Annotated in this window: 43 protein-coding genes (2 of these 43 only partly in view); 15 read left to right on the top strand and 28 right to left on the bottom strand. The window is 72.8% G+C overall.

Going from position 1 to position 57,671, the window contains the following annotated elements:
- Positions 1-395, top strand: partial view of a Cof-type HAD-IIB family hydrolase gene (locus tag ACFQLX_RS07530; protein ID WP_386413270.1) — the final stretch only. The gene continues 460 nt to the left of window position 1, outside the view; only the last 395 of its 855 coding nucleotides appear in the window; its start codon lies beyond the left edge, outside the window; its stop codon occupies positions 393-395.
- Here the strand turns inward: ACFQLX_RS07530 and ACFQLX_RS07535 are convergent.
- The 5 genes from ACFQLX_RS07535 to hisC all read right to left on the bottom strand — a co-directional run bounded on the left by ACFQLX_RS07535 (position 378) and on the right by hisC (position 9,732).
- The gene (locus ACFQLX_RS07535; RefSeq protein WP_386413336.1) at positions 378-1,964 is read right to left on the bottom strand and encodes a sensor histidine kinase; all 1,587 of its coding nucleotides are present in this window, start codon (positions 1,962-1,964) and stop codon (positions 378-380) included. The genes ACFQLX_RS07530 and ACFQLX_RS07535 overlap by 18 nt on opposite strands.
- A 126-nt stretch (positions 1,965-2,090) precedes the next feature.
- Complete coding sequence (cydC, locus tag ACFQLX_RS07540) at positions 2,091-5,747, bottom strand: thiol reductant ABC exporter subunit CydC (protein ID WP_386413271.1); 3,657 nt, start codon at positions 5,745-5,747, stop codon at positions 2,091-2,093.
- Between the two features lie 19 nt (positions 5,748-5,766).
- Positions 5,767-6,774 carry a cytochrome d ubiquinol oxidase subunit II gene (gene cydB, locus ACFQLX_RS07545; protein ID WP_386413272.1) on the bottom strand — a complete coding sequence of 336 codons (1,008 nt, stop codon included), beginning with the start codon at positions 6,772-6,774 and terminating at the stop codon, positions 5,767-5,769.
- A gap of 16 nt (positions 6,775-6,790) precedes the next feature.
- Positions 6,791-8,365 carry a cytochrome ubiquinol oxidase subunit I gene (locus tag ACFQLX_RS07550; protein WP_386413273.1) on the bottom strand — a complete coding sequence of 525 codons (1,575 nt, stop codon included), beginning with the start codon at positions 8,363-8,365 and terminating at the stop codon, positions 6,791-6,793.
- A gap of 287 nt (positions 8,366-8,652) precedes the next feature.
- On the bottom strand, positions 8,653-9,732 hold the full coding sequence (gene hisC / locus ACFQLX_RS07555; protein WP_386413337.1) for a histidinol-phosphate transaminase: 1,080 nt from the start codon (positions 9,730-9,732) through the stop codon (positions 8,653-8,655).
- A 505-nt stretch (positions 9,733-10,237) separates the two neighbouring features.
- Between hisC and ACFQLX_RS07560 the strand changes: the two genes are divergently transcribed.
- The 4 genes from ACFQLX_RS07560 to ACFQLX_RS07575 all read left to right on the top strand — a co-directional run bounded on the left by ACFQLX_RS07560 (position 10,238) and on the right by ACFQLX_RS07575 (position 14,187).
- A complete protein-coding gene (locus tag ACFQLX_RS07560; RefSeq protein ID WP_386413275.1) occupies positions 10,238-11,335 on the top strand; it encodes a LacI family DNA-binding transcriptional regulator in 1,098 nt (365 codons plus the stop codon).
- 266 nt (positions 11,336-11,601) lie between these two features.
- A complete protein-coding gene (locus ACFQLX_RS07565) occupies positions 11,602-12,633 on the top strand; it encodes a metallophosphoesterase (protein ID WP_386413276.1) in 1,032 nt (343 codons plus the stop codon).
- Positions 12,634-12,865: 232 nt separating this feature from the next.
- The gene (locus ACFQLX_RS07570; protein WP_386413278.1) at positions 12,866-13,726 is read left to right on the top strand and encodes an MFS transporter; all 861 of its coding nucleotides are present in this window, start codon (positions 12,866-12,868) and stop codon (positions 13,724-13,726) included.
- A 56-nt stretch (positions 13,727-13,782) separates the two neighbouring features.
- A complete protein-coding gene (locus ACFQLX_RS07575; protein ID WP_386413279.1) occupies positions 13,783-14,187 on the top strand; it encodes a thiol-disulfide oxidoreductase DCC family protein in 405 nt (134 codons plus the stop codon).
- Between the two features lie 423 nt (positions 14,188-14,610).
- Here ACFQLX_RS07575 and thiC read toward each other — a convergent pair whose 3' ends face one another.
- Entirely contained in the window at positions 14,611-16,416 is a 1,806-nt protein-coding gene (gene thiC, locus ACFQLX_RS07580; RefSeq protein WP_386413280.1) for a phosphomethylpyrimidine synthase ThiC, read from the bottom strand.
- A 204-nt stretch (positions 16,417-16,620) separates the two neighbouring features.
- Positions 16,621-17,517 (bottom strand): L,D-transpeptidase, encoded by an 897-nt coding sequence (locus ACFQLX_RS07585; RefSeq protein ID WP_386413281.1) that lies wholly within the window; start codon positions 17,515-17,517, stop codon positions 16,621-16,623.
- A 176-nt stretch (positions 17,518-17,693) separates the two neighbouring features.
- Here ACFQLX_RS07585 and metG point away from each other — a divergent pair, with 176 nt between their 5' ends.
- On the top strand, positions 17,694-19,313 hold the full coding sequence (metG, locus tag ACFQLX_RS07590) for a methionine--tRNA ligase (RefSeq protein WP_386413282.1): 1,620 nt from the start codon (positions 17,694-17,696) through the stop codon (positions 19,311-19,313).
- A 101-nt stretch (positions 19,314-19,414) separates the two neighbouring features.
- On the opposite strand, the gene ACFQLX_RS07595 is transcribed toward metG, so the two are convergent.
- Both ACFQLX_RS07595 and aspS read right to left on the bottom strand, forming a co-directional pair.
- A complete protein-coding gene (locus ACFQLX_RS07595) occupies positions 19,415-20,359 on the bottom strand; it encodes an alpha/beta hydrolase (RefSeq protein ID WP_386413283.1) in 945 nt (314 codons plus the stop codon).
- Between the two features lie 150 nt (positions 20,360-20,509).
- On the bottom strand, positions 20,510-22,273 hold the full coding sequence (gene aspS, locus ACFQLX_RS07600) for an aspartate--tRNA ligase (protein ID WP_386413284.1): 1,764 nt from the start codon (positions 22,271-22,273) through the stop codon (positions 20,510-20,512).
- A 199-nt stretch (positions 22,274-22,472) separates the two neighbouring features.
- Here aspS and ACFQLX_RS07605 point away from each other — a divergent pair, with 199 nt between their 5' ends.
- From ACFQLX_RS07605 to ACFQLX_RS07615, 3 genes are all read left to right on the top strand, one after another.
- Positions 22,473-24,608: an ATP-binding SpoIIE family protein phosphatase gene (locus ACFQLX_RS07605; RefSeq protein ID WP_386413286.1), complete on the top strand. Its 2,136-nt coding sequence runs from the start codon at positions 22,473-22,475 to the stop codon at positions 24,606-24,608.
- Between the two features lie 129 nt (positions 24,609-24,737).
- On the top strand, positions 24,738-26,225 hold the full coding sequence (locus ACFQLX_RS07610; RefSeq protein ID WP_386413287.1) for an FG-GAP and VCBS repeat-containing protein: 1,488 nt from the start codon (positions 24,738-24,740) through the stop codon (positions 26,223-26,225).
- Positions 26,226-26,362: 137 nt separating this feature from the next.
- Positions 26,363-27,832, top strand: coding sequence for an FG-GAP and VCBS repeat-containing protein (locus tag ACFQLX_RS07615; protein WP_386413288.1), 1,470 nt, complete (start codon positions 26,363-26,365; stop codon positions 27,830-27,832).
- 78 nt (positions 27,833-27,910) lie between these two features.
- On the opposite strand, the gene ACFQLX_RS07620 is transcribed toward ACFQLX_RS07615, so the two are convergent.
- The gene (locus ACFQLX_RS07620; RefSeq protein WP_386413289.1) at positions 27,911-28,894 is read right to left on the bottom strand and encodes a pirin family protein; all 984 of its coding nucleotides are present in this window, start codon (positions 28,892-28,894) and stop codon (positions 27,911-27,913) included.
- A 148-nt stretch (positions 28,895-29,042) separates the two neighbouring features.
- Between ACFQLX_RS07620 and ACFQLX_RS07625 the strand changes: the two genes are divergently transcribed.
- Positions 29,043-30,869 carry an NHL domain-containing thioredoxin family protein gene (locus ACFQLX_RS07625; protein WP_386413290.1) on the top strand — a complete coding sequence of 609 codons (1,827 nt, stop codon included), beginning with the start codon at positions 29,043-29,045 and terminating at the stop codon, positions 30,867-30,869.
- A 49-nt stretch (positions 30,870-30,918) separates the two neighbouring features.
- Here the strand turns inward: ACFQLX_RS07625 and ACFQLX_RS07630 are convergent, their stop codons facing one another.
- Together ACFQLX_RS07630 and ACFQLX_RS07635 are read right to left on the bottom strand one after the other, a co-directional pair.
- On the bottom strand, positions 30,919-32,229 hold the full coding sequence (locus ACFQLX_RS07630) for a M18 family aminopeptidase (RefSeq protein WP_386413291.1): 1,311 nt from the start codon (positions 32,227-32,229) through the stop codon (positions 30,919-30,921).
- A gap of 179 nt (positions 32,230-32,408) precedes the next feature.
- Positions 32,409-34,235: an acyl-CoA dehydrogenase gene (locus ACFQLX_RS07635; RefSeq protein WP_386413292.1), complete on the bottom strand. Its 1,827-nt coding sequence runs from the start codon at positions 34,233-34,235 to the stop codon at positions 32,409-32,411.
- A gap of 226 nt (positions 34,236-34,461) precedes the next feature.
- On the opposite strand from ACFQLX_RS07635, the gene ACFQLX_RS07640 reads away from it, so the two are divergent.
- A complete protein-coding gene (locus tag ACFQLX_RS07640; protein WP_386413293.1) occupies positions 34,462-34,992 on the top strand; it encodes an SseB family protein in 531 nt (176 codons plus the stop codon).
- Between the two features lie 124 nt (positions 34,993-35,116).
- Positions 35,117-36,337: a cellulase family glycosylhydrolase gene (locus tag ACFQLX_RS07645; RefSeq protein ID WP_386413295.1), complete on the top strand. Its 1,221-nt coding sequence runs from the start codon at positions 35,117-35,119 to the stop codon at positions 36,335-36,337.
- 30 nt (positions 36,338-36,367) lie between these two features.
- Here the strand turns inward: ACFQLX_RS07645 and ACFQLX_RS07650 are convergent, their stop codons facing one another.
- The 9 genes from ACFQLX_RS07650 to ACFQLX_RS07690 form a co-directional block, all read right to left on the bottom strand.
- Positions 36,368-38,749, bottom strand: coding sequence for a glycosyltransferase (locus ACFQLX_RS07650; RefSeq protein WP_386413296.1), 2,382 nt, complete (start codon positions 38,747-38,749; stop codon positions 36,368-36,370).
- Positions 38,746-40,266, bottom strand: coding sequence for a lipopolysaccharide biosynthesis protein (locus tag ACFQLX_RS07655; protein WP_386413298.1), 1,521 nt, complete (start codon positions 40,264-40,266; stop codon positions 38,746-38,748). Before ACFQLX_RS07655 ends, ACFQLX_RS07650 begins: the two co-directional genes overlap by 4 nt.
- Positions 40,259-41,422: a glycosyltransferase family 4 protein gene (locus ACFQLX_RS07660; RefSeq protein WP_386413299.1), complete on the bottom strand. Its 1,164-nt coding sequence runs from the start codon at positions 41,420-41,422 to the stop codon at positions 40,259-40,261. The genes ACFQLX_RS07655 and ACFQLX_RS07660 overlap by 8 nt, the downstream gene beginning before the upstream one ends.
- Positions 41,419-43,713: a DUF2206 domain-containing protein gene (locus ACFQLX_RS07665; protein ID WP_386413300.1), complete on the bottom strand. Its 2,295-nt coding sequence runs from the start codon at positions 43,711-43,713 to the stop codon at positions 41,419-41,421. Before ACFQLX_RS07665 ends, ACFQLX_RS07660 begins: the two co-directional genes overlap by 4 nt.
- Positions 43,710-44,804 carry a glycosyltransferase family 4 protein gene (locus tag ACFQLX_RS07670; RefSeq protein ID WP_386413301.1) on the bottom strand — a complete coding sequence of 365 codons (1,095 nt, stop codon included), beginning with the start codon at positions 44,802-44,804 and terminating at the stop codon, positions 43,710-43,712. The genes ACFQLX_RS07665 and ACFQLX_RS07670 overlap by 4 nt, the downstream gene beginning before the upstream one ends.
- Entirely contained in the window at positions 44,804-45,313 is a 510-nt protein-coding gene (locus ACFQLX_RS07675) for a hypothetical protein (RefSeq protein WP_386413303.1), read from the bottom strand. Before ACFQLX_RS07675 ends, ACFQLX_RS07670 begins: the two co-directional genes overlap by 1 nt.
- Entirely contained in the window at positions 45,310-46,149 is an 840-nt protein-coding gene (locus ACFQLX_RS07680; protein WP_386413304.1) for a glycosyltransferase family 2 protein, read from the bottom strand. Before ACFQLX_RS07680 ends, ACFQLX_RS07675 begins: the two co-directional genes overlap by 4 nt.
- Before the next feature lie 317 nt (positions 46,150-46,466).
- Positions 46,467-47,591 carry a LamG domain-containing protein gene (locus ACFQLX_RS07685; protein WP_386413306.1) on the bottom strand — a complete coding sequence of 375 codons (1,125 nt, stop codon included), beginning with the start codon at positions 47,589-47,591 and terminating at the stop codon, positions 46,467-46,469.
- An 83-nt stretch (positions 47,592-47,674) separates the two neighbouring features.
- On the bottom strand, positions 47,675-48,475 hold the full coding sequence (locus ACFQLX_RS07690; protein WP_386413307.1) for a carbon-nitrogen family hydrolase: 801 nt from the start codon (positions 48,473-48,475) through the stop codon (positions 47,675-47,677).
- A 150-nt stretch (positions 48,476-48,625) separates the two neighbouring features.
- Here ACFQLX_RS07690 and ACFQLX_RS07695 point away from each other — a divergent pair, with 150 nt between their 5' ends.
- Positions 48,626-49,450, top strand: a complete 825-nt coding sequence (locus ACFQLX_RS07695) for a maleylpyruvate isomerase family mycothiol-dependent enzyme (protein WP_386413308.1) — start codon at positions 48,626-48,628, stop codon at positions 49,448-49,450.
- A gap of 111 nt (positions 49,451-49,561) precedes the next feature.
- Positions 49,562-50,704: a rod shape-determining protein gene (locus ACFQLX_RS07700; protein WP_386413338.1), complete on the top strand. Its 1,143-nt coding sequence runs from the start codon at positions 49,562-49,564 to the stop codon at positions 50,702-50,704.
- Between the two features lie 66 nt (positions 50,705-50,770).
- Here the strand turns inward: ACFQLX_RS07700 and ACFQLX_RS07705 are convergent, their stop codons facing one another.
- From ACFQLX_RS07705 to pdhA, 6 genes are all read right to left on the bottom strand, one after another.
- Positions 50,771-51,751, bottom strand: a complete 981-nt coding sequence (locus tag ACFQLX_RS07705; protein WP_386413309.1) for a hypothetical protein — start codon at positions 51,749-51,751, stop codon at positions 50,771-50,773.
- A gap of 163 nt (positions 51,752-51,914) precedes the next feature.
- Positions 51,915-52,358 carry a hypothetical protein gene (locus ACFQLX_RS07710; RefSeq protein ID WP_386413310.1) on the bottom strand — a complete coding sequence of 148 codons (444 nt, stop codon included), beginning with the start codon at positions 52,356-52,358 and terminating at the stop codon, positions 51,915-51,917.
- 124 nt (positions 52,359-52,482) lie between these two features.
- A complete protein-coding gene (locus tag ACFQLX_RS07715) occupies positions 52,483-52,743 on the bottom strand; it encodes a helix-turn-helix domain-containing protein (RefSeq protein WP_386413311.1) in 261 nt (86 codons plus the stop codon).
- 165 nt (positions 52,744-52,908) lie between these two features.
- Entirely contained in the window at positions 52,909-54,324 is a 1,416-nt protein-coding gene (locus ACFQLX_RS07720) for a dihydrolipoamide acetyltransferase family protein (protein WP_386413312.1), read from the bottom strand.
- A gap of 18 nt (positions 54,325-54,342) precedes the next feature.
- The gene (locus ACFQLX_RS07725) at positions 54,343-55,323 is read right to left on the bottom strand and encodes an alpha-ketoacid dehydrogenase subunit beta (RefSeq protein ID WP_386413313.1); all 981 of its coding nucleotides are present in this window, start codon (positions 55,321-55,323) and stop codon (positions 54,343-54,345) included.
- 2 nt (positions 55,324-55,325) lie between these two features.
- The gene (gene pdhA / locus ACFQLX_RS07730; RefSeq protein ID WP_386413314.1) at positions 55,326-56,507 is read right to left on the bottom strand and encodes a pyruvate dehydrogenase (acetyl-transferring) E1 component subunit alpha; all 1,182 of its coding nucleotides are present in this window, start codon (positions 56,505-56,507) and stop codon (positions 55,326-55,328) included.
- 398 nt (positions 56,508-56,905) lie between these two features.
- Between pdhA and ACFQLX_RS07735 the strand changes: the two genes are divergently transcribed.
- Positions 56,906-57,577 carry a response regulator gene (locus tag ACFQLX_RS07735; protein ID WP_386413339.1) on the top strand — a complete coding sequence of 224 codons (672 nt, stop codon included), beginning with the start codon at positions 56,906-56,908 and terminating at the stop codon, positions 57,575-57,577.
- 54 nt (positions 57,578-57,631) lie between these two features.
- Here ACFQLX_RS07735 and ACFQLX_RS07740 read toward each other — a convergent pair whose 3' ends face one another.
- Positions 57,632-57,671 carry the 3' end of a protein kinase domain-containing protein gene (locus ACFQLX_RS07740; RefSeq protein WP_386413315.1) on the bottom strand. It continues 1,562 nt past the right edge of the window, so only the last 40 of its 1,602 coding nucleotides appear in the window; the start codon falls outside the window, past its right edge — the gene reads right to left on this strand; the stop codon is at positions 57,632-57,634.

Consider the following 57,671-nt stretch of genomic DNA (forward strand, 5'->3'; position numbering starts at 1 on the left):
CCGAGTCGGGCCACGCGGACGAGCCGGTGCTCAAACTCCTCGCCCACCACACCGAGTTGGACCCCGACGAGTTCCTGTCCCTGGCCCGGACCGCGGGCGGCCACCGCGCGGACTTCACCCGCTCCTCGCCCTCCGCCCTGCTGGAGGTCTCCGCCCGCGGCGTCAGCAAGGCCAGCACCCTGGCCCGCTGGTGCGCGGCACGCGGGATCGAGGCCGCCGACGTAGTGGCCTTCGGCGACATGCCCAACGACATCGAGATGCTGAGCTGGGCGGGCACCTCCTACGCGATGGCCAACGCCCACCCCGAGGTGCTGGCCGCCACCACGCACCGCACCGCCTCCAACGCGCAGGACGGCGTGGCGATGGTCATCGAGCAGCTACTGCACGCCCTCTGACCCGCCGGGCTCCGGCATCGTGGGGACCTGCCACACCACCGCCGTCCCGGCCCCCTCCTCCCCCAGCCCGCCCTCCGTCCACGCCGCACCCCCCAGCACCTGCGCCCGCGCCTCGATGTTGCGCAGCCCCGAGGCGCGCCGCAGGGACTCCTCGGGCAGCCCCACCCCGTCGTCGGCCACCGTCAGGCGCACCGCCGGCATGCCGTCCTCCAGTGCCGCCGTCGCGTCGATGACCACCCCGATCTGCGTGGCCTCGGCGTGGCGCTGGGCGTTGGACAGGGCCTCGCGCAGCGCCGCCAGCAGGTGCTTGGTGGTCTCGGCGTCGACCGCCGCGTCCACGGCCCCGACGAAGCTCACCGAGGGCTCGAAGCCCAGGGTGGCCGCCGCGGTGGCCACCTCCCGCAGGACGAGCCCGCGCAGGCCCGTGGGAGCGTCGGGCGGCTGGTGCTGCAGGGAGTAGATCGAGGTGCGGATCTCCTGGATGGTCAGGTCCAGCTCCTTGACGGCCGTGTCGATCCGCCTGCCCAGCTCCTCGTCGGCCACCGTGTTGCGCGCGCCCTGGAGCATCATCCCGGTGGCGAAGAGCCGCTGGATCACCAGGTCGTGCAGGTCGCGGGCGATGCGGTCGCGGTCCTCGTACACAGCCAGCCGCTCGCGGTCGTGCTGCGCCTCGGAGAGCACCAGCGCCAGAGCGGCCTGGCGGGCGAACTGCGCCGCCAGGGTCTTCTCCGACTCGGTGTACGCCGGGTCGCCGGGGTTGCGCGGGATGGCGAGGCTGCCCAGGACGCGGCTGCCGCTGCGCAGGGGCAGCAGCATGCTGGGGCCGTAGGCGGAGGCCAGTTTGGTGACGATGCGCGGGTCGGAGGCGGAGTCCTCGACGAACACCGCCTCGCCGGCCTGGAGCTTGGCCACGGCCGGGCTGTACCAGGGCATGACGGTGCCGACGACCGTCTCGGCGTCCCCGTCCGCCCCGCCCGCCGCGGCCACGATCTTCAGCCCCTCCCCGTCCGGCGCGGGCAGCAGGACGACCGCGGCCGCCGCGTTGGCGAGGGTGCGGGCCTGCTCGGCGACCACCCCGAGCGCGTCGCCGACGTCGGTCATGGACAGCAGCGCGGTGGTGACGGCGTTGGAGCCGTCGATCCAGTCGGCGCGGCGGCGGCTCTCCTCGTACAGCCGGGCGTTGCCGATCGCGATGCCGGCCTCGGTGGCGATGACGCGCACGAGCTGCACGTCGTGGTCGGTGAAGGGGCCGCCGCCGAGTTTCTGGGCGAGGACGAGGTCGCCGAAGTTCTCGTCCTCGACCACGACCGGCACGGTGAGGGTGGCGTCCTCGCCGTCGGGGATCTCGTCGATCAGCTCGCGGTCGACCTCGTCGACGCCGTAGGAGGCGAAGTCGGCGAGGTCGCCGCTGGCGGGGTCGATGACGACGATGGAGGCGTAGCGGGCGCCGGCCAGCTCGGCGGCGGTCTGGGCGATGGAGTTCAGGGTGCTGTGCAGGTCCAGGCCGGTGCCGATGGAGCGCATGGCCTGCAGCAGCTGCGAGACGCGCTCGGCGAACTCGCTGGACATGCCCTGCAGCCCCCGGGTCGCTCCGGCGGCCGCGTCGGCGGGGTTGTCGGCGTTCAGGGCCGGGGCGGGGGCTTTCACGTCCCCACCGTAAAATGGGATATCCCGCCGCAAAAGTCGGATTCGCCCCTACAGGGCAGGCTGCAGCGCCCGCTCCCGCTCCAGCCCGCTGCGGAACGGCCCGTCCTGCGCGGCGAGTTGCTCGTACGAGCCGCGCTGGACGACCCGGCCGGCCGCCAGCACCACGATCTCGTCCACCTGCTCCAGTCCGGTCAGCCGGTGGGTGATCAGCACCGTCGTACGGCCCCGGGTGACCGCCAGCAGGTCGGCGGTGAGGGCGTCGGCGGTCGGCAGGTCGAGGTGCTCGGCCGGCTCGTCCAGGACCAGCACCCCGAAGTCCGCCAGCAGGGCCCGCGCCAGGGCCAGCCGCTGGCGCTGGCCGCCGCTGAGCGTTGCGGCGCCCTCGCCGACCCGGGTGTCCAGGCCCTCGGGGAGGGTGGCGGCCCAGGAGGCGAGGCGGGCCTCGGCCAGGACCCGCCACAGCTCCGCGTCGGGGGCGTCAGGGCGGGCCAGGCGCAGGTTCTCGCGCAGGGTGCTGTCGAAGAGGTGGGCGTCCTGGGCGCAGAGTCCGACGAGGCGGCGCACGGCGTCGGCGTCGTAGGGGGCGAGGCTGTACTGCTCGGGGCGCTCGGCGTCGAGGAAGCGCAGCAGGACGTTGGCGAGGGTGGTCTTCCCCGAGCCGCTGGGCCCCACCACGGCCACCCGGCGCCCGCGCTCCAGGGTCAGGTCGAGGTCGTGCAGCACCGGATGCCGGGCGCCCGGATAGCGCGCGCCCAGCCCGCGCAGGACGAGCGGGAACGGATCGGCGGGCGGCTGCCCGGCGCCCTGCGCGGCGGGGGTGGGCGCCTGGACGATCTCCGCGATCCGGGCCGCCGAGCGCCGCGCCCGCGCCCGGTGGGCGAGCGCCTGCGGCATCCCCGCGACGCCCTCGAAGGCGGCCATCGGCAGCAGTGCGAGGGTCGCCAGCCAGACCCCGTCGAGGCGTCCCGCGTGGACGGCGGCGATACCGGCGGCGGTCGTCGCCACCACGGTGAGCCCGCAGGCCAGTGAGCCCAGCGCGCCGCCCGCGCCCAGTCCGGCGGCGCTGCGGGCGGCGGCGGCGCGCAGCTCGCCGTCGGTGGCGCGCAGCGCGGCGATACGGCGGGGGAGCGCGCCGGCGACGGTCAACTCGGCGTTCCCGGCGAGGAGGTCGACGGTCTGCGTCCCCAGCCGGCCGCGCAGCGGCGCGAGGCGGGTGTCGGCGCGGTGGGCGACGGCGGTGGAGAGCGCGGGGGCGAGGAGTCCGGCGGTGAGCAGTCCGGCGGCCAGGGCGGCGCCGGCGAGGGGGTCGAGGGCGGCGGTGAAGGCGACGGCGATCGCGCAGACGGCGAGGGCCTGGCCGGCGGGCAGCAGCCAGCGCAGGTAGCGGTCCTGCTGGGCGTCCACGTCGGCGACCAGCCGGGTGAGCAGGTCGCCCCGGTGGGTGCGGCCCAGGCCGGCGGGGGCGATGCACTCCAACTGGCGGTACACGTCGGCCCGTAGCCCTGCCAGGAGGCGCAGGACGGCGTCGTGGGAGACGAGGCGCTCGACGTAGCGCAGGGCGGCGCGGCTGATGCCGAAGGTGCGGGTGGCGGTGACGGCGACCATCAGGTAGAGCACGGGCGGCTGCTCGGAGGCGCGCGAGATGAGCCAGCCGGAGGTGCCCATCAGGCCGACGGCGCTGAGCAGCGCGAGGGTGCCCAGGGCGGCGGCGAGGGCGAGGCGGGCGCGGATGCGGGCGGGAGTGGCGCGGGGGGTCTCGTACGGGGCGTCGGGGGCGTCGGCGGCGTCGTTGGTCGGGGGCGCGGTCTCGGACTCGCCTGCCTGGGCGGGGACTTCGGGGGCGTGGGCCTGCGGGGCGGGGGGCTGCTCCTCGGGGACGGCGGCGGCCGTCTCGGGGCCGCACCACACCACCCGGTCGGCGAGGGCGAGCAGCGCGGGGCGGTGGGCGACGAGCAGCACGGTACGGCCGACCGCGAGGCGGCGCATCGCCTCGATGACGGAGGCTTCGGTGTCGCCGTCCAGGGAGGCGGTGGGCTCGTCGAGCAGCAGGACGGGGCGGTCGGCGAGGAACGCCCGGGCCAGCGCGACGCGTTGGTGCTGCCCGGCGGAGAGTCCGGCGCCGTCCTCGCCGAGCGGGCGGTCCGGGTCGAGGTCTTCGGCGCCGGCGTCGCACAGCGCTTGGCGTACGGCGGCGGGGTCGGCGTCGGGGGCGGCGAGGCGGACGTTGTCGGCGACGGTGCCGGCGTACAGGTGGGGGCGTTGCGGCACCCAGGCCACGTCGCGGTGCCAGGCGGTGAAGTCGTCGGCGGCGAGGCGGAGTTCGCCTGCGGCGGGCTCGGTGAAGCCCAGGACGGTGGCCAAGACGGTCGACTTCCCGCCGCCGGAGGGGCCGGCGAGGGCGACGGTCTCGCCGGCGGCGACGGTGAGGGAGGGCAGGATCACGGCATCCCGGCCGGGGTAGCGCACTTCGACTCCGTCGAGCTGGATCACTGCGGCAGCGTCGGTGCCTCCGGCAGCGTCGGCGCCTGCGGCGCGCTTCACCCTCCGGGTGAAGTCCTCAAACGCCGGACGGGCTGGGGTTGGACCTCCGGTCGGAGGAAAGCCATCCCCTGGAAGATCCTGCCCCGGAAGGGATGCCGTGACGCCGCCTGCCACGGAGGGCTCACCCTCCACTCCAGCCCGTCCGGCGTTTGAGGACTTCGCGCGAAGCGCGAAACGCGCCGCAGGCGCCGGCGCGACCGGAGACGCCTCCGCCTCCGGCAGCAGCGCGAACACCCTCGACGCCGCCGCCACCCCCTCCGCCGCCGCGTGGTAGTGCACCCCCACCTGCCGCAGCGGCAGATACGCCTCCGGCGCCAGGATGAGGACCACCAGGCCCGTGTAGAGGTCCAACTCCCCGTGTACCAGCCGCAGTCCGATGCCCACGGCGACCAGCGCCACCGACAGCGTCGCCAGCAGCTCCAGCGCGAAGGACGACAGGAACGCCACCCGCAGGGTCCGCAGCGTCACCCGCCGGTACTCCCCCGTGATCTCGCGGATCCGCTCGCCCTGCGCCTTCGCCCGGCCGAAGACCTTCAGCGTCGGCAGCCCGGCGACCACGTCGAGGAAGTGCCCCGACAGCCGCGTCAGCAGCGCGAACTGCCGCCCGGTCGCGGCCTCGGTAGCCCAGCCGATGAGCACCATGAACAGCGGGATCAGCGGCAGCGTCACCGCGATGACCAGCGCCGACACCCAGTCGTCGGTGACGACGCGGCCCAGCACCGCGAGCGGCACCACCACCGCGAGCCCCAACTGCGGCAGATAGCGCGCGAAGTAGTCGTCGAGCGCGTCCATGCCGCGCGTCACCAGCGTCGCCAGTTCGCCCGTACGCTGCCCGGCCAGCCAGCCGGGTCCCAGCGCGGCCGTCCGCGCCACGACCCGCATCCGCAGCTCGGACTTCACCGCCGCCGAGCAGCGGTGCGCGGCCAGCTCGGTGAGCCACGACACCCCCGCCCGGCCGACGGCGGTCAGCGCCAACAATCCCAGCTCGGGCCCCAGTTCGGCGAGCGCGGCGCCGTCCTGGAAGGCGCCCGTCACGAGCGTGGCGATGAGGACGGCCTGCGCGATGACGAGCACCGCGCCCACCAGTCCCAGCGCCACGGAGGCGAGGAGGAAGACGCGGGTGGCCCGCGCGTACCGCAGCAGCCGGGGGTCGACAGCTCTCATCTCAACTCACTTCACGTCGTTACGGGTTCGTGCTCACCGCGAGGTGCCGGGTGCCGATGCGCCGGCGGAACACCCAGTAGGTCCAGCCCTGGTAGAGCACGACCAGCGGGGTGGCCAGCAGCGCGCACCAGGTCATGATCCTCAGGCTGTACGGGGCGGCGGAGGCGTTGGCCACCGTCAGGCTCCACCGCTCGCCCAGCGAGGAGGGCATGACGTCGGGGAAGAGCGCCAGGAACAGCGTCGCCACCAGCGCCGCCACCCCCGCCCCGGAGAAGGCGAAGGCCCACCCCTCGCGCCCCGCCCGGTTGGCGGCCAGCGCCGCGAGCAGCGCCACGACGGTGGCGGCCAGCGCGGCCAGTGACCAGCGTCCGCCGGTGAGCGCCTGCGTCCAGCCGAGGAAGCCGCCGGTCAGCAGCAGCGCCGCCGCCCCCAGGTAGCGGGCCTGCGCGGCGGCGCGCTCGCGGATCGGGCCGAGGGTCTTCAGCGCCACGTACAGGGCGCCGTGGAAGGTGAAGAGCACCAACGTGACCGCGCCGCCGAGCAGCGCGTACGGACCGAGCAGATCGGCCGGGGTGCCGACGTACTCCATGCCCCGCCCTATCGGCACCCCGCGCACCAGGTTGGCGAAGGCGGCGCCCCAGGCGAAGGCCGGGATCAGCGAGGCGATGAGGATCGCGCGCTCCCAGCGGGTCTGCCAGCGCTCGTCGGAGCGCTTGTGCCGGTACTCGAAGGCGACGCCGCGCACGATCAGGCAGAGCACGACGACCAGCATCGGCAGGTAGAAGCCGGACAGCAGGGTGGCGTACCAGTCGGGGAAGGCGGCGAAGGTCGCGCCGACGGCGCTGAGCAGCCAGACCTCGTTGCCGTCCCAGACGGGGCCGATGGTGTTGATCAGGACGCGCCGCTCGGCGCGGTCGCGGGCGAGGGTGCCGGTGAGGACGCCGACGCCGAAGTCGAAGCCCTCCAGGAAGAAGTAGCCGGTCCACAGGACGGCGATGACGACGAACCACAGCTCGTTGAGTTCCATGTCCGCTCCCCTGTCCTCAGTACGAGAAGGCCATCGGCCGGTCGCTGTCGGCATCCCCGCCGATGCGCTCGGGCGGGTTGAGGTCCGCCTCGGTGAGCGCCGGCGGTCCCGCCTTCGCGTACTTCAGCATCAGTCTGACCTCGATCACGGCGAGCAGGGCGTAGAGCAGGGTGAAGGCAGTCATCGAGACGACGACCTCGGTCTGCGAGACGCCGGGGGAGACGGCCGAGGAGGTCGGCAGCACCCCGTAGACGGCCCAGGGCTGGCGGCCGGTCTCGGTGAAGATCCAGCCCCAGGAGTTGGCGAGGAGCGGGAAGAGCATCGTCAGCAGCGCCGACCGCCAGTACCAGCGCGCCACTACGGGCCTCAGCTCGCGGTCCCTCGTCAGCGCCAGGCGCGGCACCTCGTCCTCGCCGGTGCGCAGCCGTCCGCTCAACCACAGCCTGCGCCGTGTCAGCCACAGGCCCAGCAGGCCCAGCCCCAGCGAGGTCATGCCGAAGCCGATCATCCAGCGGAAACTCCAGTACGCGACCGGGACGTTGGGCCGCCAGTCGGATATCGCGAACTCCTCGCCGTAGCGGCGCTCCAGCTGCTCCGCGGTGTCGTTGACGCCGGGGACGGCCTCGGAGAAGTTGTCGTGCGCCAGAAAGGAGAGGAGGCCGGGTATCTCGATCGCGACGACGTTGCGCCCCCGCTCGACGTCGCCGACCGCGAAGACGGAGAAGGGGGCGGGTGCCTCGGTCTCCCAGAGGGCCTCGGCGGCGGCCATCTTCATCGGCTGCTGCTCGTACATGATCTTGCCCAGTCGGTCGCCGGTGAGCGCGGTCAGCAGTCCGCAGACCACCATGGCGACCAGGCCGATCCGCAGCGAGGTGCGCATCACGGGTATGTGCCGGCTCCCGGCGCCCTGGCCGAACCCCTGGCCGGACCCCTGGCGGGCGCCTTTGACAGCGAGGTGCCAGGCCGCGACGCCGGCCATGAAGGCACCCCCGGTGAGGAAGGCGGCGGTCATGGTGTGGGCGAACTGCGCCAGCGCGGTGTTCTGCGTGAGCACCTGGAGGAAGTCGGTGAGTTCGGCGCGCCCGCGCCGCTCGTTGATCCGGTAGCCGACCGGGTGCTGCATCCAGGAGTTGGCGGCCAGGATGAAGTACGCGGACAGGACCGTGCCCAGCGCCACCATCCACATGCAGGCCGTGTGGATCCGCGCCGGGAGTCTGTCCCAGCCGAAGATCCACAGGCCGATGAAGGTGGACTCGAAGAAGAAGGCGATCAGCGCCTCAAGGGCGAGGGGGGCGCCGAAGACGTCCCCGACGAAGCGCGAGTAGTCCGACCAGTTCATGCCGAACTGGAACTCCTGCACGATGCCCGTGACCACGCCCAGCGCGATGTTGATCAGGAAGAGCCTGCCCCAGAACTTCGTCGCCCCGAGGTACTTCTCCTTCCGCGTCCGCACCCACGCGGTCTCCAGCCCGGCCACCAGGGCGGCGAGCGAGATCGTCAGGGGTACGAAGAGGAAGTGGTAGACGGTCGTGATGCCGAACTGCCACCGCGCCAGGGTCTCCGGCGCGAGTGCGAGGTCCGCGGTGTGCACAGCGGGTCCCCTCCTTCACGTCCTTCGCGTTCACCCGACTACCCCGATGATCCACCTGGCTTCCCGGGCCGCTGGGGCCCAACAGGCGGGGCATCCGGGTAGAACTACCTTGTGAATGCGTTCACATTCACAAGGACCAGTCTGGCACACGGCGTTCGAACAGATGGAGGTGCCTCCCCTTTTCGTACGACAACTCCCGGACGCCAACCGCACGGCGGCGTCCGGGAGTCGGGGACCCGGGGGATACGGGAGGGATACGGAGGGGATTCAGCGGCCCGTACGGGCGCTCACAGCTCCTTGCGGAACTCCTGCGCCGCCGTCAGGAAGCGGTCGTTGCCCGCCACCTCGCCGATCGTGATCCGCGCGCCCTCGCCGGCGAAGGGCCGCACCACCACGCCCGCCCGGTCGCAGGCCGCGGCGAAGTCCATCGTGCGCTCGCCCAGCCGCAGCCAGACGAAGTTCGCCTGGGTGTCCGGCACCGTCCAGCCCTGGCCCGCCAGCGCCTCGTACACCCGCGTGCGCTCGGCGACCAGCGCCGCCACCCGCTCCATCAGCGCCTCCTGTGCCCGCAGCGAGGCCACAGCGGCGTCCTGGGCGATCTGGCTGACGCCGAAGGGCACGGCGGTCTTGCGCAGCGCCGCGGCGACCGGCTCGTGCGCGACGGCGAAGCCGACCCGCAGCCCCGCCAGGCCGTACGCCTTGGAGAAGGTGCGCAGCACGCAGACGTTGGGGCGGTCGCGGTACAGCTCCACCCCGTCGGGCACCTCGGCGTCGCGGATGAACTCGCGGTACGCCTCGTCCAGCACCACCAGCACGTCGGAGGGCACCCGGTCGAGGAAGCGCTCCAGCTCGGCGCGGCGCACGACGGTGCCGGTGGGGTTGTTGGGGTTGCAGACGAAGACCAGCCGGGTGCGCCCGGTGATCGCCTCGGCCATCGCGTCCAGGTCGTGCACGTCGCCGTCGGTCAGCGGCACGCGCACCGAGGTGGCGCCGGAGACCTGGGTGATGATCGGGTACGCCTCGAAGGAGCGCCAGGCGTAGACCACCTCGTCGCCGGGGCCGGCCGTCGCCTGCAGCAGCTGCTGCGCGACGCCCACCGAGCCGGTGCCGGTGGCAATGTGCGCGGCGGGGACGCCCAGGCGCGCCGCCAGCTCCTCGACCAGGGCCGAGCAGGCCATGTCCGGGTAGCGGTTGAACGAGGCCGCCGCGGCCGCCGCGGACTCCAGCACCCCCGGCAGCGGCGGGTAGGGGTTCTCGTTGGAGGACAGCTTGTAGGCCGCGCCCACCGCACCGGGGCTGCCGGCGGCCGGCTTCCCCGGCCGGTACACGGGAATGCCGTCCAGCGCGCCCCGCAGCCGGGGCCCCATCTCTCCACTCACCGCGGTCCTCCTCGACCAACTATTCGGTACGCCCACCATACGGCGCCCCTCCGACCGAGCGGAGGGGCGCACGTCACCATGACGCACGCCGGTGGCCCGCGCCATGGCGCGCGTCACCCGTGAGGGTGACGGCCGGGCCTGGAATATGCGCGGGCACGTGACGCCGGAAGCGGTTGCCGTGCGGCAAGGGGGCAGGCGAACCACCGGCAAGTCCATTGCTTCGAAGGTCATTTCAGGGCCCGTACAGTGCAGAAACGTCCCTGCTCCCCCACTCTCCCGTTCCTCGGCACAGGGCCCTCCCGAGCCCTACTATCGGGTCGCGATCGCAGGCTGACTACTGGCTGACTATCTTGCTGACTCCCTGGCTGTGCTTGCCGTACCGGCGGTCCCCGCCGGGCCGGCCGCATCCGGCCGGTCCCCGCCTGCGCACCGCGCGTCCGACTCCCTCCCCGCCACCCGCGCCCACCGACCGCGGGAGAAATCAGGAGGCACGTTGACCGGCTCTGTTCAGCCCCGGGTGGGTCGGCCGTCCGGCCGCCGGCTCGAACGGGCGGGCATCAGGGACGTCGCGCAAGCGGCCGGCGTCTCCATCACGACCGTCTCCGACGCCCTCAACGGCAAGGGGCGGCTGCCCGACACCACCCGCCGCCATGTCCGCGAGGTCGCCGACCGCCTCGGCTACCGCCCCTCGGCCGCCGCCCGCGCCCTGCGCACCGGACGCTCCGGCCTGATCGGCTTAACCGTCACCACCTACGGCGAAGAACCGTTTACCTTCACGGAGTTCGCCTACTTCGCCGAGATGGCCCGCGCCGCCACCTCCGCCGCGCTGGCCCGCGGCTACGCCCTGGTCATCCTCCCCGCCACCTCCCGCCACGACGTCTGGTCCAACGTCGCCCTCGACGGCACGGTCGTCATCGACCCCTCCGACAGCGACCAGCACGTCGCCGACCTGGTCCGCCAGGGCATCCCCGTCGTCAGCGACGGCCGCCCCGGCGGCTCGCTCCCCGTGACGGCCTGGGTCGACCACGACCACGAGGCCGCCGTCCTGGGCCTGCTCGACCACCTCTCCGAGGCGGGCGCGCGCCGTATCGGGCTGCTCACCGGCACCTCCACCGACACGTACACCTCCGTCTCCACCCGGGCGTACCTGGACTGGTGCGAGCGCGTCGGCCAGGACCCGGTCTACGAGTGCTATCCGGCGCACGACCCCTGCGCCGGCGCGGTCGCCGCGGACCGCCTCCTGGCCCGCCCCGACCGCCCCGACGCGGTCTACGGCCTCTTCGACCCCAACGGCACCGACCTGCTGACCGCCGCCCGCCGCTACGGGCTGCGGGTGCCGGACGACCTGATGCTGGTGTGCTGCAGCGAGTCCGAGGGCTACGCCTCCACCGACCCCCCGATCACCACGCTCTCCCTCAAGCCCCGCCGGATCGGCACGGCCGTCATCCAGCTGCTCATCGACGCCATCGAGGGCGGCGAGCGGAGCAGCCCGGTGGAGCGCGTGATGCCGACGGAGCTGATCGTCCGCGCCTCGTCCCAGCGGAAACCCCTGCGCCCGACCGTCAGCCCGCCCCGCAAGCCCCTCGCCTAGGTCGTACGGAGTTCTCCCGTGGAGGACCCGGAGCTGGAACCGTCCCCGCGGGACAAGCGTCGTCGCATACGACGAAACAGGGGCGATTCCTCCCCGCTCGCACTGTCCGCGGCGCCCTTCACCCCGCCTCTTAGCAGGGCGCGGTGGCGATGTCGGGCCGGGGTATGCCCCGGGGCGCGGGTCGCATTCCTATGATGGGCGCACAACACCGGGGGCCGCCGCGCCGAAGCGGCCCCGGGGTGGACTTGAGGGTTGTGGAGGGGTCGATGACTCACGAAGCCGTGGCGCGCGCCGCGGACGGCGGTGTGCCCGCCGCCGTCCGCACGGAAGCCGTGCCCCCGCCGCCCGCCCACGCCCCCGCCGCGCCGCGCGACGACGGCTACACCCCCACGCAGCGCGACCTGCCGGTCATCCGGCGCCAGGACCTTCGGACGGAGCACCTCCGGGCGCAGGAGGGCGCGGACGCCGAGCAGCCGGGATACGGGCCGCTCTACGTCGTCGGCGACGTGCACGGCTATCTCGACGAGCTGCGGGCCGCCCTGCGCGCCCACGGCCTGATCGACGAGGCGGGGCAGTGGGCGGCGGGCGACGCCCGGCTGTGGTTCCTCGGCGACTTCACCGACCGCGGCCCGGACGGCGTCGGCGTGATCGAGCTGGTGATGGACCTCTCGGCGCAGGCGGCCGCCGCGGGCGGCTTCTGCAAGGCGCTGATGGGCAACCACGAGCTGCTGCTGCTCGGGGCCCGCCGCTTCGGCGACACCCCCGTCAACTCCGGCGCCGGCACCGCCTCCTTCCAGGCCGCCTGGCTGCTCAACGGGGGCCAGCGCAGCGACATGGAGCGCCTCAGCGACGTCCACCTGCAGTGGATGGCGCGGCTGGACGCGGTGGCGCTGGAGGAGGGGCACCTGCTGCTGCACTCCGACACCACCGCCTACCTCGACTTCGGCGACTCCATCGAGGGCGTCAACGACCGCATCCACGAGATCCTGGCGCGCGGCGACGCGGACGAGGTCTGGGACGTCTTCCGCAAGTTCACCAAGCGCTTCGCCTTCCGCGAGGAGGCCACCGGCCCGGGCGCGGTGCGCGAGCTGCTGGGGGTCTACGGGGGCGCCCGGGTGGTGCACGGGCACAGCCCGATCCCGTACCTCCTCGGCGACGTCACCGACGAGGAGGAGCGCACGGAGCGCGCCGCGGCGGTAGACGGCCCGCACGTGTACGCGGAGGGCCTCGCCATCGCGATGGACGGCGGCGTCACCATGGACGGCAAACTCCTGATCTCCCCACTGCCTCTGAGGTGAGCGGCCGGACGCCGCTGTCATCCCCGGAGCACTTGGGTGGGGGAGGCCCTTCTCGCGCCGTGCCTAATACGGGCTATTAGCCCGCAACTCGGCTCGGCTTCCCGCTGAGTTCGGTTAACGGCCTGTCACCGGGTGCCTTTCGCGGCCTACCATCGAGTCACCGGCCACCGGCCGGGCTCCGTCCGCCGCCCCGACGAGCCGCCTGGTGCCGGACGCGACGGAGCCTCGGGGGATGTGTATGACCTCAGCTCGGCAGCTGCTCTCGGAGGACCGCCCGGAGTTCGAGCGGATCCTCGACGAAGCGCTGCGCACCGCCGGACACAGCCCCGAGCGCGCCCGCCCCGGCGAGCGGTTCACGGGGCGGCAGCTGCGCACGATGGCGCTGGGCGCGGCGGCGGCGATCGCGGCCTGCGCGAGCGTGGAGTACGACGCCTACGTGAGCGCCCGCGAGGCGCTGCGGCGCCCCGCCCGGGTTGCCGAAGGCGGCGGCGCGCTGGGGCAGTTGACGCCGGTGGCCGCCGAGGGCGGCAGCGCGGGGGTCGCGGCGACGGTGACGGTGCTGGCGCCGGTGCTCTCGGCGAGCGCCGCGGCGATCTTCCTCCTGATCGGCTACGCGCTGGGCTCGCTGCGTCCGCAGCCCGCGGCGGCCCAGCCGATCCGTACGGCCGGCTGGTTCTTCGCGCTGCTGGCGGTGGCGACCTTCGTGGTGGCGATGACGGCCCTGGTGCTGGTGGCCCTGCGCAACGCCTCCACCTCCGTGCGCGCGGCCGGGCGCGCCGAGCTGCAGCGGGAGTTGGCGCTGGCACGGGAGGAGTGGCGCAGCGCGCTGCTGGAGCGCGGCATCGAGCCGTTCCTGCGCGAGGCGCTGGCGCGCAGCGACAGTCCGGGCGCCGATCCCGGTCCGTACCGCGGGTCGGGGCGGACCTCGGCCCCCGACGCGCACGCGGGCGGGCGCACGCCGCGGCTGGGCTACTCGCGTCCCGGCTTCTCCAGCCCGGACGAGGGCGCTCCGCCGCCGGGCGCAGGACCGCACTTCAGCAGCCCGGACTTCACGAGTCCGGACTACGGGGGTCCGGAGCACACACCGGAGTAGGCAGGGGCCCGAGGGCTGCTTCAGGCCGTCCGCGCCGGCTGGTCCACACTGGGCTCATGGCTGTCACAGGGGTGGGCGGGGCGGTGCTGGTCTACGACGGGGACTGCGGGTTCTGCACCTCGGCGGTGCACGTCGCCGAGCGGTGGATCAGGCCGCGCTGCCGGGTGGTGCCGTGGCAGTTCGCGGACCTCGAAGCGTGGGGGGTGGCCCGGGAGCGGGCGCAGTACGAAGTGCTGTGGATCACGCCGGGGGGCCGGGTGTTCGGCGGGGTGCGCGCGGTCTCGCGGCTGCTGCGCAGCGCCGGTCGCGGCTGGGGGCTGCTCGGCCTGCTCCTCGGGGTGCCGCCGCTGCGATGGCTCGGGCACGGTGTCTACCGGCTGATCGCGGACAACAGGCACCGGCTGCCCGGTGGCACTCCGGCCTGCGCGGTGCGGCCGGGGGATGGCGTGAAGTCCGGTTGAGCTGCGGTCCGTCGCGGTGGAAGGCGGGCTGCGTGAGGCGGCCTGCGGGCGCCCGGCACCGCGGTGGACCCGGCGGGCGGACCGCGCCGCACGGGCGGGGAACCTCACCGGGACGGGACGCCGGGGCGCGGACGCGGGCCGCGACTCCTGCCGTACGCCCGTGACGAGCGCGCAGGCCAGCGCGGCGCAGAGCGCGAGCAGGCACAGCAGCAGGCTGCGGAAGGGGTGTGTGGTCACCCGGTCATTAAGGCACGCCGAATTACGGTAGAACCAACCCGACTTGCAACTTAACTGACATTGCAGTCGCCCGGCGCAAATGTCCTACGAGTCCTATGAACAGCCCAGCCGCACGCGACTCGACCGGTGCGCACGGGCCCGCCCCCGCAGCGGGGGCGGGCCCCTTTCCGGCGCCGCTGGGCAGCGTCAGTCCGCCAGCGGCAGGTAGACGCGGTTGCCCGCGGCCGCGAACTCCTCGGACTTCTTCAGCATCCCGGCCTCGACCTCCTCCGGGGTGGCACCCGCGTCACCGCCGAACTGCTCCGCGATGCCGTGGCTGATCTTCATCGAGCAGAACTTCGGGCCGCACATCGAGCAGAAGTGCGCCGTCTTCGCCGGTTCGGCGGGGAGGGTCTCGTCGTGGAAGGAGCGGGCCGTGGCGGGGTCCAGGCTCAGGTTGAACTGGTCCTCCCAGCGGAACTCGAAGCGGGCGTCGGAGAGCGCGTCGTCCCAGCGCTGGGCGCCCTCGTGGCCCTTGGCGAGGTCCGCGGCGTGGGCGGCGATCCTGTACGTGATCACGCCCGTCTTGACGTCGTCGCGGTCCGGTAGGCCCAGGTGCTCCTTGGGCGTGACGTAGCAGAGCATCGCCGTGCCCCACCAGGCGATCATCGCCGCGCCGATGCCGGAGGTGATGTGGTCGTAGCCGGGCGCGATGTCCGTGGTCAGCGGGCCGAGGGTGTAGAAGGGGGCCTCCTCGCAGACCTCCTGCTGGAGGTCGATGTTCTCCTTGATCTTGTGCATCGGTACGTGCCCGGGGCCCTCGATCATCGTCTGCACGCCGTGCTCCTTGGCGACGCGGTTCAGCTCGCCCAGGGTGCGCAGTTCCGCGAACTGCGCCTCGTCGTTGGCGTCCGCGATCGAGCCGGGGCGCAGGCCGTCGCCGAGGGAGAAGGTCACGTCGTAGGAGGCGAGGATGTCGCACAGTTCGGCGAAGTTCTCGTACAGGAAGCTCTCGCGGTGGTGCGCCAGGCACCAGGCCGCCATGATCGAGCCGCCGCGCGAGACGATGCCGGTCTTGCGGCGGGCGGTCAGGGGCACGTACCGCAGCAGGACGCCCGCGTGGACGGTCATGTAGTCGACGCCCTGCTCGCACTGCTCGATCACGGTGTCGCGGTAGACCTCCCAACTCAGCTCCTCCGCACGGCCGTCGACCTTCTCCAGCGCCTGGTAGAGCGGGACGGTGCCGATGGGGACGGGGGAGTTGCGCAGCACCCACTCGCGGGTGGTGTGGATGTTGCGGCCGGTGGAGAGGTCCATGACCGTGTCGGCGCCCCAGCGGGTCGCCCAGGTCATCTTCTCGACCTCCTCCTCGATGGAGGAGGTGACGGCGGAGTTGCCGATGTTGGCGTTGACCTTCACCAGGAAGCGTTTGCCGATGACCATCGGTTCGAGCTCCGGGTGGTTGACGTTGGCGGGGAGCACCGCGCGGCCGGCGGCTATCTCCTCGCGGACCGTCTCGGGGCTGACGCCCTCGCGGATCGCGGCGAACTCCATCTCCGCGGTGGTCTCCCCCCGCCTGGCGTAGGCGAGTTGGCTGACCGCGCGGCCTCCTCGCCCCCGGCGCGGTGGGCGGGAGCCGCCGGGGAAGACGGCGTCCAGGTTGCGCAGGGCGCCGCGGGCGCCGGCGCGCAGGCCGTCGTCCTCGGGGCGCACGGGGCGGCCCTCGTACTCCTCGGTGTCGCCGCGCCCCAGGATCCACCCCTCGCGCACAGGTGCGAGGCCGCGGCGGACGTCGGTGGGGACCTGGGGGTCGGTGTACGGGCCGGAGGTGTCGTACAGGGTGACGGAGCCGCCGCCGGTGAGGTGGACGCGGCGGACGGGGACGCGCAGGTCCGGTCGAGGCCCGTCGAGGTATCCCTTGTGCCAGCCGAACTCCGGCTCGCCGCTGGGGTTTTCGGGGCTGTGGTTTTCGGAGCTGGGGTTTTCGGGCGTGCGTGATTGCTGCGAGGTCATCTGACCCACTCCCTACGCCGGCATTACCCGGTAACAGGTTCGGCGGTCGGCGCAGCGGATCCGGGCCGCCCGGATACCGCTCCGGGCCGCCTCGCGTCAGCGCCCTCTCAGCCCGGTGCTCCGAGCTCCCGCGGTGTGCGAAACACCCTTACCGTAGCCGTGCGTCGGAGGGGGCCGCCAGAGGGCCTGGGACGGTCCGGCCCCTCAGCGCACCGGGCGCTTGCCGAAGACGTGGACCCGGTCGCCCGTGCGCAGGGCGTTCCACAGGGCCTTGGACTCGGTGAAGCGCAGGTTGACGCAGCCGTAGGAGCCCTGGGCGCGGTAGACGCCGCCGTAGGTGCCGTGCAGGGCCTGGCCGCCGGCGAAGAACTGCGCGTAGGGCATCGGCATGTCGTAGGTCGAGGACCAGTGGTTCTTGTTGCGCCAGGTGATGCGGTGGGTGCCGGTGCGCGTCTCGTGGCCGGGGCGCCCGGAGCGGATCGGGACCGGCTTGAAGAGGATCCTGCGGCCGTCCTGCGTCCAGAGCAGCTGGCGGGTCAGGTCGACGCAGACCACCCGGCCGCCCGTGGTCGGGCACAGGCCGCGGGCGTTGGGGTCCGCGGCGGCGGCGGCGAGCTGGAGGGTGCCGTGGGTGACGGGGCCCGCGTAGCCGAGGGCGGCGATCTTGTGTGCGCGCTGGTAGCGCTGGATCGCCTTGCAGTCGGCCGCCGACTGCCTGCCGTCGGGCTTCAGCCCCAGGTAGCGCTCGACCTGGCGCTGGTACGGGCCCGGCTTGCGCGTGCAGAAGGGGTAGCTGCGGTTCGCCTCGCCCGGCGGCCTCTCCTCCACGTCCGCCAGGAGCTTCAGCGGCCGGGGCTCGTGCTGGGCGCCCTCCGGCAGTGCGCGCGAGCTGTCGGGGGCGACGGCCCCCTGGTCGGCGGTGTCGGCGTAGACGCCGTCCTGATAGGGGTCCGCGACGCGCACCCGCTCGCGGGTGCTGGGCCGCTCGTCGTCGGCGGCGGCGGGCAGCGCCCCGCCGATCAGCAGCAGTCCGGCCAGCAGGGCGGCGCCGGCGGCCGCCCTCGATCGCACGGCGCTCAGCGCCGCGGCCACTCCACGCATGGGGTCCCCTTCTCCGGGTCCTGTCGGAAGGTCTCTACCGGAGCACTTATACGGGCCGATCCGCGGTGGATCATACGATTCATCCGATACGGGGCGATTCCTCCGGGCGTCGGGGGCGTCTCACCGTACGTAATGGCGGCGACTGCCATCCCGCGCGCCCAGTAAGATTTCGCAGCATGGCGGCCACTGGAACTGAGCAGCAGGGGGCGGAGGCGTTCTACGTCACGACCCCCATCTACTACGTGAACGACGCTCCCCACCTGGGCCACGCCTACACGACCGTCGCAGGCGACGTGCTCACCCGCTGGCACCGCCAGCGCGGCGAGAAGGTGTGGTACCTCACCGGCACGGACGAGCACGGTCAGAAGATCATGCGTACCGCGCAGGCGCACGGGGTGAGCCCGCAGGAGTGGTGCGACAAGCTCGTGGAGGAGTCCTGGCGGCCCCTCTGGGAGCACCTGGAGATCGCCAACGACGACTTCATCCGCACCACGGAGCAGCGGCACACCGACCGGGTGCGGGAGTTCGTCCAGGACCTCTACGACAAGGGCGAGATCTACCAGGGCGGCTACGAGGGCCCGTACTGCGTGGGCTGCGAGGAGTACAAGTCCGCCGACCAGCTCCTGGACGGCGAGGGCGAGTTCGCCGGCCAGCAGATCTGCGCGGTGCACAAGAAGCCGGTGGAGCTGCTGAAGGAGGAGAACTACTTCTTCAAGCTCTCCGAGTACGGCCCGCGCCTCCTGGAGTTCTACGAGGCCAACCCCGGCTTCATCCAGCCCGAGTCGGCCCGCAACGAGGTCGTGAACTTCGTGAAGCAGGGCCTGCAGGACCTCTCCATCTCCCGCTCCACCTTCGACTGGGGCGTGCGGGTCCCCTGGGACGACAAGCACGTCATCTACGTGTGGATCGACGCCCTCCTGAACTACGCCACCGCCGCCGGCTACGGCAGCGACCAGGCGCGCTTCGAGTCGACCTTCCCGGCGAACGTGCACCTGGTCGGCAAGGACATCCTGCGCTTCCACGCGGTGATCTGGCCGGCCATGCTGCTGGCGAACGGACTGCCGCTGCCGGGGCGGGTCTTCGCCAACGGCTGGCTGATGGTCGGCGGCGAGAAGATGTCGAAGTCGAACCTGACGGGCATCAAGCCGCAGGACCTCACCGACCACTTCGGCGTGGACGCCTACCGCTGGTACTTCCTGCGGGCCATCGCCTTCGGCCAGGACGGCTCGTTCTCCTGGGAGGACTTCACCGCCCGCTACACCTCCGAGCTGGCCAACGACTTCGGCAACCTCGCCTCGCGGGTGGGCGCGATGACGGTGAAGTACTTCGGCGGCACGCTGCCGGAGGCCACCGACACCGGGGCGGCCGAACAGGTCGTCATCGACGGGCTCGCCCAGGCGGCTGCCGACGCCGATGTGAGGATCGGCGAGGAGCTGGACTTCGCGGGCGGCATCGAGGCTGTCTTCGCGCTGGTGCGCAAGGTCAACCTGTACCTGACCGAGCAGGAGCCCTGGAAGGTCGCCAAGGACGAATCCCCGGCCGCGCAGGCCCGGTTGGCGACCATCCTCTACACGGCGGCGGAGGCCCTGCGGGCCACGGCGGTGCTGCTCAACCCGGTGATGCCGGCCACGGCGGAGAAGCTGTGGGCCTCGCTGGGCGCGCAGGCGCCGCTGGGCGCGCTGGCCGACCAGCGCCTGGCCACCGTCGCCGACTGGGGGCAGCTCCCGGCGGGGGCGCAGGTCACCAAGGGCGAGATCCTCTTCCCGAGGCTGGAGGAGCCGGCCAGGCAGGGCTGAGCGCCTCGCAGGGCACTCCTTCCGTACGGGCCTCCCGTACGGCACGACGGCCCGGCACCCCTGTCGGCAGGGGCGCCGGGCCGTCGTACGTGGCGGGGCGGCTATCTCCCCCGCAGGAACGCCGCGATGTGACGGATCGCGGCCTTCCCCTCCGGCACGAAGTCGGAGAACACCGGGAAGACGTGGGTCTGCCCCGCCCACTCGTGGTGCTCGACGTCCACCCCGGCCGCCGCCGCCCGTTTGGCCAGGTGGCGGGAGTCGTCGCGCAGGATCTCCGTGCTGCTGGAGACGAGCAGCAGCGGCGGGAAGCCGGTGTAGTCGCCCTCCGCCGGGGCGTGCACGCGCAGGTCGGCGGGAGCGGTGGCGGCGAGGTAGCGGCCCAGCCAGGCGAGGCGGCGGGCGGGCAGCAGGGTGTCGCTCGCCTCGTTCAGCCGGTGGGAGTCGGCCGTGCACCGCAGGTCCACCCAGGGCGAGATGCCCACGATCGCGCCCGGCAGCGGCTGCCCGCGCCGCTTCAGCTCGTGCACCAGCGAGAGCGCGAGGTGGCCGCCGGCGGAGTCGCCGCCGACGGTGATGTGCTCGGGCTCGTGCCCCTGCGCCAGCAGTCCGCCGTACGCGGCGAGGGCGTCGGTGAGCGCGTGCATCGCGGTGTGCTCGGGCACCAGCCGGTAGCGGACCATCAGCACCGGGCGCCGGGTCGCGGCCGACAGCCGCCAGGACAGGCCGCGGTGCTGGCGGGGGCTGCCGAAGAAGTAGCCGCCGCCGTGGAAGTAGAGGACCGGGCGGCTCTCCCCCACCCCCCGGGCGCGCACCCACTCACCGGTGCCGGGGACCTGCGTGATCGTGACCCCGCGCGGCGCGATCGTGCCCAGGGAGGCGAGCTGGAAGCCGCGCCGGGCCAGGGGCAGCAGCGCCGCGCGGCCGTCGGGGCCGGCCTCCAGCAGCCGCCGGCCGGTCTGGCGCACCACGGCGCCCACGCGCTGGGACTGCCGGGTCGCGGGAGCGCCGGGGTACAGCCCCGCCGCCGTACTGACGCTTCGTCTCATAACGGCATGATGCCCTACGGACGGCGGCGCGCGACAGCCCTGTGCGAGGGGGAAACCCGGGCCCCGACGAACGAGGGCGCCCCCGCGTTCCTCCGCGGGGGCGCCCTCGTCAACAGGGTGCGCGCAGGCCCGGGTCGGACCCGGACCGGACTACTTCGGCTGCGGCTTGCGGATGTCCAGGTGCAGCTCGCGCAGGCGGGACTCGTCGACCTCGCTGGGGGCGCCCATCAGGAGGTCCTGGGCGTTGCCGTTGAGCGGGAAGGCGATCGTCTCGCGGATCGAGGGCTCGTCGGCCAGCAGCATCACGATGCGGTCGATGCCCGGCGCGATGCCGCCGTGCGGCGGGGCGCCGAACGTGAAGGCCCGCAGCATGCCGCCGAACTCGCGCTCCACGTCCTCGCCCGAGTAGCCCGCGATCTCGAAGGCGCGGTACATGACCGCCGGCTCGTGGTTGCGGATGGCGCCGGAGGACAGCTCGGTGCCGTTGCAGACGATGTCGTACTGCCAGGCCAGGATGTCCAGCGGGTCCATCGTGTCCAGCGCCTCCAGGCCGCCCTGCGGCATGGAGAAGGGGTTGTGGGAGAACTCGATCCGCCCGGTCTCCTCGTTCTTCTCGAACATCGGGAAGTCGACGATCCAGCAGAAGCGGAAGACGCCCTCCTCGAACTGGCCCGCGCGCTTGGCCGCCTCGACCCGCACCGCGCCCATGATCTTGGAGACCTCGTCGAACTCGCCCGCGCCGAAGAAGACCGCGTGGCCGGGCTCCAGGCCCATGCGCTCGGTGAGGACCTTCACGTCCTCCTCGGTGAGGAACTTGGCGATCGGGCCGCTCAGCGTGCCGTCCTCGCCGACGCGCACCCAGGCCAGGCCCTTGGCGCCCTGCTCCACCGCGTAGTCGCCCAGGCCGTCGAAGAACTTGCGGGACTGGCCGGCCACGTCCGCCACCGGCAGCGCGCGCACGTGCTTGCCGGCGAACGCCTTGAACTCCGAGTCGGCGAACACGTCGGTGAGGTCGACCAGTTCGAGCTTGGCGCGCAGGTCCGGCTTGTCGGAGCCGTACTTCAGCATCGACTCGCGGAACGGGATGCGCGGGAAGGGCGAGGTGACCTCGCGGTCGCCGCCGAACTCGGTGAACAGGTCGGTCATGACCTTCTCGATGACCTGGAAGACGTCCTCCTGCTCGACGAAGGACATCTCCACGTCGAGCTGGTAGAACTCGCCCGGCGAGCGGTCCGCGCGCGCGTCCTCGTCGCGGAAGCAGGGCGCGATCTGGAAGTAGCGGTCGAAGCCGGCGATCATCAGCAGCTGCTTGAACTGCTGCGGGGCCTGCGGCAGCGCGTAGAAGCGGCCGGCGTGCAGGCGGGAGGGGACCAGGAAGTCGCGGGCGCCCTCGGGGGAGGTGGCCGACAGGATCGGGGTCGCCAGCTCGTTGAAGCCGAGGTCCGTCATCTTCTGGCGGATCGTACGGATCACGGCGGTGCGCAGCATGATGTTGCGGTGCATGCGCTCGCGGCGCAGGTCGAGGAAGCGGTACTCCAGGCGCTTCTCCTCGTTGACCCCGTCCTCGGCGTTGATCGTGAACGGGATCTGCTCGGCGGCGCCCAGCACCTCCACGCCCGTGACCTCGACCTCGACCTCGCCGGTGGGCAGGTCGGGGTTGATGTTGTCCGCGCCCCGGGAGACCACGCGGCCGTCGACGCGCACGACGGTCTCCTTGGTCAGGTGGGAGAGGGCCTCGTTGGCGGCGGTACCGGGGCGGGCCACCAGCTGCGTGATGCCGTAGTGGTCGCGCAGGTCGATGAAGAGGATGCCGCCGAGATCTCGCCGGTTGTGCAGCCAGCCGGAGAGCCTCACGTCGCTGCCTACGTCGCCGGAGCGCAGCTCACCGCAGGTGTGGGAGCGGTAACGGTGCATCGTTCATCCTGATCATCGAGACGGGAATGGGGATGAGAACAGCCTCGGGGGCCGACCCCGGCGCTTGGGCGTCCGAGGTCTCAGGAAGCCCAGGTTACCGGGCGCGGGCAGGCTCCCCGCCGGGCCTGTGGACACCTGGGGGCAGAAGCCCGGGAACCCTCCCCCGATAATTCGTCCCGAATCAGCCTAAAATATATGAATGCGCATCGAGGAGACCCTCTCCGCCGTCGGCACCGGCGTCTGGCGGTGGGACACGGTGACCGGCGAGGTCGACCTGGACCCCGAGGCCGTCTCGCTCCTCGGCCTGCCCCCCGACCGGACCACGACCACCGCCGCCGAGGTGCGCTCGCGCTACCACCCCGTCGACTACATGGAGATCAAGGGCCTCATCGACCTGGCCGTCTCCGAGGGCACCCTGGCGGAGGCCGTGCTGCGGGTCGTCGACGAGGAGGGCCGCACCCTGCGGACCGTACGCGGCCGCTGGCGCCCCCTGGGCGACGGGCGCGTCCTCGTCGGCACCGTGCAGGAGCTGGTCGAGCCCTCCCCAAGCTCTTCGAGCAGGGGATCCCCCCTGCCCGGCGCCGCCGCCGGCACCTCCCCGCCCTCCCCCCTGACCAGCGACTGGCGGCTCTCACGGGAGGCGTTCCTGCTGGACGCCGGGCGGGCGCTGGCCGAGGCCGGCTCCACCGACGAGGTGCTGCGCGTCGCCGCCTCCCTCGCCATGCCCGGCTTCTCGCCCGACGGGATGGCGGTCTTCGGCACCGAGGGCGACCAGCTGACGATCGTCGGCCACCAGGGCTACCGCAAGCAGGACGAGACCCCCTTCCGGGACATCCCCCTCGACTCCGACTACCCGGCCGCCGTCGCGATCCGCACCGGCCGGGCGATCTACCTGCCCAGCCCCGAGGAGTACGCGCGCCGCTTCCCCGAGGCTTGGCGGCTGGCCGGGCGGCTGGGGCGGCGCTCCTGGGCGTTCCTGCCGCTGACCGCCGGCGGGCGCACCACCGGCGCCTGGATGGCGTCCTTCTCGCACGGCACCGCCTTCACCCCCGACGAGCGCTCGGTGCTCACCACCGTCGCCCGGATGCTCGCCGCGGCGCTCTCGCGGGCCCACGTACAGGAGTCGGAGCGGGAGCTGTCGGCCGGGCTGCAGCGCACGATGATGCCCGCCACCACCCCCGAGATCCCCGGCCTGGAGGTCGCCGCCCGCTACGTCCCCACCGGCGGCGGGCTGGACATCGGCGGCGACTGGTACGACGTCATCTCCCTCACCGGCGACAACACCGCGCTGGTCATCGGGGACGTCCAGGGCCACGACGTGCGGGCGGCGGGCCTGATGAGCCAGCTGCGCATCGCGGTACGGGCCTACGCGGCCGAGGGCCACCACCCCGACGCCGTACTGACCCGCGCCTCGCGCTTCCTCTGCGGCATCAACCAGCTCGACCCCGACAGCGCGGGCGGCGCGGGCGGCGCCTACGAGGACCGCCGCTTCGCCACCTGCCTCTACCTGGAGGTCGACCCCCGCGACGGCCGCCTCGTCTTCGCCCGCGCCGGCCACCTCGACCCGGCCGTCGGCCTGCGCGACGGCACCATGCGGGTGCGCCCCACCGAGGGCGGGCTGCCGCTGGGCATCGTCCCCGACCCGGACTACCCCCTCACCGTGCTGCGGCTGGAGTACGGCGAGACGCTGCTGCTGTGCTCGGACGGGCTGGTGGAGACCGGCGGCCACGACCTGGACACCGGCCGCGACCGCATCCGCGAGATCTTCGCCGCCCACGCCGGCGAGGAGCTGGAGGCCATCGCGGACGCCCTGCTCGACGCCGTCAGCGGCGTCCACGCCCACGAGCACCCCGGCCCGCACTCCGAACGGCGCGAGGACGACATCGCGCTGATCCTGCTGCGCCGCACCGGCCGCGCGGCGGGGGCCGGGCAGGCGGGGCGCAACATGCACCTCGTCGTCACCCAGGACGAGCAGCAGCGCGTCGCCGACGCCCGCCACGAGCTGCGGGCGATGCTGCACGACTGGTCGACGGCGGACCAGGTGGACTCCGCGGAGCTGGTCCTCTCGGAGCTGATCGCCAACGTCCTCGTCCACACCGAGGGCGACGCCCGTGTCCGCGCCGACATCACCGGGCCGCCGGGCGAGCGCACCCTGCGGGTGGAGGTCGCCGACAGCGACGACGAACTCCCCCACCGCCGCCACCCCGGCGAACTGGCCTCCTCGGGCCGGGGCGTGCTGCTGCTGGAGGCGCTGTCCAACGCGTGGGGGGTGGAGCCGCGGGGGCTGGGGAAGTCGATCTGGTTCGAGATGTACGAGGGGGAGGAGTACGGGTGAGGAAGGTCGCGGGGGCCGGACCTGCGGTTCGTACAACCATCCGCGGGCGGCGCGCGTCGTACTAGCGATCATGGGCGCCCCATCGGACGCCCACTCGCCACACGATCCCCGTACGGAGAAAACCCGCAGATGAGCGCCCGTCTCCTCGCCCGCACCCCGCGCTCCCTCCTCGCGGCCGGCGTCGTCCTCGCCGCGGTCGCGGCCCCCCTGACCCTCGCGCCCTCCGCCGGCGCGGCCACCCCCGCGACGTACGCCGACGACTTCAACGGCGACGGCTACCGCGACCTGGTGATGCTCGGCGGCGACCACACCAGGACCAACCGCGTCACCGTCGTCTACGGCACCTCCACCGGGCCCGGCACCCGGGTGCAGACCTTCAACCAGGACTCCGCCGGCATCCCCGGCGCGGCGGAGACCGACGACGGCTGGGGCGACGCGGCCACCACCGCCGACCTGGACCGCGACGGCTACGCCGACCTGGTGGTCTCCTCGCCCGGCGAGGACGTGGGCGAGATCCGCGACCGCGGCGGCCTGACCGTCATCTGGGGCTCCGCCACCGGGCTGGCCTCCTCCGGCACGGTCCTCTCCTCACCGGTCCAGCCCGCCTCCCCCGGCCAGGGCGACAGCTTCGGCGGCGACGTTGCCTCCGGCGACTTCGACGGCGACGGCGACACCGACCTCGCGGCGATCAGCAACAGCACCGAGGGCGTGGTGCTGCTCCAGGGCCCGTTCACCCGCGCCGGCGGCAAGCAGGGCTGGGCCTCGCTGGGCGGCTCCTACGGCTACCTCAGCGCCTCCCAGCTCGCCGCGGGCCGCGTCACCAACGACGCCGCGACCGACCTGTACGTCTTCGGCCGCGACCTCACCGCCGCCGACGCCTCCTACGAGAGCGCCTTCTTCCACCGCGGCGGCGCGGGCTTCACCAGCAAAGCCGGGCAGCTCAACTACGCCGACGACCTGGGCGGCACCTTCGGCCCGGCCGGCCCGCAGACCGCGATCGGCGACTTCGACAAGGACGGCTACGGCGACCTCGCCGTGGGCCGCTGGAGCGAGACCCCGGACAAGGGGCGCGGCTACGTCGTGGTGAAGTACGGCTCCTCGACCGGCCCGAGCACCTCGCGCGGCGCGGTGACCTTCCACCAGGACACCGCCGGCGTCCCCGGCGCCCGCGAGACGGAGGACTACTTCGGCTCCTCGGTCGCCGCCGGCGACGTCAACGGCGACGGCTACGCCGACCTGGCGATCGGCGCCTCCGGCGAGGACCTGGGCAGCGTGCGCAACGCCGGCACGGTGACGGTCCTGCTCGGCCGCGCGGGCGGCCTGTCTGGCACGGGCGCGAAGGCGTACGACCAGAACACGGGCGGGGTGGCGGGCGCTCCGGAGACGGAGGACCGCTTCGGCGGGGACCTGAAGTTCACCGACTACACCCGCGACGGCCGCGCGGACCTCGTGGTGGGCACGAACGACCAGGTCTCGACCGGCATCCCGGCCCGCTGGGGCCTGATCCACCTCCTGAACGGCTCGTCCGCGGGAACCACGGGCACGGGCTCGCGCTCGTGGAGCGTCATCTCCCTGAAGCTGTCGGCGAACCGGCTGGCGGCGCCGTTCGCGCACTGAGGCCGGGGGCGGGCGGGGCGCCTTTTCGGAGGTCGCCCCGCCTGCCCGTACAACCCCAACTGCCCCACGAGCGTCGAACAGTTCATACACCGGCGTCACACCACGCCGGTCCATCACGTTCGGGGGAGACAGACCTGATGCGCTTCCGGCCTCATCTACGCGCCACCCTCGCCGCCACCGTGCTGGCAGCGGCCACCGTGACACCGCTGCTGACGGCGCCCGCCGCGAGCGCCGCGCCCGCGAAGCTGGCCGATGACTTCAACGGGGACGGGTATCGGGACCTGGTGATGCAGGGCGGCGAGTACCGTACGGACCGCCGCGTCACCGTGCTCTACGGCACCTCCGCCGGCCCCGGCACCCGGGTCCAGACGATCCACCAGGACTCGACCGGCATCCCCGGCGCGGTGGAGAGCGGCGACGACTGGGGCTACGCCGCCACCACCGCCGACCTGGACCGCGACGGCTACGCGGACCTCGTCGTCGCCTCGCCCGGCGAGAACGTCGGCGACGTCTCCGGACGCGGCGGCCTCACCGTCGTCTGGGGCTCCGCCACCGGCCTCGGCTCCGGGACGGTCTTCCACTCCCCGATCGCCCCGGTCGACAACGAGGGCGACAGGCTCGGCTACGACCTCGCGAGCGGCGACTTCGACGGCGACGGCGACCCGGACCTCGCCGCGACCAGCAGCAGCTCCGCCGGCGTCGTCCTGCTCAAGGGCCCCTTCACCCGCACCGGCGGCAAGCAGGGCTGGACGTCCCTCGGCGGCTCGTACGGCTACCTCAGCGCACAGCACCTGGTCGCCGGCCGGGTGACGAACGACTCCGCGACCGACCTCTACGTGATCGGCGACGACCTCGGGGACGACGACTCCACGCACGTCAGTGCGTTCTTCCACCGGGGCGGCGCGGATTTCGCCACCCGCGCCGGGCGGATCGACTACGCCGATGACGGTGGCGGAGGCGTCGGCTCCTCCGGGCCGCAGGGCGCTATCGGCGACTTCGACAAGGACGGCTACGGCGACCTGGCCTTCGGCCGGGGCCTTGAGAACGCCGACGGGATGCGCGGCTACGTCAAGGTCAAGTACGGCAGCGCCACCGGCCCCAGCACCACCCGCGCCTCCGCCACCTTCCACCAGGACACCACCGGCGTCCCCGGCGCCCGCGAGGCCGGAGACTACTTCGGCTCGGCTGTCGCCGCCGGCGACGTCAACGGCGACGGCTACGCCGACCTGGCGATCGGCGCCTCCGGGGAGGACCTGGGCAGCGTGCGCGACGCCGGCACGGTGACCGTGCTCCTCGGCCGCGCGGGCGGCCTGTCCGGCACGGGTGCGAAGGCGTACGACCAGAACACCAGCGGGGTGGCGGGCGGCCCCGAGGCCGACGACTACTTCGGGGTTGAGCTGAAGCTCACCGACTACACCCGCGACGGCCGCACGGACCTGATCGTGGGGACCGGCGACCAGGTCTCCGACGTCAACGTCGCCCGCTTCGGCCTCATCCACCAGCTCAACGGCTCCTCCACCGGCACCACCGGCACGGGCTCACGCGCCTGGAGCGTGGTCTCGCTCAAGCTCCCGTACGAGCGGCTGGGCGGCCCCTTCGCGCGCTGAGGTACAGGACCCACCGGGGCCGACCGCGCATCGCTCGCGGCCGGCCCCGGCTCGTACTCCCGTACCGCAGACGCCTGTTCAGGACTGCGGGGACTCGCCCGGCTTCATCCCGTGCACCGCCGGGATCGTCCCCAGGCGGCCCTTCTGGAAGTCCTCGAAGGCCTGCTGCAGCTCCTGCTGGGTGTTCATCACGAACGGCCCGTAGTGCGCCATCGGCTCGCGGATCGGCCGGCCGCCGAGCAGGACGATCTCCAGGTCCGGGGTGTGCCCGTCCTGGCGCTCGTCCGCCCGTACGGTCAGCGAGCCGCCGTCGCCGAAGACCGCGGTCTGGCCCAGCTCGATCGGGCGGCGCTCCTGGCCGACCGTGCCCCGGCCCGCCAGGACGTACGCCAGGGCGTTGAAGTCCGGGCGCCAGGGCAGCGTCAGCTCCGCGCCGGGGCTGAGCGTGGCGTGGATCATCGTGATCGGGGTGTGGGTGATGCCGGGGCCCTCGTGGCCGTCCAGCTCGCCGGCGACCAGGCGCAGCAGGGCGCCGCCGTCGGGCGAGCTGAGCAGCCGCAGCCGCCCGCCGCCGATGTCCTGGTAGCGGGGGGCCATCATCTTGTCGGCGGCGGGGAGGTTGACCCACAGCTGCAGGCCGTGGAAGACGCCGCCGCTGACGACCAGCTCCTCCGGGGGCGCCTCGATGTGCAGCAGGCCGCCGCCGGCGGTCATCCACTGCGTGTCGCCGCCGTTGATGACACCGCCGCCGCCGTTGGAGTCCTGGTGGACGAAGGTGCCGTCGATCAGGTAGGTGACGGTCTCGAAGCCCCGGTGCGGATGCCAGGACGTGCCCTTCGCCTCCCCGGCCGCGTACTCCACCTCACCCATCTGGTCCATCATGATGAACGGGTCCAGATACCGGTGGTTGATCCCCGCGAACGCCCTGCGCACGGGGAACCCCTCCCCCTCGAAGCCGCTCGGCGCGGTCGTCACGGCCAGCACCTTGCGCGCGGGCACGTCCGGCGCGGGCGGTGCGACGCGGGGCAGGGCCAACGGGTTCTCTGCGGTCACGGCGGGCATGGGGACCTCCTCGGTTCGCTTCCCAATCTAGTTGAACTCACAACAACACGCAATCGGGATCCATTCCCGAGTCCTGCCGGGCCTCTTTTCCACAGCTCTGACCTGGGGCGACTCCGGGTCCGCCCGCTCCGGATGGCACCCTGGAGCCATGACGGACGCCACCTCTGCCCCCGCCTCCCGCCGAGCCCGCCTGCGCGCTCCCGAACTGGTCGGGAAGGGGGGCTGGCTGAACACCGGCGGCAAGGAGCTGACCCTCGCCGATCTGCGCGGAAAGTGCGTGATTATTGATTTCTGGACCTTCTGCTGCGTGAACTGCCTCCATGTCCTGGACGAGCTGCGGGAGTTGGAGGAGAAGCACCGCGACACCCTGGTCGTCGTCGGGGTGCACTCGCCGAAGTTCGTGCACGAGGCCGAGCACCGGGCCGTGGTCGACGCCGTGGAGCGCTACGGGGTGGAGCACCCGGTGCTGGACGATCCGGAGCTGGCGACCTGGAAGCAGTACGCCGTGCGGGCGTGGCCGACGCTCGTCGTGATCGACCCCGAGGGCTACATCGTCGCCCAGCACGCCGGCGAGGGGCACGCGCACGCGCTGGAGGCGCTGGTGAGTGGGCTGGAGGCGGAGCACGCGGCGAAGGGGACCCTGCGGCGGGGGGACAGCCCGTACGTGGCGCCGGAGCCGCAGGCCACCGACCTGCGCTTCCCCGGCAAGGCGCTCGTGCTGCCCGGTGGGACGCTGCTGGTCTCCGACACCACCCGCCACCAGCTCGTGGAGTTCGCCGCCGACGGCGAGAGCGTGCTGCGGCGCATCGGCAGCGGGGAGCGGGGGCTGGTCGACGGACTGACGCCGGCCTTCAACGAGCCGCAGGGGCTGGCGCTGCTGCCCGACCACTCCGTGCTGGTCGCCGACACCGTCAACCACGCGCTGCGGCGCCTCGACCCCGCCACCGGCGAGGTGACCACCGTCGCCGGCACCGGGCGGCAGTGGTGGCAGGGCTCGCCCGTCTCCGGCCCGGCGCGCGAGGTGGACCTCTCCTCGCCGTGGGACGTCGCCGTCTTCGACGGGCTGGTGTGGATCGCGATGGCGGGCGTGCACCAGCTGTGGACGTACGACATCGAGCGCGGCGAGGTGCGCGCCGCCGCCGGGACCACCAACGAGGGGCTGGTCGACGGACCGGCCGCCGAGGCGTGGTTCGCGCAGCCCTCCGGACTCGCGGCGACGAAGGAGCGGCTGTGGATCGCCGACTCGGAGACCTCCGCGCTGCGGTGGCTGGACCGCGACGGGCGCGTGCACACGGCCGTCGGCACCGGGCTCTTCGACTTCGGCCACCGCGACGGCGACGCCGGCCAGGCGCTGCTGCAGCACCCGCTGGGGGTCACCGCGCTGCCGGACGGCTCGGTGGCGGTCTGCGACACGTACAACCACGCCCTGCGCCGCTTCGACCCCGCGACAGGCGAGGTCACCACTCTCGCCACCGATCTGCGCGAGCCCTCCGACGCGGTGCTCGTGGGCGGCGAGGTGCTGGTCGTGGAGTCCGCGCGCCACCGGCTGACCCGGCTGCGGCTGCCCGAGGAGGCGGTACGGGTCGAGTCCGTCGCGCACCGTACGCAGCGGGCGGCGACGGAGGTGGCGCCGGGGGCGCTGCGGCTGGAGGTCGTCTTCGAGGCGCCGGCCGGCCAGAAGCTGGACGAGCGCTACGGCCCCTCGACCCGGCTGCTGGTCTCCGCGACCCCGCCGGAGCTGCTGGCCGCCGGCGGCGGCGCGGGCACGGAGCCGGCCCGCGACCTCGTCCTCGCGGACGGCGTCACGGAGGGCGTACTGCACGTCTCGGCGATGGCGGCGTCCTGCGACGACGATCCGGCCGTCGAGTACCCCGCCTGCCATGTCCACCAGCAGGACTGGGGCGTTCCGGTACGGATCACGGCGGCCGGGGTGAATCGGCTGGGGCTGGTGCTGGCGGGCTTGGACGCGGGGTGAGACGGGGCGGAGGCTGCCGGTCCGACCCCCGGCTGCCTCCCGCCCGTACTCAGCTTTCCAGGAAGGCGGTCAGGGCTTCCGCCAAGTACGCCGGATCGTCCGCCCCGCACAGCTCGCGCGCCGAGTGCATCGACAGGATCGGCACCCCGATGTCCACCGTGGTGATCCCGTGCCGCGCGGCGGTGATCGGGCCGATCGTCGTGCCGCAGGGCATGGCGTTGTTGGAGACGAAGTTCTGCCAGGGGACCCCGGCGCGCTCGCAGGCGGCGGCGAAGATCGCGCGGCCGGTGCCGTCGGTGGCGTAGCGCTGGTTGACGTTGACCTTCAGGATCGGGCCGCCGTTGGGGACGGGGTGGTGGCCCGGCTCGTGGCGCTCGGCGTAGTTGGGGTGCACCGCGTGGCCCGTGTCGGAGGAGAGGCAGACCGAGCCGGCCAGGGCGCGGGCGCCGTCCTCGAAGGTGCCGCCGCGGGCGAGCACCGAGCGCTGCAGGACGTTGCCCAGGAGGGGGCCCTCGGCGCCGGTGTCGGACTGGCTGCCGTTCTCCTCGTGGTCGAAGGCGGCGAGGACGGGGATGGCCGCGAGCGGGGCGCCCTCCGCCGAGTCGGCCGCGGCCGCGATCAGCGCGGCGGTCGCGGCGTGCACGGACAGCAGGTTGTCCATCCGGGGCCCGGCCAGCAGCTCGCGGTCGCGGCCCAGGTAGGCGGGCGGCTCCACGCTGTGCGCCATCAGGTCCCAGCCGGCGACGTCCTCGACCGGCACCCCGGCCTCCTCGGCGACGAAGGCGATCAGGTCGCCCTCGGCGACCTCGCCCAGGCCCCACAGGGGCGTCATGTGGCGCTGCTTGTCGAGCTTGAGGCCGTCGCTGTTGACCGCGCGGTCCAGGTGGACGGCGAGCTGCGGGACGCGCATCAGCGGGCGGTCGATGTGGACGAGCTTGGTGGAGCCGTCGCGCAGGGTCAGCCGGCCGCTGAGGCCCAGGTCGCGGTCGAGCCAGGTGTTGAGCAGCGTCCCGCCGTAGATCTCCACGGCGATCTGCCGCCAGCCGTGCGCGCCGGTGTCCGGCAGCGGCTTGACGCGCAGGTTGGGGGAGTCGGTGTGCGCGCCGATGATGCGGTACGGAGTCGCGGGGCCGGCGCCCTCGGGCACGAACCAGGCGATGAGCGCCCCGCCGCGCACCACGTAGCGCCCGCCGGCCGCGGCGTCCCAGGCGTCCGTCTCCTCGACCTGGCGGAAGCCGGCCTTCTCCAGCCGCTCCACGGCGGCGGCGACCGCGTGGTACGGCGAGGGGCCGGCCGCCAGGAAGGACATCAGGTCATCGGTGTGGCCGCGGTCGAAACGGCGGGGGCGCGCAGTACTCATGACCCCCAGCATATGGAGCCGTACGGACAGTGGGGACAGTCCCCCGGACGCCGGGGGCGGGGACTTCCCGGGCAAGTCGCTCGCCGGGGGCCGTACCGTACGGGAGAAGCCCGAGGGCCCCGCCGTCCGCAGACGGCGGGGCCCTCGGTTCCGTGCTCGGCCGCTGGGGCGCGGCAGCGTCAGAACGCCGCCTCGTCCAGCTCCATGAGGTCCAGGTCCACGCCCTCGGCGATCGCGCGCTGGACGGCGACGCCCGGCAGGATGTTCGCGGCGAAGAACTTCGCAGCGGCGATCTTGCCGGTGTAGAACGGGACGTCCTTGGCGGAGGCGGCGGGCAGCTTCCCGGCGGCCACGGCGGCGCCCTTGAGCAGCAGGTAGCCGACCACCACGTCGCCGGCGGCGAGCAGCAGGCGGGTGCTGTTCAGGCCGACCTTGTAGATGTTCTTGACGTCCTGCTCGGTCGCCGCGAGGTCCGTGAGCATGCGGCCGACGATGGCCTCCAGCTCGACGGCCGCCTTGGCCAGCTCCTCGCGGGCGCCGGCCAGCTCCTCGCCGCCCACGCCGCCGGCGAGGAACTTCTTGATCTCCTCGCTGAGCGCGGTGAGCGCCTGGCCCTGGTTGCGGACGATCTTGCGGAAGAAGAAGTCCTGGCCCTGGATGGCGGTGGTGCCCTCGTACAGGGTGTCGATCTTGGCGTCGCGGATGTACTGCTCGATCGGGTACTCCTGCAGGAAGCCGGAGCCGCCGAAGGTCTGCAGCGACTGGGCGAGCTGCTCGTAGCCCTTCTCGGAGCCGTAGCCCTTGACGATCGGCAGGAGGAGGTCGTTGAGCGCGTGCTCGGTCTTGGCGTCCTCGCCGGCCGCCTCCTTGACCGCGATGGCGTCCTGGATGGAGGCCGTGTACAGGACGAGGGCGCGCATGCCCTCCGCGTACGCCTTCTGCGTGATCAGCGAGCGGCGCACGTCGGGGTGGTGGGTGATGGTGACCTTGGGCGCGTTCTTGTCCATGAACTCGGCCAGGTCGGCGCCCTGGACGCGCTCCTTGGCGTACTCCAGGGCGTTGAGGTAGCCCGTGGAGAGGGTGGAGATCGCCTTCGTGCCGACCATCATGCGGGCGAACTCGATGATGCGGAACATCTGGCGGATGCCGTCGTGCTTGTCGCCGATCAGCCAGCCCTTGGCGGGGTGGCGGTCGCCGAAGGTCATCTCGCAGGTGTTGGAGGCCTTCAGGCCCATCTTGTGCTCGACGTTGGTGGCGTAGACGCCGTTGCGCTCGCCCAGCTCGCCGGTCTCGAAGTCGAAGAGGAACTTCGGGACGAGGAAGAGGGACAGGCCCTTGGTGCCGGGGCCGGCGCCCTCGGGGCGGGCGAGGACGTAGTGGAGGATGTTCTCCTCCATGTCGTGCTCACCGGAGGTGATGAAGCGCTTCACGCCCTCGATGTGCCAGGAGCCGTCCTCCTGCTGGACGGCCTTGGAGCGGCCGGCGCCGACGTCGGAGCCGGCGTCCGGCTCGGTGAGGACCATGGTGGAGCCCCAGGTCTTCTCGACGGCGAGCTTGGCGATGTGCCGCTGGACCTCGTTGCCCTCCTCGTGCAGGATGCGCGCGAAGGCGGGGCCGGAGGTGTACATCCAGATGGCCGGGTTGGAGCCGAGGATGAGCTCCGCGTAGGCCCAGATCAGGGACGGCGGGGTGTTGGTGCCGCCGATCTCCTCGGGCAGGCCGAGCCGCCAGTACTCGGAGTCCATGAAGGCGCGGTAGCTCTTCTTGAAGGTGTCCGGGATCGGGGCGGTGTTGGTCTCGGGGTCGAAGACCGGGGGGTTGCGGTCGGCGTCGGCGAAGGACTCCGCCAGCTCGTTCTCGGCGAGGCGGGCGACCTCGGACAGGACGCTCCTGGCGGTCTCGGTGTCCATCTCCTCGAAGTGCCCCGTGCCGTACAGGCTGTCGCGGCCGAGCACCTCGAAGAGGTTGAACTCGATGTCCCGGAGGTTCGACTTGTAGTGGCCCATCGCGGCAGCTCCTGCATCAGGCGTGAAGGGGATCAGCGGATATACATGATGCTACCCGCCGGTAACAAGAAACAAGCCCGGAGCGGCGGTGACATTCGCCCGTTCGGCGTGATCTGCCGCACGGCGCCCCTCGCCGCACCCCGCGCCGTACCCCTCGCAGCCCCCCGCACACCCGGCCCCGCACACCCCCCTCCCAGCACCTCGCCGCGCCGGTAGGCTCGGGTGCATGTACGGCTACGACCAGAACGCGGGGCCCGGCGGCCACCAGGGACACCCCGGCCATCCTGGCCAGCACCAGCAGGGGTACGCCGCCCCGCAGCCGCCGTACGGCGCGGGCGACGGCGGCTACGCCGCCGCCCCCGGCTACGCCGCCCAGGCGCCGCACTACCCCGAGCCCTCACCGCCCTCCCTCGCCGAGGCGGTGCGCGCCTTCACCTCCGGCTCCCTGGCGGTGGAGGACTTCCAGCACGTCTTCGCCACGGCGAAGATCTACTGCCCGCGCGGCGAGAACCCCGGCTTCCTGGCCCTGCACGACACCCAGCAGCCGGTCATCCCCCTCTTCACCTCCCTCAAGGAGCTGCGCCGCTACGCCGGCCGGGAGTCGAAGTACTTCACGGTGACGGGCGCGGAGGTCCTGGACCTGCTGCCGACGGGCTACGGCTTCGTGCTGGACATGGAGGGGGAGCACCGGATGGTGGTGGACGCGAAGGCGGTCGAGGAGATGGTGGACTTCGCGATGCGGCGGATGTACGGCTGAGGGATCCGGCCGGGGGTATGGCTGGGGGGTGCGGCCGGGGGTCCGGCGGCCGTCCCGCGGTCGTCCCAACTGTGCTGGCCGGACCGCCACATGGTCCGAATACGCCCGGTACTAGGCTGTGCGCATGGTGAGAGAGTCAGTCCGACGGACCCGGTTCGGCGTCGCGCTGGTGGCGTTCCTGCTGTCGGCCGCCGTCACGGTGCTGGCCTTCGACGAGCCCGGAGCGGTCTCGAAGCCCGTGGCCGAGGACGGGAAAGCCCCCGCCGCGGCGCCCCGGGGCAAGCAGCACGCACTGCGTATCGGCCTCTCCTACGGTGACACCCTCACCTGGAAGTCCGACCACGAGCTGGCGATCGGGCTGGACGACGCCCTGCGGCTGGGCGCCGACTGGATCCGTATCGACCTGTCCTGGAACAACATCCAGCCGTCGAACTCCTACAACTACAACTGGCACCGCTTCGACCGGCTGGTCGCGGCCGCGCAGGAGCGCGATCTGCAGATCCTGGCCACGATCGCCTACACCCCGGAATGGGCCCGCAAGCCGGGCTGCCCGAAGCCGACCTGCCCGCCGGCCGACCCGCAGGCCTTCGCCGCGTTCGCCAAACTCGCCGCGCAGCGCTACGCGCCCAAGGGCATCCACTACTGGGAGATCTGGAACGAGCAGAACATCCGGCCGTTCTGGTTCCCGAACCCCGATCCGGCGGCGTACGCCGAGCTGCTGAAGGTCACCGCGCGCGCCATCCGCGGCGCGGACCGGGACGCGTACCTGCTCTTCGGCGGCCTGGCGGTGGTCGGCGACAGCAGGGCCAAGGGCTTCGTCTCCGATCTCGACTTCGTCGAGAGCGTGTCCAGGCGGGGCGGCAACAAGGTCGTGGACGCCATCAGCTACCACCCGTACACGTACCCCCATCTGCCCAGCGCCAGAACGGACTTCGGTACGGCCTTCGAGAAGATCAGTACGGCCAAGAAGAACCTCGTGGCCGTGCTGCAGCGGCACGGCACCCCGCGGCTGCCGATCTGGATCACCGAGACCGGGGCGCCGACGGACGGGCCCGGCGGCGCCACGGACGGCAGGTCGAAGGAGTCGCTGAAGGGCGTCACCCACGTGACGGAGCGGCGGCAGGCGGAGATCGCCGCCGACACGATGGCCGCCTCGGCGGCCAACGACTACGTCGAGTCGGTGTTCTGGTTCGCCCAGCAGGACTCCGGTACGAAGGCCCAGCGGTCGAGCAGGTCGCGGTTCTACGGCCTGCGGCGCTACGACGGGACGGCCAAACCGTCGTACGAGGCGCTGCAGCGGGCGATCGAGGAGTACGAGCGGTCGCTGGACAAGAAGGGCGACTGACGGACGCGCTCCTCCCGCCGCCCCCCGCTCCTACAGCGAGCGGAACAGCTCCACGTACCGCCCGGTGATCGTCTGCCAGTCGTAGTGGGCCTCCGCACGGGCCCGCCCGGCCGCCCCCAGCCGGTCGGCCAGCTCCGGGTCCGCGAGCAGTTCGCGCACCGCGGCCGCCAGGGCCGAGGGGTCGTCCGGCGGCACGAGCAGACCGGCCTCGCCGCGGCCCGTGGTCTGCGAGAGGCCGCCGACCGTCGAGGCGATCACCGGCGTACCGCAGGCCATGGCCTCCGCCAGGATCGTCCCGAAGCACTCCGAGTCCGTGAGCGACGGCAGCGCCAGCACGGCCGCGGTGCGCAGCGCCTCGGTCATCTCGGTGCCGTGCAGCTCACCCACGGCGTCCACCCGGCCGCGCACCCCCGACTCGGCTGCGAGAGCGAGCAGCCGGCTCAGGTCGTCGCCCCCGCCGACCAGCTTCAGCCGCATTCCCGGTACGTCGTCGAGCTGGGCGAAGGCGCGGATGAGCCGGTCGACGCCCTTCCACGGGGACGTGGTGTCCATCCGGCCGGCGTAGACCAGCGTGCGGGGCCGCGTCGACGGCGGGGCGCCGGGGGTGAAGCGGGCCAGGTCCACACCGGGCGTGATCTCCACGGAGCCCGGGACGCGGGCGGCCATCGAGCCCTCGCAGACGGCGACGAGGGCCGTGGAGCGGGCGAACACCCGGGGCAGGACGCGGCGTTCGTAGAAGCCGATGAGACGGTCGGCGAGACCGCTTCCGGCGACGCCCTTGTGCATCGAGCCCGCGTGGTACGTAAGGACGGACGGACGGCCCCGCCCCGGCAGCGCGGCCGCCAGATCGGCGAGCCCGGGGACGGGGGCGTGCGCGTTGACGACCTCGGCGCCGGTGCGGCGCAGCCAGTGGCGGAGCTGGAACGGCCACAGCGGGCTGAGCGGAGTGTTGGAGAGCCTGGTCCACGCGCCGAGCCGGACGACCCGCACCCCGTCCTCGGTGGACACCCGGGTGCGCACGCCCGGCCGGGTGGTGATGACCACCGGGCGCAGGTCCGGCGCGGCGGCGACGGCGCGGGCCAGGTGGGCGGCGTAGTTCTCGACGCCTCCGACCTTGGGCGGGTAGTACGCCGAGACGATCGCCACCGTACGCGGCCGGACGGGGGGCACGGCCGCGCGCAGCAGTGCGGGGAAGCGCTCCGCGTCCGCCGTGTACGCCGGCAGCCGCTCCGCCATCGTCGCCCGGTAGCCGGAGGGGTCCTCGTACAGCCGCTCCGCCAGTGCCCGCAGCCTGCCGTGGGTGACGTCCTCGATCGGGATGACCCACTCCCCCAGGCCCAGGTCGGCCATGATGCCGCGGGTCTTGTGCTCGTACTCGATGGCCACGCACGGCACCCCGCTGGTCAGCGCGAAGATCACCGAGTGGAAGCGGGTGCCGATCAGCATCCGGCACTGGTGGTAGAGGCCCTTGAGGTCGCGGTAGTCCACCCGCTCGTCGAGCCGCAGGGGGCCGGAGGCGCAGTGGTCGGCGATGCGGCGCTCCACGATGCGGTCGTCGTCGTCCATGTAGTCCGTGCTGACCTGGGGGATCAGGACGACGCGGGCGCCGCGTGCCTGCAGGTCGTCGATGGTCGCGGCGACGGCGCGCTCGTAGCGCTCCTGGGCCGCGGGCGCGAGCCAGCGGCGGGCGGTGACGCCGACCAGGGGCACGTCCGCGGCGAGGCCGAGCCGGGCGCGCCAGTCGGAGGTGACCGGCGGTTCGAAGGCGAAGCCGGAGTCGACGGCCCGCTGGATCCGCTCCGCGGGCAGTCCGCAGCCGCGCAGCTGCGCCACGCTCACGTCCTCCCGGGCGAGCACCGCCGCCGCCCGGCCGAGCACCCGGCGGACCAGGAGCCGCTGGACGCGGGCGGGGAAGGGGCCGAAGGACTGCGGGGCGAAGACCACCGGGACGCCCGCCCGCTGGGCGAGCAGGGCGGGCAGCAGGACGAAGTACACGTTCTGGTAGCCGTCGAGGCCCTTGCGGGCCAGGACGTAGGCGCCGCCGGTGGAGACCACCAGGTCGGCCGAGGCCAGGGCCTCGGCCTCCCGGCGCGGCTCGGCGGGCAGCAGCCGCAGCAGCAGCCGGCCGAGCGGGCGGGGCGCGGCCAGGGCGGCGGCGCAGAGCAGTCCGATCAGGACGCGGCGCGACTGCCGCCGCAGGAAGGGGATGTCGGAGGTGGCGACGTAGCGGCGGATGGAGCCGAGGTTGGGCGCGCCCTCGAAGTCGGGGCGCGCCGCGGCGTCCTCCATGCCGGCGATGACGACCTCGGCGCCGGGGTACGCCTCGCGTATCTGGCGCAGGCACACCGACGTCAGGGCCGCGTCGCCGCCGTTCTCCCGTACGTAGCTGTTGATGATGACGATCTTCTTCATCGGCGGCGCCTCTTGGGCCTCTCGTCGTAGTGGTGTGCGGCCCAGGTGGGCGGCTTCCAGGGCTCGCGCGGCCGCGGGGCGGCGGCGCCGTGGTAGACGTCGCGCAGCGGACCCAGGTCCCAGGGGCCGAGTTGCAGGGTGGGGTCGTCCTCCGCCAGCCGCCGTGCCAGCCAGTCGCCGTCCCCGGCGGGCGCGGGCACGACGGGCCCTGTGTGCCCGGTGGGCCCTGACGGGGCGGCGGGGGCCGCCGCTGCGGGGGAGGGCCGGCTGCCGAGCAGCGAGAGCGAGGCGAGGCAGCCGGCGGCCAGGTTGCCCGCTCCCCAGGCGAGACCGACCCAGAGCAGTCCGCGCGGGGTCCAGAGCACGGCCAGACCCACGGAGACCGCGGCCAGGACTAGGTTGCTGAGGATCAGCCGCTTCATCCGGCGCAGCAGCTTCAGGGCGAAGCAGGCCCAGGTGTTGAGCGCGACGGCCAGGGCGCTCAGCGCCAGTACGCACAGCAGGTCGCGGGCGCTGTCGGCGTAGCTGCCGCCGAAGACCTTCAGCAGCAGACCGCCGCCGAGGGCGACGGCGGTGACGGCCGGCACCTGCACCACCGCGATGATCTTGGCGCTGCGGCGCATCATCTCGCCGAACCGCGAGGGGTCGGCCGAGACCTCGGCGAAGATCGCCTCGCCCACGGCCGCGGAGACCGCGTTGAGCAGGCTGGCTATCTGGAAGGCGATGAAGTAGTAGCCGGCCTGCGCCGCGCCCAGGTAGTGCAGGACGATCAGCGGCAGCGCCATCACCGGCGCCAGGTTGACCACGCTGGAGACATGGCTGGCGACCGAGAAGCGCAGTTGCTCGCGCAGCCGGGTGCCGCGCCCGAGGAAGTCGAGGCGGAAGCCCAGTTTCGCCCGCATCAGCAGCAGCATGCTGACCACGGCGACCACGAAGCCGCCGCCCGCCGAGCCCAGGATCCCGGCGGTGCCCAGTCCGGTCAGCGCCGCCGGGAGGGCGAGCTTGGCGGCGCCCTGGAGCAGGCCGTCGGAGAGCACGTTGAACTGGGGGGTGCGGGCCGCGATGAAGACGGACTTCATCAGCAGGTTGACCGCCGCGCAGGCGCAGAACAGCACGAAGGCGGCGATCCAGGCGGGGTCCTCCCGGATGAACAGCAGTTTCTGCCCGTAGAGCGGGAGTCCCAGCAGGTAGACGCCGGCGGCGGCGCAGGCGAGCACGGCGACCAGCAGCATCGACTGGGTGATCTGCGCGTCGCGGGAGGGCTCGGGCGCGGGGAAGCGGATCAGTGTGCTGTTGAGCCCCGCCAGGCTGAGGAACGCCAGCAGGGTCGTGGCGGAGATGAGGGAGGTGGCCAGGCCCACCTGCTCGGGACTGTAGTAGCGCGCGACGACGACCCAGAAGAGGAAGCTGAGGCCGGCGGTGACGACGGTCGACGCCAGGAGGAAGAAGGAGCTGACGAAGACCTGGTCGGGCCCGCTCCTGAGCTGTCGATGGCGGCCGGCGTGCCCACTAGCCATGTCCGCGGCGGGCTTCTTGGTAGTGCCCCAGCAGCGCGTCCACATGCTCCTCCCAATCGAACGCCGTCGCGGCGTACGTTCGAGAATAGTCGCCCATGCGGAGGCGCCGGTCTCCGTCCGCGGCCAACTCCGCCAGCGCCCGGCGCAGTACGGCCGTCTCGCGCGGCAGCAGCACGGTGCGCGAGCGGTCGAGTCGGTACGGGGCGTAGCCGGGGTCGTCGGTCGTCACCACGGGCAGCCCCGAGGCCATCGCCTCCTGCACCGTGAGCGGGAACCCCTCCCCGGTCGAGGGCAGCGCGAACACGTCGCAGGCGCGGTACACCTCGGCCAGTTCGGCGGCCGGCAGCGCGCCCAGGGCGTGCACGCCGGGGCGCTTGTCGGGGCCTTCGTCGAAAAGGGCGCCGCCGTCTCCGGCCAGCACCAGCTCGTAGCCGGCGCCCGGTTCGTACGCCTGGAGCAGCAGGTCGTACCCCTTCTTCGGCACCAGCCGGCCGGCGAAGAGCACCAGCACCCCGGCCGCCGGGAGGCCGTGGCGCCGGCGCGCGGCGGCCCGCTCCCCCTCGTCGGCGGGCGGCCGGAAGCGCACGGTGTCCACCCCGTTGGCGAGGTGGCCCGGGGTCCGCGCCCCGTGGCGCCGGACGAAGGCCGCCACCGAGGCGTTGAGCGTCAGCACCCGGCGGGCCCGGCGCAGCAGCAGCCGCCCGGCCGTGGCGTACACCGCCCGCTGCACGCCGCGGACCAGTGCAAAGGGGTGCTGGACCAGGGCCACGTGCTGGGTGAGCAGGTGGGGGGTGCCGGTGAGGGCGGCGGCCAGTCCCGCGGCCCAGGAGGTGGGGTACAGGCAGTCGTGGATGTGCACCACGTCCGCCTGCCGGGCCAGGCGCAGGGCCTGGGCCGCCAGCCGGGGCGAGGGCAGCGGGAAGGGCACGCCGGCGCGTCGTTCGGCTCCGTTGAACGCGGCGACGCGGACCACCCGTACGCCGTCCTCCCGGGTGACGGAGGTCCGCTCGCCGGTGGTCAGCACCGTGACCTGCGCACCGCGGGCGGCGAGGCGGACGGCCTCCTCGCGGACGACGTTCTCGATGCCGCCGAGGTGCGGGGGGTAGTAGTGGCAGACCAGCAGGACGCGGGGGAGGGCGTCGGGAGGGGGGGTCATCGGTAGATCGCCGCGCCTTCGCTGCTGTAGATCCGGTTCTTGGTCTTCTTCAGCAGCTCGACCGGGTAGCGGTAGGTGATCAGGTCTCCCCGGTAGAAGATCGTCACGTCGCCCCGCCGCACGGTGGTCGTGCCGAGCAGTACGTAGGAGTCGCTGCGCAGCAGCGTGGGGTAGATGTCGGGCTGCGCGTAGCCCTCGATCAGGGTCTGCAGCCGGGCGTAGGAGTAGCGGTCGGTCTGCAGGGCGCCGTCCCGCCCGTGCCGGCTGCTCTGCTGCTCCAGCCAGAACGCGGCCTGCCGTTCCGCGGCGTGCGGGTAGTAGACGTCGTAGTACATGCCGGCGTTGTCCAGCTGCAGCTGCGCCGGATAGCCCCCGAGTGCCTTGGGGACCGTCCCGGAGAGGTCCAGCAGCAGTCCCGCCACCAGCGCGCACACCAGCGGCACGCTGCGCCGGGCCGCCCAGCGCAGCAGCCACAGCGTGCCCGCGGCCATGAACGGGGCGAAGACGAACATCCCCTGCTGGAAGGCCCGCAGGACGCCGTAGTCGACGGAGAGCTGGGGCAGCACGGTGAGCAGCATCAGCACGCTCAGGGCGCCGATGGTCAGCGTGATCTGGTCGCGCAGCGGATGGAACGCCTTGCGCCGGGCGAAGGCGGTCACCGCGAAGCCGACGAGCACCAGCACCTGCAGCAGCAGCGCGGCGCCCTGGCGCAGCAGGGTGTTGAGGCCGCTCACGCTCACCCCGGCGAGCTCCAGCGCCCGCCCGGCCGCGGTCAGCGGCAGATCGGGCTGGGTGGCGACCTGCGGGTGGTAGCGCTCGACGGCCTTGAGCGGCAGGTAGATTCCCTCGGCGCGTTCCCGCTTCGTGAGTTCCAGTGATTCGCGGCGGAAGTCCCCGAGTCGCTCCTCCGGGCTGGCCTTCTCGCCGCCGAAGAGGCTGTACGAGGTGTCGGACGAGCCGCCCTGCCCCTGACCGGGGCCGAGCACGTCGGTGACGACGGCACCCAGGGTCTTGCCCAGCTGGCCGCCGGTGTGGGTGACGGGCCCCGCCCAACCGAGCGCGGCCACCGCGGGGATGACGACCATCCACCAGCTGATGAAGCTGCGGGTACGGAACCGGCGCCGCGCCCTGGCCCGCGCCTGCGGGGTGACCCCCCGCCACAGCAGGTCGACGACCCAGGTGATGCCGAGGGTCGCCACCACCACGTAGATCGTCGAGTAGTGGGCCAGCGCGGTGGCGGCGATCAGCGCGGTGAACGCGATCCGCCGGCCGCGGATGGGGCGTACCGAGTCGGTGAACACGAGCATGGCGCAGCCGAAGAGCAGGAAGGCGATCTCCTGCCGGCCGAGGAAGACCATGTCGGTGAAGAAGGTCGGGAAGATCATGAAGTAGGCGGCCGCCAGCAGTGCCACCAGCGGCGGCGCGATGTTGCGCACCGACCGGTGGACCAGCACCGGGGTGAAGGCGAACAGCAGCGGCAGGACGACCTTGAAGACGTGGATCTCGGGGATCGCGGTCAGCTTCACCACGCTCACCGGCAGCAGCGTGATGCTCAGACAGGCGTTGTACGGGTCGGGGAACTTGGCGATGTCCCAGTAGTCGCCGCCGAGCGTCAGCCGGAAGTACTCGTACTCGCGCTGGACATCGTGGCCGGTGATGTGCCAGCCGCGCAGCGAGGTGAGCAGCAGCAGGGCGGCGGCCGCGGCGTACAGCCCGGTCTCGACCACCCCGGCCGGGTACTGCCGCCGTTTGGCGATCAGCAGCACCAGCAGGGCCGCGACCAGCAGGAACGCGACGGTGCTCACCCCGCCGCCCAGACCGTTGTTGAGCCGGACGGGACCGGCCACGGACAGGGTCAGGGCGAGTGCGCCCAGGCTCAGCACCGGGACGAGTCCGGGCGGCCGGCCTCGCCCCCCGCCGGTCGGCGGGCGCTCCTCCTCCGGCAGGAGGGCGCCGAGCACGATCAGCACCATCGCCTGGGCGCCGGCCAGGCTGACGCGGGTGAGCGGCCGTTCGATCCCGCCCAGGGGGAGCAGGGTGTTCACCGCGAGCGCCACGAGTATCGCCGTGAGGACGGTGAAGCCGAGCGCGAGCAGGAGGCTGCCGGTCCGGCTGGCGACCACCTTGGCGGCGGTGCCGCGCCAGATCAGGGTCGGCGCCACGAAGAGCAACCACAGTCCGGCGGCCGTCCGCGGCGCCCAGGGCATGCCGTCCGGCATCTCGGCCAGGCATGCCAGTGCGGTGCCCGCGAGGACGGCGTTTCGTCCCGCGAGCACGGAGGGTCGGCTCATACGCCGGCCTCGGCGTAGACCTTCTCCACCTGCGCCGCCACGGTCTCCCAGGTGTAGGCGCGCGCCGCGGCGGCGCTGCGCCCGGCCAGCTCGCGGCGGAGCCCCGGTTCGGCGGCGAGGCGGTCCACGGCCGCGGCGAGCGGCGCGGGGTCGGGGGCGGCGAGCAGGCCCACCCCGTCGAGCAGTTCGCGGGTGCCGGGGACGTCGGTGGCCACCACGGGCAGCGCGGCCGCCATCGCCTCCAGCACGACCAGCGGCATGCCCTCCTTGTCCGACGCCAGTACGAAGGCGTCGGCCTCGGCGTAGGCCCGCACGAGCTCGTCCCCGAAGAGCGGCCCGGCGAACTCGACGCCCGCCAGCCCCAGTCGGGCCGCCTGCGCCTCCAGCTCCGGGCGCAGCTCGCCGTCCCCGACGATGCGCAGCTCCACCGGCCGCGTCAGCAGGCTCATCGCCTCCAGCAGCCGGCCGACGTTCTTCTGCACGCTGAGCCTGCCGACGTACAGCAGCCGCAGCGGGTGCTGCGGATCGGGCCGCACCGGCCGGAAGTAGCTGCTGGAGACGCCGTTGGGCACGAGGTGGATCCGCTCGCGCGCCACCCGGTAGGCGCGGTGCACGAAGTCGCCCTGGGCGGCGTTGAGGACGATCACGCCCGCCGCGGCCCGCAGCACCCGGCCGAAGACGTGCTTCTTGTACGCGGGAAGCAGCCGGCCGAAGCGGCCCGAGGCGTCGACGTCGAGATGGAAGTGGAGCAGGAAGCGCCGCCGCTTGAGCAGCGCGCTCAGCGCCACCAGTTCGGGCAGCACGGCGTGCGCGGAGTGCAGGTGCAGCACGGCGCCGCGCGGCGCCCTCAGCAGCGAGCCGAGCAGGCCAGGGGCGAGCGGGGTGTGCGCCACCTCCACCGCGCGGTGGCGGCGCACGCGCAGCGGACCCCCGCGGTCGCGGCGGGGCGCGGAGCCGGCGCCGATGTCCGTGGTCAGCACCCGCACGTCGTGGCCCGCCGCGGCCTGCTGGGCGGCGAGGTGGGACACCACGCGCTCCAGGCCGCCCAGGTGGGGCGGGTAGTACGGGGTTATCTGGTAGATCGTGCGCATCAGCGGGTAGCTGCTCCCAAGCTGTACTGCAGGGTCTGCGCGAAGCCGGCCAGCGCCACCCGCACCATGGCCGCCTCGGCCTTCCCCTTCGTGTCGAGCCGGGCGGTCGCCCCCACCGGGGCGCCCCGGTGGGGCTTGACCCGCAGGGTGGTGGACCCGACCGCCCTGCCCTTCGCGGTCTCCAGCGTGACGGTCACCCGGTGCGTCCGCACCCCGGTGCCGTGGTCGTTGACCGCGAGCGGCACCACGACCGTGGTGCCGTCGAAGTGCGGGTCCTTGGTGAAGTAGAGCTCGGTGTACGGCTCCGGCTGGCGGGTGAAGGACTGCGCCAGCACCTCGCGTACGGACGGTACGAACCAGCCGGCGGCGGCCAGCGCCGCCACCAGTGCCACGGCCGCCGCGATCAGCGGCAGCCGCTCGTGCATCCGCGGCTCACGGCGGCGGCGGCCACCCCGCGGCGGTGCGCCGCGCGCCCTGCGGGGGGCCTCCTCGTCGAGCCTTGGACTCATACCGCCTCGTAACGGTCCGTCTTCCGCGGGGACTTCGCCGAGTGCGGCTCCCCGGTCCGCTGTCCGGGGACGAACGCGCCCGACTGCGGCTGCCCGGCCCCGTCGGACCGCACGATACCGGCCGGCTCCGCGGCCTCGTCCGGCCCCTCGGCGTCCCGGCGGAAGCGGTGCGCGAAGAGCTGGCGCAGATTGGCCATCCCGTCGGGCAGCGCGCGCAGCTTCACCTCGCCGTGCCGCTTGCGGTACTCGATGGGCACTTCCGCGAAACGGTAACCGGCCCGCGTGGCGGCGTTCTTGATCTCCTGGGAGAAGGCCATCCCCGCGGAGCGCACGTCGATGCCGTGCCACACATGGCGGCGGAAGATCCACATACCGGACTGGGAGTCGCGCAGGCCGTTGCGGAACAGCGCCCGGCTCAGCGCGCTCAGCGCGTGGTTGGCGAGGGTGTGCGAGGGCTTCATCGCGTCGCGGTTGTCGCGGTGCAGCCGGTCGGTGGTCATGAACTCGATGTCCCGCTCGACCAGCGCGCCCAGCAGCTCGGGCAGCGAGTCGAAGGGATACGTGCAGTCGGCGTCTCCGGTGGCAATGACGTCGCCGCGGGCCGCGTCGAAGCCGGCCTGGTAGGCGTTTCCGTAGCCGCGCTCGGGCTGGCTCACCACCCGGGCGCCCAGCAGTCGGGCGACCTCGGCGGTGTCGTCGGTCGAGGCGTTGTCGACCACGATCACCTCGGTCTCCCACCCGGCCCGCTTCAGCTCGTCCAGGGGGACGGAGTCCATCACCTGGGGCAGGTTGGGCGCCTCGTTGAGGGCAGGGATGACGATCGACAGCGAAGGCACTGCTTCCCCCCGGGAGTTGGTCGTTGCCGGTCACACAGCGCGCAGGTCCACGCACCACCGCACCTTCCGACCCTCCTCTGCGGGGGCGGTCGGCCGGGGCAGGTGCAGTGGTCGTCACATGGTCCGCAGCGCTTTCGTTCGATATTCACTTGTTCGAGCGATACCGAGACGGAAGTGACTGTAGTCGATGAATGCTTACGGCACGATTCTTCGTTACTGATCCGTAAGTGGCTTTCGATGAGACAGCGTTGCCTTCGTCAGCACGAGGTCCAGCACGAGGTCCAGCACGACGTCCGGCACAGCGGTCAGTACGACGGTCAGCCGATCAGCCAGGACGCCGACGGGTCCTCGGTGAGCCCCGACCCCTTCTTCAACGCCGCCGCCTGCTCCGCGCTGAGCGCGGTGTCCCAGACCATGACGTGGCCCAGCACACCCGCCCACGGGCTGCCCCAGATCGAGTGGTGGCGGGAGCGCCCCACCTGCAGCGGTCCCGGCCCCGACCAGACGGCGGACGTCTTGGCCGTCGCGGCCGGCTTCCCGTCCACGTAGAGGGTGACGGACTTCTTCCCGGCGTCGTGGACGGCGGTCAGCAGCGCCCAGGTGTTGACGGTGTTCGCACCCTTGGAGTTGACCTTCACCGTGGTGGAGTCGGCTCCCTTGTCGCCGTTCTGCACCCGGAAGAACCACGACAGCTTGCCGTGGTCGTCCTCGCGCCCGAGCTCGAAGGAGTACGAGACGCCGTCGCCCTGGCTGATGGCCACCCGGGTGCCGCCGGGGGCCTCGTTCTGCACCCAGGCGGACACGGTGAAGCTCCCGCGCACGTCGACCAGCTGATCGGCGGACTGGGCGAAGGAGTTGGGGTTGCTGCGCAGCCTCAGCACATGGCCGTTGGGGACCTTGGTCACCAAAGCGTCGGGGCCGAGCGCGAGATGCGACTGACCGGACTTGTCCGCGAGCAGGTTCGCCTCGCCCGGGACCAGCGGGGAGTTCTTCTCCTTCTCCTTCTCCTTCCCGGCCGCCGTGCCGTCGCCCTTGCCCCCCGTCGTGGCCGAGGCGCCGGCGGAGGGGCCGCTCTTCGGCTCATCACCGCCGCCCACGCCCTTGAGCACCGCGAACCCCACGCCGGCGCCCAGCGCGCAGGCCGCGACCACGACGACCGCCGTGATCCGCCACTTGCGCCGGCGCATCCGGCCCTCGTGCTGGTTCGCCAGGGACTGCCAGTCCGGCTGCGACGGGAGCGGGAAGGACGGCCCGGCCGGACCACCCATCGAGGTGGGCCAGTCGGCGCTCCCGGGCTGCTGCCCGCCCCCGCCCGACGGTGAGCCGAACCCGCTTCCCGGCACCGATCCCATGGGTGTGCCCGAAGGGATCGTGGGCTGGTAGTCCCTCGGCTCGGGTATGCCGCTGCCATTCCCCGCGGGGCGGTCCGTACCGTCAGTCATGGGACGGATGCTAGAACATCAATGCGTATAACAGGAGTTGTTCCTGCCCGCGAAGAGGTCACACTCCGGTGTCGGAGCGCACCTCAGCGGCCCTGCGCCCGCCCCGCGTCCAGCCTCCGGTCCTTCAACGCCGGGAAGGATTCGCGGTACTCCGCCAGTGCCGGCAGGTCCAGCACCGCCGTCAGGGCCTCCTCGCCGGGGCCCGCCTCCGCCAGGACCGCGCCGTCCGGGGCGACCACCAGCGAGTGGCCGTTCTGCTCGACGCCCGCGTGGGTGCCCGCCGTGCCGCAGGCCAGGACGTACGCCTGGTTCTCGATCGCGCGGGCCACCGCCAGCGCCCGCCAGTGCGCGCCGCGTCTGGCGGGCCAGCCCGCCGGGACCACCAGCACCTGCGCGCCGCCGTCGACCAGCAGGCGGAACAGCTCGGGGAAGCGCAGGTCGTAGCAGGTCGCCAGGCCCAGCACCGTGTCCGCCGCCGCGAACGTGACCGCCTCCTCGCCCGGTGACATCAGCACCGCCTCGCCCCGGTCGAAGCCGAAGCGGTGCACCTTGCGGTAGTACGCGGCGAGTTCGCCGTCGGGGGCGAAGAGCAGCGAGGTGTTGAACAGCCCGCCGTCCGGCGCCCGTTCCACGATCGACCCCGCGTGCAGCCACACCCCCGCCGACCGCGCCGCCTCCGACATCGCGCGCGCCGTCGGGCCGTCCGTACGCGACTCCGCCGACGCCTCGAAGTCGTCGAAGGCGAAGGCTCCGACGGGCCACAGCTCCGGCAGCACCACGAGGTCCGCGCCCGCCTGCCCCCCGACCAGCGCCGCCACCCGCCCGCGGCGCGATTGGGGGGATTCCTGCGGGTCTACGTCGATCTGGAGGAGCGAGACGCGCACGTCCTCACCATCCCTTGGGTCAAGCCCTGATTACGGACCTGCGATCGTCGCCCGAAAGGAGTGCCGACCGCCGTTCGGGCAGCGTAACTTAGAGGCCATTCCCGCTTCCCCACCTGCTTTGTGCAAGATCAAGTTCTCCTGAGGGGCCCTGTGACCGTCCACCCGAGTCTTCAGCCGTCCATCGAAGCCTGGACCCAGTCGGCGGAGGCGATAGCCGAGCTGGTCTCGCCCCTGACGGAGGGCGAGTGGAACCAGCCCAGCGGTCTGCCCGGCTGGTCGGTCAAGGACCTCGTCTCCCACGTCATCGGCGGCGAGTGCGAGGCGCTCGGCGACCCCCGGCCCATCCACAGCCTGCCGGTGGACCTCTACCACGTGCGGACCGAGCGGGCCCGCTACAACGAGATCCAGGTCGACGTCCGCCGCCACCACACCTCCCCGGAGATGACCGGCGAGCTGGAGTACACCCTGATCCGCCGCGGCCGCCAGCTGCGCGACGAGAAGCGCGACCCGGAGGCGACCGTGCGCGGCCCGCTCGGCCGGATGACCACCCTGCGCGAGCAGCTGCGCGAGCGGGCCTTCGACGTGTGGGTGCACGAGCAGGACCTGCGCCGCGTCCTGGGCCGCCCCGGCGCCCTCGACGGCCCCGGCGCCCACCACGCGCGCGACGTGCTGCTGGAGCGGCTGCCCGCCGTCGTCACCGAGGGCGCGGGCGCCCCGCCCGAGACGGTGGTCGTCGTCGACGTCACGGGCCCGGTCGACTTCATGCGCACGGTCCGGGTGGACGCCGAGGGCCGGGGCAGCGTCGACGGGCGGGTGTCGCTGGCGCCGACGGTGACCCTCAGCACCGACTGGGAGACGTACCACCTGCTGGCCTGCGGCCGGCTGCGCCCCGGCGCGGCGGGCGAGCAGGTCAAGCTCGACGGCGACCAGGAGCTGGGGCAGGCGGTACTGCGGCACTTCGCGGTCAGCGGGTAGTACGGGGCACCCCTCACCCCACCCCCCGGGCATCCCCCATCCGGCGGCACGGTGTCAGCCATGCGGCAGTCCCCGCAAGCGCCCGGCGGCGCGGCGGCGCAGGGTGGGGACGTGACCATCAGCCTTGAACAGCTCCAGCGCTGCACCGTCGCCGTCGACATGGGTGCCTCCCGCACCCGCGTCTACCTCAGGGACATCGGCCTCGTCGTGGACGAGGCCACCGCCGCCGCCGTCAACACCCGCACCGGCGCGATCGTCGCCGTCGGCAACCAGGTCGAGCAGATGGCGGGCCGCACCCCCGACCACATCCGGGTGGTACGCCCGGTGGGCGCCGGGGGGATCACCGACATCGAGATGGCGCAGCGGCTGCTGCGGCAGCTCGTGGACCACCGGGTGCGGCGCGCCTGGCGCTTCCACCCCAACCTGCGGGCGGCGGCGTGCGTACCGCACGAGTCGGAGCCGCTGGTCCAGCGGGCCGTCATCGACACCCTCGCCTCCCTGGGCGCCCGCAAGGTGCTGCTGGTCGACACCCTGATCGCGGCCGGCGTGGGCTGCGGGCTGCCGGTGGAGGAGGCCGAGGGGATGATGATCGTCGTCTGCGGGGCGGCGATGACGCAGATCGCGGTGCTCTCCATGGGCAGCGTGGTGGCGGCGGAGAAGGTCATGGCGGGCGGCGCGGCGGTGCACCGCGCACTGGCCGCGCACCTGCGCAACCGGCACGAACTGGTGGTCCCGGCCCAGCATGTCCGCCAGGTGCACCGGGAGTTGTCGCTCGCCCTGGCCGACGAGGGCGCCCACCAGGCGTCGGTACGCGGCTGGGACGCGGTGACGGGCGAGGTCCGCGAGGTACGGGTCGACGCGGCCGACGCCCAGGCCGCGGCGGACATGCCGATGCTGGCCGTCCTGGACGGCATCCGCGCGGTGCTGCGCCGCTGCCCGCCCGACCTGGTGGCCGACGTGGGGGTACGCGGGATCGTGCTGGCCGGCGGCAACGCCACGATGCCCGGCTTCCAGACGATGCTGCAGCGCTCGGTGCAGCTGCCGGTGACCGTCGGCGAGCGCCCCGACATCGCCTCGATCCTGGGCCTGGGCTCGCTGATGGACAACCGCCCGGTGACAGCCTGCGCCGCGGGCCTCCCCGAGGACGAGCGGGCAAGCCGCAAGGCCAAGCGCCTCAGCCGCCGCGCCCGCCGCGAACTCGCCCGCGAGGAACCGGAGTCGGCGAACCGCGAGGACGCGTCGCCGGTGGGGTGAGGGCCGGGCGGCGCCCCTTGGGCGGGGCCGCCCGGCCCCTCGGGCAGCCCTTGTGCGGGCCTGCCCTCACCCCTTCAGTACCTCCGCCGCCTTCGTCAGCATCTCCTCGTGTGCCGTGCGGCCCGCGTCCAGTTCCTCGGCGTGCTTCTCGATGAGGGACTGCTGGATACGGGCCTCGGCCGCGTACCAGACGCCCACCAGGTTGGTGCGCTTCTTGCAGGTCACGTCGGCGGTCGCCAGCTTGATCTCGCGCGCGGTGGGCGCGGGGGTCTGGAACTCCTTCGCGCCGGCGGTCGGGTCCAGCGGGTCGCCGCTGGTGAAGCCCTGCTCCTTGAGGCAGGCCGACCAGGCGCCGATCGCCTTCTTCACCTCGGGGCGCAGCCGGGACTTGGCCATGCTCTCCGCGTCGATGCGCCGGGCGGCCTCGATGTCGCCGAAGACGCCGCCCTTGACCATCAGCTTCACCTGGGCCTCGCCGAAGCAGCCGCCGGGCGGGATCTCCCGGCCCTGGTAGCTCGCCTTCTCCTTCGAGCCGGGCTTCCCGTCGGCGGTGAGGGGCGCGGTGCCGCCCATCACCAGCTCCTCCGACTCGCTGAGCTGCGGCGCGTCCGGCTTGTCCGGCGTCGGGTGCTCGCTGCGGAAGCCGCGGGTACGGGCGGCCTGCTCGTCCGTCAGTCCGTAGCGGAAGGCGCCGTTGACGGCGAGGCTGCGGTCGCCCTCCGCACCGTCGGCGCCGTCAGCGGCGGCCGGATCGGCGGCCGGGGCGCGGTAGTCGAAGCCGAAGCGCCCCATGCAGTCCTCGATCAGCCGGATCCGGGCCGACTCCAGTCGGCGGGCCTGGTCGGTGGTGAGGAAGTACGGCTCGACGGGGTAGGCCAGGGTCTTGCTGCTGACCGTGGTGGGAGTGCCCTGCGGCAGCGGGTTCTTGGCCCCGTCCCCGCCGCCGTCCGAGGAGCAGCCCGCCGTGAGGGCCGTGAGCGCCGCCACGGCGAGCAGCAGGGCGGGGGCCCGGCGGGTGCGTACCGCCGGCGCGTCGGTGAGCTGCATGGGCTGCCTTTCTGGGTCTTTACGGGTCTTTACGGGTCTTTACGGGTCTTTACGGGTCTTTACGGGTCTTTCCGGGGGGTCTTTCGGGCTGGATAGCATGACCGGCGTGGTGCTCCGCCCACTTCCGATGGGCGGAGCACCACGCCGGGGTGGTGCGGGACCGCTACGCCTTGACCCAGGTGTGGGAGGCGTTGTTGTTGTAGGTGAGGCCGAGCTTCTCGTAGGTGGTGCGCGGGTTGAGGACGTCGCCCCGGCCGCTGGGGGAGCCGCCGTAGGGGAAGCTGTTCTCCCAGATGATGGCCTTGTAGCCGTAGTCGAGGTTCGCGGCCGAGCCGGCGTTGTTCTTCATGGCCTGGGTGTAGCCGGCGCCGTTGTTCGGGTAGTGCCAGGCGATGCCGCCGGCGTAGCCGTCGTTGCCGTAGTTGTTGACCCAGCCGCCCCAGCCCCGATGGGCGCCGGCGGGGCCGGAGTTGTAGTAGATGCAGACGTCTCCGCTGACGCAGGTGGCGCTGCCGTCGTCCGCGGCGGCACTGCCCGCCGGGACGAGGACGGCGGCCCCGGCCGCCATGGCCACCGATGTCGCGGCTATCAGACCCTTGATACGCACCGTGTTCCTCCGATGAGTTCGTGTGCGGAACGCATGTCCGATCCACACGCTAGATCGGTGTCCGGCGCACGGGAGTGATCCCGGGGAACCCTGACGTCTTCCCGCCACACGGGAATCAGGGGCATCAACTGCCCCTGGACTCACACAGATCGCGCCTCCCCGCGCTCTGCGCCGGGGGCCTGCGCCGCCGTCCCAGGGCGAAGCCGAGCGCGAACCGGCTGGTGACGCCGTACAGCTCCATCAGCTGCGCGATACGGCGCTGCACGGTGCGCTTGCTCAGCGCCAGCTCGCGGGAGATCTGGTCGTCGGTCCTCCCCCGGGCCAGGAGGACGACGATCCTCCGCAGGGTCTCCTGCGACTGCGCTTCCCCCGGCCTCTCCCGCACCTGCGCCCCCGTCCGTTCTTCGGCACAACCCAGTGTGCGTCAAGGGGAGTTGGATCACAGGGGGACTCTCGGCCACCCTTGCCCCGGTACGGACCGGAGAGCGGCCGCGGACGCCGACGACCGGGCGCGCACCGCGCCCGGTCGTCGTTCACGCGCTGCCGGGGCTCAGCCCCAGGTGATCAGGCGCTTCGGGTTCTCCAGGACCGCCGCCGTGTCCGCCAGGACCTTCGAGCCGAGTTCGCCGTCGACCAGCCGGTGGTCGAAGGAGAGGGCCAGGGTCGTGACGTGGCGGGGCTTGATCCTGCCCTTGTGCACCCACGGCTGCAGGCGGATCGCGCCGAAGGCCAGGATCGCCGACTCGCCCGGGTTGAGGATGGGCGTGCCGGTGTCGACGCCGAAGACGCCGACGTTGGTGATCGTGACCGTGCCGCCGGACATGTCCGCCGGGGTGGTCCTCCCCTCGCGGGCGGTGGCCACCAGGTCGCTCAGCGACTTCGACAGCTCCGGCAGGGTCTGGGCGTGCGCGTCCTTGATGTTCGGCACGATCAGGCCGCGCGGCGTGGCCGCCGCGATGCCGAGGTTGACGTAGTGCTTGAGGACGATCTCCTGGCGCTCCTCGTCCCAGGCGGCGTTGACCTCCGGGTGGCGCTTGATGGCCAGCAGGAGGGCCTTGGCGACGAGGAGCAGGGGGTTGACCCGCAGCCCCGCCATGTCGGGGTCCTGCTTGAGGTCGGCGACGAGCTTCATCGTCCGCGTCACGTCGACGGTGATGAACTCCGTGACGTGCGGCGCGGTGAAGGCGCTGCCGACCATGGCCTGGGCGGTCATCTTGCGCACGCCCTTGACGGGGATACGGGTCTCGCGGGCGTCCGCCGCCGGGGCGGGGGCGGCCGCGACCACCGGCTCGGGCTCGGGCGCCGCCGCGGCCGTACGGGCCGAGGCGGCGGCGTGCACGTCCTCGCGGGTGACGATGCCGTCGGGGCCGGTGGCCGCCACGGTCGCCAGGTCCAGGCCCAGGTCCTTGGCCAGCTTGCGCACCGGCGGCTTGGCGAGCGGCCGGTCGGCGGGGGCTGCCGGGCCGGCAGGCGCCGGGGCAACGGGGGCCGCCGCAACGGCCGTTGCGGAGGTGCCGTTCATCTCCGCCTGGATCGCCGCCGCCGCGACGGCGGCCACCGGCTCACCGGACGGCTTGCGGGCGCGGCGCTTGGTCGCGCCCTCCGCGACGCCGTAGCCGACGAGCACCGGCTCGCGCTTGGCGGGGGCGGGCGCCGTATCCGTCGCGGCGGGCGCGGCGGCAGCCGGCGCCGCTGCGGCCGCGGGCTCCTCGCCCGCGCCCGGCTGCGTGTCCACGGTGATGATCGCCGCGCCGACGTCGACCGTCGCACCCTCCTCGAAGCGCAGCTCCCTGACCACGCCGTCGAAGGGGATCGGCAGCTCGACGGCCGCCTTGGCGGTCTCGACCTCGCAGACGACCATGCCGTCGTGCACCTCGTCGCCCACGGCGACGTACCACTTGAGGATCTCGGCCTCGGTCAGACCCTCGCCCACATCGGGCATCTTGAACTCGCGGAAGCGCGTCATTTCCTATGGCTCCCTGTCTCAGTACGCCAGCGCGCGGTCGACGGCGTCCAGCACCCGGTCCAGGTTGGGGAGGTACTCCTCCTCCACCCGGGCCGGCGGGTACGGCGCGTGGAAGGCGCCGACCCGCAGGACGGGCGCCTCCAGGTGGTAGAAGCACCGCTCGGTGATCCGCGCGGCGATCTCCGCGCCGGAGCCGAAGAAGGTCGGCGCCTCGTGCACGACGATGAGCCGGCGGGTCTTCTCCACCGAGGTCTGCAGGGTGTCGAAGTCGATCGGCGAGATCGTCCGCAGGTCCACGACCTCCAGCTCGCGTCCCTCCTCGGCGGCCGCCGCGGCGACCTCCAGGCAGGTCTTCACCATCGGCCCGTACGCGGCCAGGGTCAGGTCGCCGCCCTCGCGCACCACGCGGGCGGTGTGCAGGGGGTGGGGGCGGGCGGCGGTGTCGACGTCGCCCTTGTCCCAGTAGCGGCGCTTGGGCTCGAAGTAGATCACCGGGTCGTCGGAGGCGATGGCCTGCTGCATCATCCAGTAGGCGTCCGAGGGGTTGGACGGGGAGACGCACTTCAGTCCGGCCACGTGCGCGAAGAGCGCCTCGGGGGACTCGCTGTGGTGCTCCACCGCGCCGATGCCGCCGCCGTAGGGGATGCGGATGACGACGGGCATCTTGACCTTGCCCAGCGCGCGGGCGTGCATCTTGGCCAGCTGGGTGACGATCTGGTCGTACGCCGGGAAGACGAAGCCGTCGAACTGGATCTCCACCACGGGGCGGTAGCCGCGCAGCGCCAGGCCGATCGCGGTGCCGACGATGCCGGACTCCGCGAGGGGGGTGTCGATGACGCGGTCCTCGCCGAAGTCCTTCTGCAGACCGTCGGTGATGCGGAAGACGCCGCCGAGCTTTCCGACGTCCTCGCCCATGACCAGGACCTTGGCGTCGTCCTCCATGGCCTTGCGCAGGGAGGCGGTGATCGCCTTCCCCAGGGCCAGCTTCTCCACTGCCATGGTCACTTCACCTCTCCAGCAGGAGCCTCGTCCGCGAAGCCGGCCCGGTAGGCCGCGTACTGCGCGCGCTCCTCGTCGACCAGCGCGTGGCCGTCGGCGTAGATGTTCTCGAAGATCGTCATGTCGTCCGGGTCGGTCATCGAGCGGATGGCCTCGCGCACCCGGCGCCCGGTCGTCTCCGACTCGGCCTCCAGCGACTCGAAGAAGGCGGCGTCCGCCAGACCCTCGTTCTCCAGGTACCGGCGCAACCGCAGGATCGGGTCCTTCGCCTCCCAGGACTTGCGCTCCTCGTCGTCGCGGTAGCGCGTCGGGTCGTCGGAGGTGGTGTGCGCGCCCATGCGGTACGTGAACGCCTCGACCAGCATCGGACCCTGGCCCGAGCGGGCGTGCTCCAGGGCCGCGCGGGTCACGGCCAGCACGGCCAGCACGTCGTTGCCGTCGACGCGCACGCCGGGGAAGCCGAAGCCGGAGGCGCGCTGGTAGATCGGCACCCGGGACTGCTTCTCGGTGGGCTCGGAGATCGCCCACTGGTTGTTCTGGCAGAAGAAGACGACCGGGGCGTTGTAGACCGCCGAGAAGGTGAACGCCTCGTTCACGTCGCCCTGGCTGGAGGCGCCGTCGCCGAAGTAGGCGATGACGGCGGAGTCGGCGCCGTCCTTGGCGATGCCCATCGCGTAGCCGGTGGCGTGCAGCGCCTGGGAGCCGATGACGATCGTGTAGAGGTGGAAGTTGTTGGCGCCCGGGTCCCAGCCGCCGTGGTTGACGCCGCGGAACATGCCCAGCAGCGACTCCGGCGGGACCCCGCGGCACCAGGCGACGCCGTGCTCGCGGTAGGTCGGGAAGACGTAGTCGTCGTCGCGCAGGGCGCGGCCCGAGCCGATCTGGGCGGCCTCCTGGCCCAGCAGCGAGGGCCACAGGCCCAGCTCGCCCTGGCGCTGCAGGGTGACGGCCTCCGCGTCGAAGCGGCGGGTGAGCACCATGTCCCGGTACAGCGCGCGCAGCTCGTCGGCGCTGAGGTCGATGGCGTACTCGGGGTGCTCGACGCGCTCGCCCTCGGGGGTCAGCAGCTGGACGAGCTGGGGCTCGGCGCCGGCGGTGCTCGACTGGGGGCTCGCTTTGGCCGCAGCGCTTGCGCGCTTGGTGCTGCGGCGCGGTTTGCGCGCGGCAGTGCTCTCCACGGTCACGGTGTGCTCCTGACGTCTCTCCGGCCCCCGGGGTCGCCGGTGGCCTGGGGACTCCCGGCCGGCGGCCGGGAGGCGGCTCACCCGGATCCCTTCGGGCGCACGGGGTGGGTGCGCCTGCGTACGGACCGGATGTGACAGGCGCCCGGCAACTGCTTCGGCAGCACGTTACCCAGTCGCAGCTACTCGCGCTAATCACTCTGAAGCAGCATCTGACCAGCGATTTTGCTTGGAAATCCAAGTAAATCGCGGATCGGCGCATCCAACCAGCCGACCACCGGGTCACGGGCCCGCCAACGGTGCCGGACAGGGGCACCGTAACCCGGAGTACGGGGGCACCGGAAGACCCAATATGTGAGACTGACCGAGTGGACGAAGACGGCAGAAGCGATAAGTCAGACATTGGCCGCCCGATCCGGGTCTTCCTCCTGGACGACCACGAGGTGGTGCGCCGCGGGGTGCACCAGATGCTCTCCGCGGAGGCGGACATCGAGGTCGTGGGCGAGGCGGGCACGGCCGCGGACGCCCTGGTGCGCATCCCGGCCGTCCGCCCGGACGTGGCCGTGCTGGACGTACGGCTGCCCGACGGCAGCGGGGTCGAGGTCTGCCGCGAGATCCGCTCCCAGGACCCCGGCATCAAGTGCCTGATGCTGACGTCCTTCCCCGACGACGAGGCCCTCTTCGACGCCATCATGGCCGGCGCCTCGGGCTACGTCCTCAAGGCCATCCGGGGCAACGAGCTGCTGACGGCGGTGCGCGACGTCTCGGCGGGCAAGTCGCTGCTGGACCCGGTGGCCACCGCCCAGGTGCTGGAGCGGCTGCGCGACGGGGGGCGGGCCAAGGAGGACGACAAGCTGGCCGCGCTCACCGAGCAGGAGCGCCGCATCCTCGACCTGATCGGCGAGGGCATGACCAACCGGGGGATCGGCGAGCAGCTGCACCTGGCCGAGAAGACGATCAAGAACTACGTCTCGTCGCTGCTGTCGAAGCTGGGCATGGAGCGCCGCTCGCAGGCCGCGGCGTACGTGGCACGCAGGCAGGCCGAGCAGGGGGCGGCGGGGCGGGACCGGTAGGCAGGGGGCGGGGGTACGGGCGCCACGTGGGCCCGTACCCCCGGCGAGGTGAGGCTACGGCGTCGTGGCGCCCCCGTCGGGCGTGGTGCCCTCG

Source organism: Streptomyces polyrhachis, assembly GCF_042663125.1.
Classification (GTDB): Bacteria; Actinomycetota; Actinomycetes; order Streptomycetales; family Streptomycetaceae; genus Streptomyces; species Streptomyces polyrhachii.

Bases quoted from the DNA above. Each gene is read 5' to 3' on its own strand.
- ACFQLX_RS07570 (WP_386413278.1), top strand. From the start codon at position 12,866: ATGTGTATGACCTCAGCTCGGCAGCTGCTCTCGGAGGACCGCCCGGAG.
- ACFQLX_RS07645 (WP_386413295.1), top strand. From the start codon at position 35,117: ATGGTGAGAGAGTCAGTCCGACGGACCCGGTTCGGCGTCGCGCTGGTG.
- ACFQLX_RS07585 (WP_386413281.1), bottom strand. From the start codon at position 17,517: ATGCGTGGAGTGGCCGCGGCGCTGAGCGCCGTGCGATCGAGGGCGGCC.
- ACFQLX_RS07635 (WP_386413292.1), bottom strand. From the start codon at position 34,235: ATGGGCCACTACAAGTCGAACCTCCGGGACATCGAGTTCAACCTCTTC.
- ACFQLX_RS07705 (WP_386413309.1), bottom strand. From the start codon at position 51,751: ATGCAGCTCACCGACGCGCCGGCGGTACGCACCCGCCGGGCCCCCGCC.
- ACFQLX_RS07605 (WP_386413286.1), top strand. From the start codon at position 22,473: ATGCGCATCGAGGAGACCCTCTCCGCCGTCGGCACCGGCGTCTGGCGG.
- ACFQLX_RS07650 (WP_386413296.1), bottom strand. From the start codon at position 38,749: ATGAAGAAGATCGTCATCATCAACAGCTACGTACGGGAGAACGGCGGC.
- ACFQLX_RS07535 (WP_386413336.1), bottom strand. From the start codon at position 1,964: ATGTCCAGCGAGTTCGCCGAGCGCGTCTCGCAGCTGCTGCAGGCCATG.
- ACFQLX_RS07575 (WP_386413279.1), top strand. From the start codon at position 13,783: ATGGCTGTCACAGGGGTGGGCGGGGCGGTGCTGGTCTACGACGGGGAC.
- aspS (WP_386413284.1), bottom strand. From the start codon at position 22,273: ATGCACCGTTACCGCTCCCACACCTGCGGTGAGCTGCGCTCCGGCGAC.
- ACFQLX_RS07640 (WP_386413293.1), top strand. From the start codon at position 34,462: ATGTACGGCTACGACCAGAACGCGGGGCCCGGCGGCCACCAGGGACAC.
- cydC (WP_386413271.1), bottom strand. From the start codon at position 5,747: ATGAGAGCTGTCGACCCCCGGCTGCTGCGGTACGCGCGGGCCACCCGC.
- ACFQLX_RS07625 (WP_386413290.1), top strand. From the start codon at position 29,043: ATGACGGACGCCACCTCTGCCCCCGCCTCCCGCCGAGCCCGCCTGCGC.
- hisC (WP_386413337.1), bottom strand. From the start codon at position 9,732: ATGGGGCCCCGGCTGCGGGGCGCGCTGGACGGCATTCCCGTGTACCGG.
- ACFQLX_RS07685 (WP_386413306.1), bottom strand. From the start codon at position 47,591: ATGACTGACGGTACGGACCGCCCCGCGGGGAATGGCAGCGGCATACCC.
- ACFQLX_RS07595 (WP_386413283.1), bottom strand. From the start codon at position 20,359: ATGAGACGAAGCGTCAGTACGGCGGCGGGGCTGTACCCCGGCGCTCCC.
- ACFQLX_RS07565 (WP_386413276.1), top strand. From the start codon at position 11,602: ATGACTCACGAAGCCGTGGCGCGCGCCGCGGACGGCGGTGTGCCCGCC.
- cydB (WP_386413272.1), bottom strand. From the start codon at position 6,774: ATGGAACTCAACGAGCTGTGGTTCGTCGTCATCGCCGTCCTGTGGACC.
- ACFQLX_RS07675 (WP_386413303.1), bottom strand. From the start codon at position 45,313: ATGAGTCCAAGGCTCGACGAGGAGGCCCCCCGCAGGGCGCGCGGCGCA.
- ACFQLX_RS07720 (WP_386413312.1), bottom strand. From the start codon at position 54,324: ATGACGCGCTTCCGCGAGTTCAAGATGCCCGATGTGGGCGAGGGTCTG.
- thiC (WP_386413280.1), bottom strand. From the start codon at position 16,416: ATGACCTCGCAGCAATCACGCACGCCCGAAAACCCCAGCTCCGAAAAC.
- metG (WP_386413282.1), top strand. From the start codon at position 17,694: ATGGCGGCCACTGGAACTGAGCAGCAGGGGGCGGAGGCGTTCTACGTC.
- ACFQLX_RS07630 (WP_386413291.1), bottom strand. From the start codon at position 32,229: ATGAGTACTGCGCGCCCCCGCCGTTTCGACCGCGGCCACACCGATGAC.
- ACFQLX_RS07725 (WP_386413313.1), bottom strand. From the start codon at position 55,323: ATGGCAGTGGAGAAGCTGGCCCTGGGGAAGGCGATCACCGCCTCCCTG.
- ACFQLX_RS07660 (WP_386413299.1), bottom strand. From the start codon at position 41,422: ATGACCCCCCCTCCCGACGCCCTCCCCCGCGTCCTGCTGGTCTGCCAC.
- ACFQLX_RS07665 (WP_386413300.1), bottom strand. From the start codon at position 43,713: ATGAGCCGACCCTCCGTGCTCGCGGGACGAAACGCCGTCCTCGCGGGC.
- ACFQLX_RS07670 (WP_386413301.1), bottom strand. From the start codon at position 44,804: ATGCGCACGATCTACCAGATAACCCCGTACTACCCGCCCCACCTGGGC.
- ACFQLX_RS07615 (WP_386413288.1), top strand. From the start codon at position 26,363: ATGCGCTTCCGGCCTCATCTACGCGCCACCCTCGCCGCCACCGTGCTG.
- ACFQLX_RS07620 (WP_386413289.1), bottom strand. From the start codon at position 28,894: ATGCCCGCCGTGACCGCAGAGAACCCGTTGGCCCTGCCCCGCGTCGCA.
- ACFQLX_RS07655 (WP_386413298.1), bottom strand. From the start codon at position 40,266: ATGGCTAGTGGGCACGCCGGCCGCCATCGACAGCTCAGGAGCGGGCCC.
- ACFQLX_RS07610 (WP_386413287.1), top strand. From the start codon at position 24,738: ATGAGCGCCCGTCTCCTCGCCCGCACCCCGCGCTCCCTCCTCGCGGCC.